General features: G+C 57.4%; 53 protein-coding genes and 1 pseudogene (2 of these 54 cut by a window edge). 38 read left to right on the top strand and 16 right to left on the bottom strand.

Going from position 1 to position 55,947, the window contains the following annotated elements:
* From C4S72_RS02125 to C4S72_RS02135, 3 genes are all read right to left on the bottom strand, one after another.
* Positions 1–625: the 5' portion of a DUF3080 family protein gene (locus C4S72_RS02125; protein ID WP_104001419.1), read on the bottom strand. It extends 443 nt beyond the left edge of the window; the window shows 625 of its 1,068 coding nt (coding positions 1–625); its start codon is at positions 623–625; the stop codon falls past the left edge of the window.
* Positions 567–1,997 (bottom strand): MATE family efflux transporter, encoded by a 1,431-nt coding sequence (locus tag C4S72_RS02130; RefSeq protein WP_104001420.1) that lies wholly within the window; start codon positions 1,995–1,997, stop codon positions 567–569. The genes C4S72_RS02125 and C4S72_RS02130 overlap by 59 nt, the downstream gene beginning before the upstream one ends.
* Before the next feature lie 99 nt (positions 1,998–2,096).
* Positions 2,097–3,848, bottom strand: coding sequence for a PHA/PHB synthase family protein (locus C4S72_RS02135; protein ID WP_104001421.1), 1,752 nt, complete (start codon positions 3,846–3,848; stop codon positions 2,097–2,099).
* Positions 3,849–4,211: 363 nt separating this feature from the next.
* On the opposite strand from C4S72_RS02135, the gene C4S72_RS02140 reads away from it, so the two are divergent.
* On the top strand, positions 4,212–4,481 hold the full coding sequence (locus tag C4S72_RS02140) for a glutaredoxin family protein (RefSeq protein ID WP_104001422.1): 270 nt from the start codon (positions 4,212–4,214) through the stop codon (positions 4,479–4,481).
* Here the strand turns inward: C4S72_RS02140 and C4S72_RS02145 are convergent.
* Positions 4,469–6,409: a transglycosylase SLT domain-containing protein gene (locus C4S72_RS02145; protein ID WP_104001423.1), complete on the bottom strand. Its 1,941-nt coding sequence runs from the start codon at positions 6,407–6,409 to the stop codon at positions 4,469–4,471. The two genes, C4S72_RS02140 and C4S72_RS02145, sit on opposite strands and share 13 nt — an antisense overlap.
* Before the next feature lie 163 nt (positions 6,410–6,572).
* On the opposite strand from C4S72_RS02145, the gene C4S72_RS02150 reads away from it, so the two are divergent.
* Complete coding sequence (locus C4S72_RS02150) at positions 6,573–8,474, top strand: ATP-binding cassette domain-containing protein (protein ID WP_104001424.1); 1,902 nt, start codon at positions 6,573–6,575, stop codon at positions 8,472–8,474.
* 40 nt (positions 8,475–8,514) lie between these two features.
* On the opposite strand, the gene C4S72_RS02155 is transcribed toward C4S72_RS02150, so the two are convergent.
* Complete coding sequence (locus C4S72_RS02155) at positions 8,515–8,952, bottom strand: universal stress protein (protein ID WP_104001425.1); 438 nt, start codon at positions 8,950–8,952, stop codon at positions 8,515–8,517.
* 80 nt (positions 8,953–9,032) lie between these two features.
* Between C4S72_RS02155 and C4S72_RS02160 the strand changes: the two genes are divergently transcribed.
* Positions 9,033–9,536 (top strand): hypothetical protein, encoded by a 504-nt coding sequence (locus tag C4S72_RS02160; protein ID WP_104001426.1) that lies wholly within the window; start codon positions 9,033–9,035, stop codon positions 9,534–9,536.
* 12 nt (positions 9,537–9,548) lie between these two features.
* Entirely contained in the window at positions 9,549–9,767 is a 219-nt protein-coding gene (locus C4S72_RS02165; protein ID WP_104001427.1) for a DUF1653 domain-containing protein, read from the top strand.
* Positions 9,768–9,788: 21 nt separating this feature from the next.
* On the opposite strand, the gene C4S72_RS02170 is transcribed toward C4S72_RS02165, so the two are convergent.
* The gene (locus C4S72_RS02170) at positions 9,789–10,499 is read right to left on the bottom strand and encodes a DNA topoisomerase I (protein ID WP_104001428.1); all 711 of its coding nucleotides are present in this window, start codon (positions 10,497–10,499) and stop codon (positions 9,789–9,791) included.
* Between the two features lie 202 nt (positions 10,500–10,701).
* Here C4S72_RS02170 and topA point away from each other — a divergent pair, with 202 nt between their 5' ends.
* Positions 10,702–13,338, top strand: a complete 2,637-nt coding sequence (gene topA, locus C4S72_RS02175; RefSeq protein WP_104001429.1) for a type I DNA topoisomerase — start codon at positions 10,702–10,704, stop codon at positions 13,336–13,338.
* An 18-nt stretch (positions 13,339–13,356) separates the two neighbouring features.
* Positions 13,357–13,884 carry a DUF6586 family protein gene (locus C4S72_RS02180; protein ID WP_104001430.1) on the top strand — a complete coding sequence of 176 codons (528 nt, stop codon included), beginning with the start codon at positions 13,357–13,359 and terminating at the stop codon, positions 13,882–13,884.
* Positions 13,885–13,954: 70 nt separating this feature from the next.
* On the opposite strand, the gene C4S72_RS02185 is transcribed toward C4S72_RS02180, so the two are convergent.
* The gene (locus C4S72_RS02185; RefSeq protein WP_104001431.1) at positions 13,955–14,383 is read right to left on the bottom strand and encodes a SulA-like leucine-rich domain-containing protein; all 429 of its coding nucleotides are present in this window, start codon (positions 14,381–14,383) and stop codon (positions 13,955–13,957) included.
* A gap of 20 nt (positions 14,384–14,403) precedes the next feature.
* On the bottom strand, positions 14,404–15,027 hold the full coding sequence (gene lexA, locus C4S72_RS02190) for a transcriptional repressor LexA (protein ID WP_456085536.1): 624 nt from the start codon (positions 15,025–15,027) through the stop codon (positions 14,404–14,406).
* A gap of 121 nt (positions 15,028–15,148) precedes the next feature.
* On the opposite strand from lexA, the gene dinG reads away from it, so the two are divergent.
* The 5 genes and pseudogenes from dinG (at position 15,149) to sixA (ending at position 20,912) form a co-directional block, all read left to right on the top strand.
* The gene (dinG, locus tag C4S72_RS02195; RefSeq protein ID WP_104001433.1) at positions 15,149–17,266 is read left to right on the top strand and encodes an ATP-dependent DNA helicase DinG; all 2,118 of its coding nucleotides are present in this window, start codon (positions 15,149–15,151) and stop codon (positions 17,264–17,266) included.
* 187 nt (positions 17,267–17,453) lie between these two features.
* A pseudogene (gene rhlB, locus C4S72_RS02200) lies at positions 17,454–18,632 on the top strand (ATP-dependent RNA helicase RhlB); the annotation flags it as partial.
* A gap of 563 nt (positions 18,633–19,195) precedes the next feature.
* The gene (locus C4S72_RS02205; RefSeq protein ID WP_104001435.1) at positions 19,196–19,399 is read left to right on the top strand and encodes a hypothetical protein; all 204 of its coding nucleotides are present in this window, start codon (positions 19,196–19,198) and stop codon (positions 19,397–19,399) included.
* A 13-nt stretch (positions 19,400–19,412) separates the two neighbouring features.
* Positions 19,413–20,435, top strand: a complete 1,023-nt coding sequence (locus tag C4S72_RS02210; protein WP_104001436.1) for an NAD(P)H-dependent glycerol-3-phosphate dehydrogenase — start codon at positions 19,413–19,415, stop codon at positions 20,433–20,435.
* Between the two features lie 27 nt (positions 20,436–20,462).
* Positions 20,463–20,912 carry a phosphohistidine phosphatase SixA gene (sixA, locus tag C4S72_RS26205; protein ID WP_407657696.1) on the top strand — a complete coding sequence of 150 codons (450 nt, stop codon included), beginning with the start codon at positions 20,463–20,465 and terminating at the stop codon, positions 20,910–20,912.
* Here sixA and C4S72_RS02220 read toward each other — a convergent pair.
* Positions 20,845–22,653, bottom strand: a complete 1,809-nt coding sequence (locus tag C4S72_RS02220; protein WP_160115433.1) for a PglL family O-oligosaccharyltransferase — start codon at positions 22,651–22,653, stop codon at positions 20,845–20,847. The two genes, sixA and C4S72_RS02220, sit on opposite strands and share 68 nt — an antisense overlap.
* A gap of 75 nt (positions 22,654–22,728) precedes the next feature.
* Between C4S72_RS02220 and C4S72_RS02225 the strand changes: the two genes are divergently transcribed.
* Genes C4S72_RS02225 through C4S72_RS02235 form a run of 3 tightly spaced genes read left to right on the top strand, consistent with a single transcriptional unit; the run spans position 22,729 to position 25,361 of the window.
* The gene (locus C4S72_RS02225; RefSeq protein ID WP_104001439.1) at positions 22,729–23,619 is read left to right on the top strand and encodes an alpha/beta fold hydrolase; all 891 of its coding nucleotides are present in this window, start codon (positions 22,729–22,731) and stop codon (positions 23,617–23,619) included.
* Positions 23,620–23,633: 14 nt separating this feature from the next.
* Positions 23,634–24,485 (top strand): DUF4892 domain-containing protein, encoded by an 852-nt coding sequence (locus C4S72_RS02230; RefSeq protein ID WP_160115434.1) that lies wholly within the window; start codon positions 23,634–23,636, stop codon positions 24,483–24,485.
* A gap of 18 nt (positions 24,486–24,503) precedes the next feature.
* On the top strand, positions 24,504–25,361 hold the full coding sequence (locus C4S72_RS02235) for a patatin-like phospholipase family protein (protein ID WP_104001441.1): 858 nt from the start codon (positions 24,504–24,506) through the stop codon (positions 25,359–25,361).
* Positions 25,362–25,391: 30 nt separating this feature from the next.
* On the opposite strand, the gene folE is transcribed toward C4S72_RS02235, so the two are convergent.
* Together folE and C4S72_RS02245 are read right to left on the bottom strand one after the other, a co-directional pair.
* Positions 25,392–25,931, bottom strand: a complete 540-nt coding sequence (folE, locus tag C4S72_RS02240) for a GTP cyclohydrolase I FolE (protein WP_207894810.1) — start codon at positions 25,929–25,931, stop codon at positions 25,392–25,394.
* A 100-nt stretch (positions 25,932–26,031) separates the two neighbouring features.
* The gene (locus C4S72_RS02245; RefSeq protein ID WP_104001443.1) at positions 26,032–26,589 is read right to left on the bottom strand and encodes a Smr/MutS family protein; all 558 of its coding nucleotides are present in this window, start codon (positions 26,587–26,589) and stop codon (positions 26,032–26,034) included.
* 65 nt (positions 26,590–26,654) lie between these two features.
* Between C4S72_RS02245 and prmB the strand changes: the two genes are divergently transcribed.
* The 7 genes from prmB (at position 26,655) to phaR (ending at position 32,269) form a co-directional block, all read left to right on the top strand.
* The gene (prmB, locus tag C4S72_RS02250; protein WP_104003015.1) at positions 26,655–27,575 is read left to right on the top strand and encodes a 50S ribosomal protein L3 N(5)-glutamine methyltransferase; all 921 of its coding nucleotides are present in this window, start codon (positions 26,655–26,657) and stop codon (positions 27,573–27,575) included.
* Positions 27,576–27,614: 39 nt separating this feature from the next.
* Positions 27,615–28,706, top strand: a complete 1,092-nt coding sequence (gene aroC, locus C4S72_RS02255) for a chorismate synthase (RefSeq protein WP_104001444.1) — start codon at positions 27,615–27,617, stop codon at positions 28,704–28,706.
* A gap of 141 nt (positions 28,707–28,847) precedes the next feature.
* Positions 28,848–29,309 (top strand): adenosylmethionine decarboxylase, encoded by a 462-nt coding sequence (gene speD / locus C4S72_RS02260; protein ID WP_104001445.1) that lies wholly within the window; start codon positions 28,848–28,850, stop codon positions 29,307–29,309.
* Positions 29,302–30,156: a polyamine aminopropyltransferase gene (gene speE, locus C4S72_RS02265; RefSeq protein WP_200826645.1), complete on the top strand. Its 855-nt coding sequence runs from the start codon at positions 29,302–29,304 to the stop codon at positions 30,154–30,156. Before speD ends, speE begins: the two co-directional genes overlap by 8 nt.
* Positions 30,157–30,166: 10 nt before the next feature.
* Positions 30,167–31,324, top strand: a complete 1,158-nt coding sequence (locus C4S72_RS02270; protein WP_104001447.1) for an MFS transporter — start codon at positions 30,167–30,169, stop codon at positions 31,322–31,324.
* 139 nt (positions 31,325–31,463) lie between these two features.
* On the top strand, positions 31,464–31,718 hold the full coding sequence (locus tag C4S72_RS02275) for a DUF6489 family protein (RefSeq protein WP_104001448.1): 255 nt from the start codon (positions 31,464–31,466) through the stop codon (positions 31,716–31,718).
* 26 nt (positions 31,719–31,744) lie between these two features.
* Complete coding sequence (gene phaR, locus C4S72_RS02280) at positions 31,745–32,269, top strand: polyhydroxyalkanoate synthesis repressor PhaR (protein WP_235009021.1); 525 nt, start codon at positions 31,745–31,747, stop codon at positions 32,267–32,269.
* A 31-nt stretch (positions 32,270–32,300) separates the two neighbouring features.
* Here the strand turns inward: phaR and phaC are convergent, their stop codons facing one another.
* The 3 genes from phaC to C4S72_RS02295 are packed head-to-tail and all read right to left on the bottom strand — an operon-like array spanning position 32,301 to position 35,237.
* Positions 32,301–33,374, bottom strand: coding sequence for a class III poly(R)-hydroxyalkanoic acid synthase subunit PhaC (phaC, locus tag C4S72_RS02285; RefSeq protein ID WP_104001449.1), 1,074 nt, complete (start codon positions 33,372–33,374; stop codon positions 32,301–32,303).
* Entirely contained in the window at positions 33,371–34,288 is a 918-nt protein-coding gene (locus C4S72_RS02290; RefSeq protein WP_104001450.1) for a poly(R)-hydroxyalkanoic acid synthase subunit PhaE, read from the bottom strand. Before C4S72_RS02290 ends, phaC begins: the two co-directional genes overlap by 4 nt.
* Positions 34,289–34,346: 58 nt before the next feature.
* Positions 34,347–35,237, bottom strand: a complete 891-nt coding sequence (locus C4S72_RS02295; protein WP_104001451.1) for a LysR family transcriptional regulator — start codon at positions 35,235–35,237, stop codon at positions 34,347–34,349.
* 113 nt (positions 35,238–35,350) lie between these two features.
* Between C4S72_RS02295 and leuC the strand changes: the two genes are divergently transcribed.
* The 14 genes from leuC (at position 35,351) to C4S72_RS02365 (ending at position 51,618) form a co-directional block, all read left to right on the top strand.
* Positions 35,351–36,772 (top strand): 3-isopropylmalate dehydratase large subunit, encoded by a 1,422-nt coding sequence (gene leuC, locus C4S72_RS02300; RefSeq protein WP_104003017.1) that lies wholly within the window; start codon positions 35,351–35,353, stop codon positions 36,770–36,772.
* 13 nt (positions 36,773–36,785) lie between these two features.
* On the top strand, positions 36,786–37,436 hold the full coding sequence (gene leuD, locus C4S72_RS02305; protein WP_104001452.1) for a 3-isopropylmalate dehydratase small subunit: 651 nt from the start codon (positions 36,786–36,788) through the stop codon (positions 37,434–37,436).
* Between the two features lie 15 nt (positions 37,437–37,451).
* Complete coding sequence (gene leuB / locus C4S72_RS02310) at positions 37,452–38,531, top strand: 3-isopropylmalate dehydrogenase (protein WP_104001453.1); 1,080 nt, start codon at positions 37,452–37,454, stop codon at positions 38,529–38,531.
* A 146-nt stretch (positions 38,532–38,677) separates the two neighbouring features.
* Entirely contained in the window at positions 38,678–39,793 is a 1,116-nt protein-coding gene (gene asd, locus C4S72_RS02315) for an aspartate-semialdehyde dehydrogenase (protein WP_104001454.1), read from the top strand.
* A 95-nt stretch (positions 39,794–39,888) separates the two neighbouring features.
* Positions 39,889–40,890 carry an Asd/ArgC dimerization domain-containing protein gene (locus tag C4S72_RS02320; protein WP_104001455.1) on the top strand — a complete coding sequence of 334 codons (1,002 nt, stop codon included), beginning with the start codon at positions 39,889–39,891 and terminating at the stop codon, positions 40,888–40,890.
* Positions 40,891–41,071: 181 nt separating this feature from the next.
* Positions 41,072–43,888, top strand: coding sequence for a FimV/HubP family polar landmark protein (locus tag C4S72_RS02325; RefSeq protein ID WP_104001456.1), 2,817 nt, complete (start codon positions 41,072–41,074; stop codon positions 43,886–43,888).
* Complete coding sequence (gene truA, locus C4S72_RS02330; RefSeq protein ID WP_104001457.1) at positions 43,889–44,722, top strand: tRNA pseudouridine(38-40) synthase TruA; 834 nt, start codon at positions 43,889–43,891, stop codon at positions 44,720–44,722.
* A 100-nt stretch (positions 44,723–44,822) separates the two neighbouring features.
* The gene (locus tag C4S72_RS02335; protein WP_104001458.1) at positions 44,823–45,452 is read left to right on the top strand and encodes a phosphoribosylanthranilate isomerase; all 630 of its coding nucleotides are present in this window, start codon (positions 44,823–44,825) and stop codon (positions 45,450–45,452) included.
* 63 nt (positions 45,453–45,515) lie between these two features.
* Positions 45,516–46,376, top strand: coding sequence for an acetyl-CoA carboxylase, carboxyltransferase subunit beta (gene accD, locus C4S72_RS02340; protein WP_104001459.1), 861 nt, complete (start codon positions 45,516–45,518; stop codon positions 46,374–46,376).
* 34 nt (positions 46,377–46,410) lie between these two features.
* A complete protein-coding gene (gene folC / locus C4S72_RS02345; protein ID WP_235009022.1) occupies positions 46,411–47,700 on the top strand; it encodes a bifunctional tetrahydrofolate synthase/dihydrofolate synthase in 1,290 nt (429 codons plus the stop codon).
* A 4-nt stretch (positions 47,701–47,704) separates the two neighbouring features.
* Positions 47,705–48,256 carry an SPOR domain-containing protein gene (locus C4S72_RS02350; protein WP_104001461.1) on the top strand — a complete coding sequence of 184 codons (552 nt, stop codon included), beginning with the start codon at positions 47,705–47,707 and terminating at the stop codon, positions 48,254–48,256.
* A gap of 64 nt (positions 48,257–48,320) precedes the next feature.
* The gene (locus tag C4S72_RS02355) at positions 48,321–48,815 is read left to right on the top strand and encodes a CvpA family protein (protein WP_104001462.1); all 495 of its coding nucleotides are present in this window, start codon (positions 48,321–48,323) and stop codon (positions 48,813–48,815) included.
* A gap of 54 nt (positions 48,816–48,869) precedes the next feature.
* On the top strand, positions 48,870–50,393 hold the full coding sequence (gene purF, locus C4S72_RS02360; protein WP_104001463.1) for an amidophosphoribosyltransferase: 1,524 nt from the start codon (positions 48,870–48,872) through the stop codon (positions 50,391–50,393).
* Positions 50,394–50,403: 10 nt separating this feature from the next.
* Positions 50,404–51,618: an O-succinylhomoserine sulfhydrylase gene (locus tag C4S72_RS02365; protein ID WP_104001464.1), complete on the top strand. Its 1,215-nt coding sequence runs from the start codon at positions 50,404–50,406 to the stop codon at positions 51,616–51,618.
* Here C4S72_RS02365 and thpR read toward each other — a convergent pair.
* Complete coding sequence (gene thpR, locus C4S72_RS02370) at positions 51,615–52,190, bottom strand: RNA 2',3'-cyclic phosphodiesterase (RefSeq protein ID WP_104001465.1); 576 nt, start codon at positions 52,188–52,190, stop codon at positions 51,615–51,617. The genes C4S72_RS02365 and thpR overlap by 4 nt on opposite strands.
* A gap of 42 nt (positions 52,191–52,232) precedes the next feature.
* On the opposite strand from thpR, the gene C4S72_RS02375 reads away from it, so the two are divergent.
* Positions 52,233–53,207, top strand: a complete 975-nt coding sequence (locus tag C4S72_RS02375; protein ID WP_104001466.1) for a tRNA dihydrouridine synthase — start codon at positions 52,233–52,235, stop codon at positions 53,205–53,207.
* On the opposite strand, the gene amrS is transcribed toward C4S72_RS02375, so the two are convergent.
* On the bottom strand, positions 53,182–54,282 hold the full coding sequence (gene amrS, locus C4S72_RS02380; protein WP_104001467.1) for an AmmeMemoRadiSam system radical SAM enzyme: 1,101 nt from the start codon (positions 54,280–54,282) through the stop codon (positions 53,182–53,184). The two genes, C4S72_RS02375 and amrS, sit on opposite strands and share 26 nt — an antisense overlap.
* Positions 54,283–54,676: 394 nt before the next feature.
* On the opposite strand from amrS, the gene amrB reads away from it, so the two are divergent.
* Together amrB and amrA are read left to right on the top strand one after the other, a co-directional pair.
* Positions 54,677–55,477: an AmmeMemoRadiSam system protein B gene (amrB, locus tag C4S72_RS02385; RefSeq protein WP_104003018.1), complete on the top strand. Its 801-nt coding sequence runs from the start codon at positions 54,677–54,679 to the stop codon at positions 55,475–55,477.
* Positions 55,464–55,947: the 5' portion of an AmmeMemoRadiSam system protein A gene (gene amrA, locus C4S72_RS02390; protein ID WP_104001468.1), read on the top strand. The gene runs 80 nt beyond the window's last position; the window shows 484 of its 564 coding nt (coding positions 1–484); the start codon lies at positions 55,464–55,466; its stop codon lies off the right edge, out of view. The genes amrB and amrA overlap by 14 nt, the downstream gene beginning before the upstream one ends.

The raw sequence follows: 55,947 nt of genomic DNA on the forward strand, positions 1-55,947 counted from the left end.
TGTAGGCTGGCGCCTGCCAGTTTTGCTGCCTGGTCAGACTGGCGATGTCGGCGAAGTGTTCAAGTGCTGTCTGGGGTACCGCTGTTACGCCCTCTTCGGGTAGCCCCAAGGGGGGCGCGCCGAGCGCGAACTGTTGCTCCATCTCCTCGCTGTTGTAGATGGCGTTCCAGGTCAGCGCTGGCAGGCTTTGCTCTTTGCTTTCGATGATGGCTGTTACGCGCTGGTTGAGCGCCTGCAGGTCTTCATCGTCGCTATCGGCGAGCTTGTCGTGGCATTGTCTTAACGCGGGCAGCATCTCAAGTTCGTAAATCAGGCGCTGGGATCCCGGCGCCAGTTTGGCCAGCGAAGTGTTGCGTTCAGCGATGCGGTGAAGCAGGTCGCAATGCCTGAAATCGAGCACGTCGATCAATCCTTCCCTGATCTCGGGAATCTGCAGCTGACGCTCGCGGCGCGGCGGATAGGCGGGCCGCTGCGCAAGAGCGGCGTCGAAATCGATGTCAACCGTCTGCTCAAGTGCGTTACCTACACGTTCGGTGTAGTTTTCTAGCATATCCCGGGCGGTAGGTTTACTGCATCCGCTGAGGGCCAGGGCGAGCAGCAGAAGTGTGACAAAGGTTAGGCGCATGGCTGATCCTGTATAGACGGCTGGCCAGGAGTACTGCACCGCAGGTTAGGCCGGTCAACAGCCCCCACCAGTAGCCGGCAACGCCGAGGTCCCAGCTGCGTGCGAGAAAATGCCCGGTCGGCAGGCCGATGATCCAGTAGGCAATAAACACCACCGCCAGCGTCACTGCTGTGTCTTTAAAGCCTCGAAGCATACCTCCGGCACAAACCTGAATCGCATCCGCCAACTGAAACAGGGCGGCGATACCCAGCAGTGTAACGGTCAGCTCAAGCATTACACCGGACTCGGTATAAATGCGCGCCAGCCTTGGGCCAGCCAGGACAAGCAGTGCCGAGTTTGCGATGGCGATCAACAGGGTCAGTAGCAGGCCGACACGGGTAGCGAATCGCGCGCCGCTGTGGTTGCCTGCGCCGACCAGTTGCCCCAGGCGGATGGTCAGGGCCAGTGCCAGGCTCAACGGGATCATAAAGATCACTCCGGTGAGGCTGAAGGTGATCTGGTGAGCTCCGATCACCTCGGCGCCATCGTTGGCTATCAATAGCGCGATGACTGAGAACATACTGGCTTCAATCAATAGCGCGAATCCTATGGGTACGCCGAGGCGCAGAAAGTGGATCAGCGCCCCGGCGGCAGGGAAGCTCCAGCGCCAGCTGTGTCTAACCAGGTGAAAGCGAGGGGAGCGCAGTAGCTGAATGCTCGCCAGTATCAAACTGCTCCAGAGGACTATTGCGGTGGCGTAGCCGCAACCAATGCCGCCCAGGGCGGGAACACCGAAGCCGCCAAAGATAAACAGGTAGTTGAGCGGTATGTTAAGCACTACTCCCGCACAGGCGATCAGCATGATCGGTCGGGTAGAGCCAAACCCTTCCATGAAGCTGCGCAGCGCCTGGAAGAACATCAAGGCGGGAAACCCCCAGCTGATCGCCTCAAGGTAACCGGCGGTCTTTTGTGCCAGGTGCTCGGGTAAATTAAAAAGCTGCAGCAGGGGAGTTGTGTTGTTCAGTAGAAACACGGCGATAAGGGCGAGTACGGCTGCTATACAAAGTGCCTGAGCCAGGTGTTGTCCGGCGGCAGCCTCACGGTCGGCGCCGACCTGCTGCGCCACCAGGGGAGTGGTAGCCATCAGGGTGCCGATCATGGTTAGCATCAGCGGTAGCCAGAGGCTGGTGCCCAGGGCTATGGCGGCCAGTTCATCGGTGCCTGCCTGGGCTGTCATCAGGGTATCGACAAAGCCCATCGCTTCCTGTGCGAGCTGGGTGATCATGATCGGCCAGGCGAGCGTGAGGATGATGCCTGTCTCACGCAAAACAGAACGGCGTGCTTTCAGGAGGCTGTTGGCCTGGAACGCTACCTCATCCGTTGCCTTGTGCATGAACAGTTGCTCGGTCAGATCTGAAGCGGGCCATAATAGCAAACGGGGCGCTTGAAGCGCCCCGTTGAGGTTGGTTTTTCGCGAGGGGATTGGAGACTATCAGGTGATGCGGCGGCGCACGTAGGACCCCGGAGCCGGCTCGATCGCCTTGTAAGTGTCGCTGCCGTATTCCTTGGGTGCGTCGATCTTTTTACCGGCGCGGCGGCGCAGCCATTCCGCCCAGTTGGGCCACCAGGAGCCTTCCTGGCGCTCCGCTGTTTCAAACCAGTGATCCGCCCCCTGACCCTGCTCGCCCTTGATCCAGTAGTTGCGACGGTTCTTGGAGGCGGGGTTGATGACACCGGCCACGTGGCCGCTGGCGCCAAGCACAAATTCAATGTTGCTACCGAAGGTTTCGGTCGCCTTGAAGGTGCCTTTCCAGGGTGCAATATGATCTTCCACGGTGGAGAGGAAATAGCAGGGGATCTTGATCTTGCCGAGATCAATGGGTTCGCCGCACACTTCCAGCCCGTTCGGCTCGGACAGTTTGTTCTCCAGGTACATCTTGTTGATGTAGAAGGTGTACATGTTGGCCGGCAGGTTGGTCGAGTCGCTGTTCCAGTAAAGGATGTCGAACGGCGGCGGGGTCTGACCCTTGAGGTAGTTGTTGACTACGTAGGACCAGATCAGGTCGTTGGAGCGCAGCATGTTGAACGAAGTTGCCAGCTCCTTGCCGTTAAGCACGCCCTGGGAGTTGACCTTGCTCTCTAGCTGTTTGACCTGGTACTCGTCGATAAAGACGCAGAGGTCCCCCGGGTTCTTGAAATCGGTTAGCGTGGTCAGGAAGGTGGCCGAGCCCACGGTGGCGTCCTTGCGGTTGGCCATCACTGCCAGGGCAGTGGCCAGCAGGGTGCCGCCGACGCACCAGGAGACAGCATTGATCTTGTCGTTGCCGCCGATCTCCTTGGTCAGTTCGATCGCCTTGAGAACACCGTCTGCCACGTAATCATCCCAGCTCAGGTCGCGCTGTTCGGCGGTCGGGTTGACCCAGGAGACGAGGAATACGTTCTGCCCCTGTTCCACGCAGTAGCGCACGAAGGAGTTGTGTGGCTGCAGGTCGAGGATATAGAACTTGTTGATGCTTGGTGGAACGATCAGCGTCGGGCGTTCGTACACCTGCTCGCCTTCCGGCTTGTAGTGAATCAGCTGGAAGATCTCGTTCTGGAAGACTACGGCGCCTTCGGTGGTCGCCAGGTTGACGCCCAGTTCAAAGGCGTCTTCATCGGTCATGGAAATGCGGCCTTTTTCGATATCAGCCAGCAGATTCTGCAGACCATCAACCAGGCTCTGGCCCTTGGTTTCCATCGCCTGCTGCAACACTTCCGGGTTGGTCAGTGCAAAGTTGGTCGGTGACAGGGCGTCGACATACTGCTTGGTGTAGAACTCCAGCTTTGACTGCTCGGTGGGAGCCAGCTTGGCGTTGGCGGCCATATCGACCAGCATGCGGGAAGTCAGCAGGTAGGACTGTTTGATGTAATCGTAAATCGGGTTGGTGGACCACTCTTCGCCCTGGAAGCGGCGGTCGCCTTTTTCCGGTTGGGCCACCGGAGTTTCACTGGTATTACCGCTGAGCAGGTTGCGCCAGAGATTGAACTGGGCCTGCTGATAATCGGTGATAGCCTTTATCCAGACGGTCGGATCTTCCAGCGAGCGCGTTGCCAGCTCGGTCCAGGACTGGGTGAACTGCCGAAAAATGTCGTCGCCACCGCTGGCTGAAAACATATCCAGCACTTTGTTGGTTTCATGCGCGACGTAGTTCATGAACTCCTGAGGATCGATGGAATAGTTACCGCTCTCTGATTTTTTATCCATAGATATGCCGACTCCATTGCTGGTATAGGTGTGCTGTACCGGAGCTGCGGGCTCGCGCCCTGAGCGCTAGACTGATTTTTGAGCATAGACGCAGGCGTTGGCGAGAACAACCACAAATAACGCAAGGTTATCGTTCTGTTTACCAAAACCCTATACCGCATAATGACATAGGGTTGTTGCAGAATCATTGTTCTCTAATGTTCTTTCGCGCAGATTGCCCCGAAAGAAATGAATTTGCTCTGGTCATCCGCAGATGGATAGGGTTGCTGGATAGCAGGGGCGTCGCGCCGGGCGGTTGCAGCGCGTATCCTGTGGTCGTTTATTGCCTTCCTTTTAATAGCGTCGGATCAAGATACTTTGTCTATGCCTTACCTTGAATTAATGACAACCGATGGGTGTCACCTTTGCGATCAGGCTGTCGCCGTGTTGCTGGCGGTGCTTAAGCCCGGGGATGCAGAGGTGGATCTGGTGGATATCGCCTTTGATGACTCGTTGCTGGAGCGTTATGCCACCCGGATACCGGTGGTGCGGGAGCCAGCATCTGGCAGGGAGCTGAACTGGCCCTTCGACGAAGGGCAGTTCAGTCAATTTCTGGCAGAGGTCTGCGGAACAAAGGGCGATCAGTTCGCCTGATTGAACGCCAGCAGCTTTTTCTCGCTGTCGCTTAGCAGTTGCGCAGGGCGGCCGGCGCGGGTGTCGTAGATGACCGCGAACGACAGCACGTTCTGCACATAGTTGCGGGTTTCGTCGAACGGAATGGTTTCGATCCAGATATCCAGCGGCAGTTCACCGCGGTCCCGCAGCCAGCGGTTCACCCGGTTTGGCCCCGCATTATAAGCGGCGGTAGCAAACACCCGGTTGTTATCGAAGCGGTGATACATCTCGCCAAGGTATGCGCTGCCCAGGTCTATGTTGGTCTGGGGGTCATAAAGCGAGCCCAGGCCGTTAAGCGGCAGCTCGTGTTTCTTGGCGGTGTCTCGGGCAGTGGCCGGCATCAGCTGCATCAGACCTCGGGCACCGGCGTGAGAGCGTGCCTGGATCCAGAAGGCGCTCTCCTGGCGGGCGATGGCGGTGGCCCAGGTTTTGGTAATACCGTTGCGCTCTGCTGCGGTATCAAACAGTGAGCGGAACGGATCCGGGAAGCGGATATCCAGGTCGTTCCATTTTTCGCTCTGTATGGCGCCGCGGATGCCCTGGTTGTACCAGCCCCAGCTGCTGACCAGGTGCGCGGCCAGGTGCTGCTCCCTGGGGGGAAGAATCCGGGTAATCTGATTCCACTCCGAGCGTGCATCATAAAGCTCGCCCAGTTCGAACAGTTCATGTATGCGCTGGAACGCAGGCATTGCAGCCAGGCGGGTAAGCGTCGCTTCATCCAGCTCAGCGGGTTCATGATTCATGGTAAAGGCTGAGCCGCTGAGCTCGGCGGCCAGGAAGCCATAGAAAGTGCGGTCTTTGCTCAGCTGCTTGAGCTGCTCGTTAACCTGCTGGCCCTGTTTTTCCTGGGCAACGCTGAGCCAGTACTGCCAGCGCTCGGACTGGCGCTCTTCTGCGGACAGTTTGCCGATCAGCGTTTCCACCCCTTTCCAGTCCTGGTTGATCATGGCCAGCCGGGCACGCCAGCCGGTCAGGTCATCACGCTGGAACTGCGGGTCGAGTTTTGCCAGTGTCGCCGGGGAGTCGGGTTGAAAGCGTTTGGCCTTGTAGATGCCCAGGCGGTCGGTGATCTCGAACTGCTCTTCCACAGGTATGGAGAGGCGCTCGCGGTCGCGTACCCAGAGATCGATGGCGGCATCCAGGTCGCTACGGCGCAAGCGGTTGACCGCAAGCATCAGCAGGCGTCGGTGTTCCGGGTTGGCCTTGGTGAGAATGGACGGGTTCTCAAGCAGTTGCTGCGGGTTTTCGTAAAGCGACTGGGCAAATTCGATCTGCTGCCTGGTGGTCGCTGCCTTGGCCTGTTTGGCCGCGTATTTCGCCAGCGACGGGTTGCCTGCTTCCAGCGATGCCAGTACCCGCGTCAGAGCATGGGCATCGGTCAGGCCGCCGGCCTGCATCCACTGCTCAAACAGCGGGTCGCAGGCGTTGGGCTGAGAGGATCCTTCAACCCAGAGACGACCGGCGATGGCGTATGCTTCCTGGCGCTGGTTGGTGGCCAGTGCGGCGCGACCGGCATAGCACTCTTGAGTCGTGTTTGGGTTGTCGAGGGTTTTATACAGCTGTGTGAACTGCTGCCATTCGCCGCGTTCGCCCAGTGAGGTGGTCAGTGCCCAGCGCAGACGCCCCTCAAGGGGAATGTCTGGATGGCGTTCGCTGAAGTTCAGGGCGTCCCTGGCATCGAGCTGGTCGAGCCTGGCCCGCAACTGGGTGTAAAGAATATAGGGCTTGAGCGGATAATCACCGAGTTGTTTAAGCCCGGCGACTACCTGAGGATTATCACTGCTGCGTGCGGCTTTTAGTGTCTCCTGGTACAGCTCCTGCTGTTGGGTAAGCGCTGCGACCTGGGTCGATAAAGGAGTAAGAAGCAAAAGGGTGGAAAGAACGGGGAGCAGCTTCTGGCGCTTCATCGGCGATTCATCCTCTGATAGCTCGATTTGGGGTTACGCTTTGTAATTAGTAGCAGTCTACCGTGACTGGAGCTGAATGTGCGATCGTTGAGGCTTTTTCATTTCCCCCCCCTGTTTCAGGTAGACTAGCGCGCTTGAAACTGAAAAGAGTGCATGACGTTTTATGCCGCTGATTAAATTTGATGAATTGTGTGTGAGTTTCGGGACACGCACGCTGCTGGATCATGTCAATCTGCAGATCGATCCCGGTGAACGCGTCGCCCTGGTTGGCCTGAACGGCGCCGGGAAATCCACGTTATTGAAAGTTGTATCCGGTATTCAGCATCCGGATGCGGGTACCTTCTGGCAGGATCCTGCTATTCGTATTGCGGAACTGCCGCAGATGCTGCCGGCGGCCGATGAGCGCCGCGTTGAAGATGTGGTGATGTCCGGCCTGGCGGAAGTGGTGCGGTTGCGCAGCGAGTACGAGGCGCTGGCGAACAGTCATGATCAGGCGTCCCTGGCGCAGCTGGAGAAACTGCAGCATGAGCTGGAAGCTCGCGACGGCTGGCACCTGGAACAGCGCGTTGAGACGATTCTGAACCGTCTTTCTCTGCCCGGTGACAAGACCATGGCCGAGCTCTCCGGCGGCTGGCGTCGCCGTGCGGCTCTGGGTGCTGCGCTGGTGCAGGCACCTGACCTGCTGCTGCTCGACGAGCCTACCAACCACCTGGATATCGAAACCATCGAGTGGCTGGAGGAGCAGATCCTCGCCTTCCGCGGCGGCGTCTTGTTTATCTCCCATGACCGTGCCCTGGTGGACCGGTTGGCGACGCGGATTATCGAGCTTGATCGTGGTCACCTGAGTTCTTTCCCGGGTAACTACAGCAAGTACCTGGAGCAGAAGGAGGCGTTGCTCCAGGAAGAGGAGCGCCGTAACGCTGAATTCGATAAGAAGCTGGCCCAGGAAGAGAAATGGATTCGCCAGGGTATCAAGGCAAGACGCACCCGCAACGAAGGCCGCGTCCGCGCCTTGAAAAAACTGCGCGAGGAGCGCGGTGAGCGTCGTGAACGTCAGGGCGGCGCCCAGTTTAATCTTGAGGACGCGTCCAAATCCGGCAAGCTGGTGGTGGAGCTGGAGCAGGTCTCCCATGCCTATGAAGGACAGACGATCATTCAGGATCTGACTCTGGCCATTCAGCGCGGTGACCGTGTTGGTCTGATCGGCCCGAACGGTGCCGGCAAGAGTACGCTGCTGAAGATCCTGCTCGGTGAACTGCAGCCGGATCAGGGTAAGGTGCGCCTCGGTACCAAGCTGGAGGTGGCTTACTTTGACCAGCTGCGTGGCCAACTGGATCCGGAAAAAACCATTATCGATAATGTCTCCGGTGGTCGTGAAAGTATCACCATCAACGGGCGTGACCGGCATATCATCAGTTACCTGCAGGACTTCCTGTTCAGTCCTGAACGTGCCCGCACCCCGGTGAAGGCGCTCTCCGGTGGTGAGTGCAACCGTGTCATGCTGGCGCGATTGTTCAGTCAGCCGGCCAACATGCTGGTGCTGGATGAGCCCACCAACGACCTGGATATGGAAACTCTTGAGCTGCTCGAAGAGATTCTTCTCAGTTATGAGGGCACGCTGCTGCTGGTCAGCCATGATCGTCGCTTCCTCGATAATGTAGTGACCAGCACCCTGGCGTTCGAGGGTAAGGGGCGTGTTTCTGAATATGTGGGCGGTTACCAGGACTGGCTGCGCCAGCGCCGGGTTGCCGCTACCGCTTCAGTAAAACCTGCCGGCAGTGCAGCCTCGGAGGCGGCTAAGCAGGCAAAAGCTGCGGATAAGCCAAAGGCGGGGCGCAAGTTGAGCTACAAACTCCAGCGCGAGCTGGATGCTTTGCCTGCGCAGATGGAAGAGGCCGAAGCTCTGCTGGAAGCCTTGCAGGCGGAAACCAGTGCGGCTGACTTCTACAGCCAGGACCATGCGCATGTCACTGAGCGACTTGAGGCATTAAGTGCCCAGGAGCTCAAGCTGGAGGCGCTGATGGAGCGCTGGGTGGAGCTGGAGGAGATGCAGGCCGGGGCTTGACCCGGCCTGCCAGTGAGACGGATAGCTAACTGAAGATCTGTCAGTCTTTCTTGACGCGCACCGCGAGTACATCGCAGGGCGCACCGTGCAGCACGCCGTTGGCGGTAGAGCCAAGCAGCAGCGCGAGGCCGTGACGGCCGTGGCTGCCGACGATGATCAGGTCGGTTTCCTCGTTGCTGGCGACCTGGTGGATCTCGGTTTCGGTGTTGCCGGTAACAACGAATTTCTTGTCTACGGGGTAGCTTAGCTGTTCGGCATAGGCGCTGAGCTTGCTGCGGGCATGTTCGTCCAGCTGTTCCTGGATGGTGGAGAGATCCATGGGCACATCGCCGCCATAGGCAAAACTAAGCGGCTCGACCACGTGGATCAGGCTGAGCTGCGCCTGGTTCATGCGGGCAAGCTCAACTGCGCGATCCGAAAGCTGGGGGCACTCTTCGGACAGATCGATGGCAAGCAGAATTCGAGAATAACGGGCCATAGTCTGGGCTCCTTGTCGACTGGACTCCGGCCGCGGGGTACGACCGGGTTTTTTAGTTTCTCTTTAAGGATAATAACATCATGAAATGGTTAATCATCATCCTGGTGGTGTCATCTCTGGTGGGTTCGGTGATGTGGGTCATGCCGAGTCCGCGTGAGAGGTTCCAGGCAAACCTGCGCCTGAAGGCACGGAAGCTGGGCTTTCAGGTGCAGATTGCCCAGTTGAAAATGCCGCGTCAGAAAGGAGAAATGGAAGCTGAGACACTCAGTGTTCCCGTTTACCGCCAGGTGCGCACCAATCTCAACAGTCGGCAGAAAGATAACTGGGTGAGCTGGCATGTCTGTCGTGGCGAAACCCTGGCTCAGGATGGTCTGCCGCCAGGCTGGAGCTGGATCACAGGTGAGGGCCGTCTATCAGACGACCGCCTGAGGCCGCTCTGTGAAACATTGCAGGCGCTGCCGGACGATGCCATAGCGCTGGAGTCAACGCCGATCCACCTGAATGTGTTTTGGCGCGAACGGGATGAAGCCTCCCTTGACCGAATCAAAAATGCTATCGATCCGCTTGTTGAAGCCAGGATATAAAGGAGATTGCCGATGAATGTGCCGGAATTGCCGCTGGGTATCTATCGTCATTACAAGGGCAAGGACTACGAGGTGATAGGGCTTGCGCGTCACTCGGAAACCGAGGAATGGATGGTCGTCTATCGAACGCTGTATGGCGATTTTCGTCTCTGGGTCAGGCCTTACGCAATGTTCGTTGAAAAGGTTGTGCTGGAAAGCGGGAAGGAGGTCGGTCGCTTCGAGCCGATCTGAGGGGCATCTGTAGCGGGCGAACTACTGGTTCAGGTAGTCATCCAGTGAGTCCGCCAGCGCTCCGGCGCCGTAATCGCGTTTTGGCTGGAGCTTGTCGATCTCCTGCTGCAGACGCTGCTGCAATGCCTGCTTCTGCTGTTGTGGCACCGTGGCGCGAACCAGTACGGCCTTGGCATGCTTGTAGTGGGCCAGGGCGCCGTGACGTTCGCCCTTTTTCTGCATCCTTTCGGCCTGGTTGATGTGGGCCTCGGTAACCATGGAGACATTGAGCCAGTAAAGCTCCTGCTGGTAAGCCAGAGCCAGTTGCGGGGTCAGTCGCCCCTTCTTGCCCATCTCCAGCAGCAGCTTTTCGGCGAAGTTGAGGTAGATCTGGGCGCGGCGCACGGCGCGGTCGCTGTCCAGACCGCCGGGTCGCTTCTGGATGCGGTCGGTGGACTCCTTGGAGCGGGCGATCTCCGTCATCAGATCGGAGTCCGGCGCCAGGGCGTTGATCTCCTCAATCAACGACATGGCGTGCTGGTTGAGCTTGTCGATGATGTCCGGCCGACAGCCAACCTCTTTGAGTACGGCGAGCGCATTCAAGGTGTGTTCGGACTGCTGTTTCAGCCATTTAAGGCGGTTGGCGCGAAACTTGTTCTGCTCCTCGCGTGTCGTGATGACATAATTCACCGCAAGGGCGGCAAGACCGACCAGGGCGATAAGCACGACATAGAGTAGATTGTCTGACAGCATCAACTTTGGCACTCTGAAAAAAGAGACAGTTAGCGCTATGAAGTATAAAGTGCCCGCGCTGACTTTGCGATGTAGCGGCCGTTATCTATAAATTCCTTCAGGATGGCCGATTTTACGCCTTTGCTTGACCCCTGTTGAGGCAACACTTATATATGCACGCAGCTTCCGGGGTCGGATTTAGTTTGTTTAAGGATTTTTTTTGATGGGTAAAACGCTCGTTATTGTGGAGTCGCCGGCAAAGGCGAAAACGATCAACAAGTACCTTGGCAGCCAGTATGTGGTGAAGTCGAGTGTTGGTCATATTCGCGATCTGCCGACCAGTGGTAGTGCGACCAAGAGCGATCCCAAGGAGCGCGCCAAACAGGCGGCGCTGACGCGTAAGATGTCGCCGGAAGACAAGGCGGAATACAAAAAGCGCAAGGCGAAAGAGCAGTTGGTCGCCAGGATGGGTGTGGACCCTGAGAACGACTGGGATGCTCATTACGAAATTCTGCCCGGCAAGGAAAAAGTGGTCGATGAGCTGAAAAAGCTCGCCCGCTCGGCTGATGAAATCTATCTCGCGACCGATTTGGACCGCGAGGGGGAGGCGATCGCCTGGCACCTGCGTGAGTCGATCGGTGGCGATGATTCGCGTTTTCGGCGCGTGGTGTTCAACGAAATCACCAAAAAAGCGATCAAACAAGCGTTCGAGGAGCCGGGGCAGCTCGACCTGAACCGGGTGAATGCCCAGCAGGCGCGGCGTTTCCTTGATCGTGTCGTTGGCTACATGGTGTCTCCGCTGCTGTGGGAAAAGGTCGCCCGTGGCCTTTCTGCAGGGCGTGTGCAATCCGTTGCCGTAAAGCTCGTCGTCGAGCGTGAACGGGAAATCCGAGCCTTCGTACCCGAAGAATATTGGGAAGTGCATGCCGATGCGCTGACGCCGAAAGAGGAAGCGTTGCGCCTTCAGGTGGTCAAGCAGGCAGGCGTTAACTTCCGCCCGACCAACGAAGACGAGACGGAAGCGGCGCTCAAGCTTCTGCGCTCCGAGTCTTTCGAAGTGGTCAACCGGGAAGACCGACCCACCAGCAGCAAGCCTTCAGCGCCGTTTATCACCTCGACCCTGCAGCAGGCTGCCAGTACGCGTCTCGGTTTCGGCGTCAAGAAAACCATGACCCTGGCGCAGCGTCTGTACGAAGCGGGTTACATCACCTACATGCGTACCGACTCAACGAATCTCAGCGCTGAAGCGGTTGAGTCCTGTCGTGCACACATTCAGAAAGCGTTTGGCGACGAATACCTGCCGGCGGATCCGGTGCGTTACAGCTCCAAAGAGGGCGCTCAGGAAGCGCACGAGGCGATCCGTCCCTCTGACGTCAACATGGCGCCGGATGCCCTGGTGGGCATGGATGCGGACGCTGTGCGTCTGTATGACCTGATTCGTCGTCAGTTCCTGGCATGCCAGATGACTCCGGCGCGTTACCTCAGCACACGCCTGCAGGTTAAAGCCGGCGAGTTCGAACTGACCACCAAGGGTCGTATCCTCAAGTTTGATGGTTACACCCGCGTCATGGCGAGCAAGGGTAAGAGCGACGAAGACCTGATCCTGCCGGACGTAAAACCGGGCGAAGCGCTGGCGCTGCAGACGCTGGATCCGAAACAGCACTTCACCAAGCCGGCGCCGCGCTACACCGAAGCGAGCCTCGTAAAAGAACTGGAAAAGCGCGGTATCGGCCGTCCGTCGACCTATGCATCGATCATTTCGACGATTCAGGACCGTGGCTACGTCGAAGTTCAGGCGCGTCGCTTCTATGCCCGCAAGATGGGCGATATCGTCACCGAACGTCTCAGCGAAAACTTCTCAGATCTGATGGATTACGGTTTTACCGCCCGCATGGAGGAATACCTCGATGAGGTGGCTCAGGGCGATATGGACTGGAAGCAACTGCTGAACCGTTTCTATACCGACTTTGAGAAGAAACTTGAGCAGGCGCAGGATCCTGAAGAGGGTATGCGTCCGAATACGCCGACGCCCACCGACATCGACTGCCCGGAATGTGGACGCAAAATGATGATTCGCACCGGCAGTACCGGTGTGTTCCTGGGCTGTTCTGGTTACAACTTGCCGCCGAAAGAGCGCTGCAAGGCAACGATCAACCTGATTCCTGGCGATGAGGTGGTCAGCGTGGATGGGGATGACGAAGAGGAATCCCGTATCCTGCGTAACAAGCACCGCTGCGATCTTTGTGGTGCAGCGATGGAGGCCTACCTGGTCGACGCCGAGCGTAAGCTGCATGTCTGCGGTAATAACCCGGATTGCCCGGGCTATGAGGTTGAGCAGGGTAGCTTCAAGATCAAAGGCTATGATGGCCCGGTGATTGAGTGCGACAAGTGCGGCTCCGAGATGCAGCTGAAGACCGGTCGCTTCGGTAAATTCTTCGGCTGTACCAATGGCGACTGCAAGAACACTCGCAAGCTGTTGAAAAACGGCGAGGTGGCTCCGCCGAAGATCGATCCGGTACCTATGCCCGAACTGCAGTGTCAGAAGGTGGATGACACTTACGTTCTTCGTGATGGTGCCAGTGGCCTGTTCCTGGCGGCCAGTCAGTTCCCGAAAAACCGGGAAACCCGTGCGCCGCTGGTCAGTGAGCTGATCCCGCATCGCAGCGATATTGACCCCAAGTATCACTATCTGCTGGATGCGCCGGAGAAGGATGAAGAGGGCAATCCGGCGGTGGTTCGCTACAGCCGCAAGACCAAAGAGCAATATGTGATGTCGGAGAAGGATGGTAAAGCTACCGGGTGGCGCGCGTATTACGTTGATGGCCACTGGCGCACAGAACATGCGCGCAAGAAAAAGTAGCGGCCGACAGGAGGCTGGATGAGCGACATCTATCTATCGAGGACCAACCAGAAGCTTAGCTTCGTCCGTCTGCACCTGGAGGCGCTGGACGCCTCCCTGGTCAGCAACAGCTGGAACAGGCATGGCTTGGTCGAATCCTACAATGAGTCTGTGCTCTTTCATCTGACTGGGGCGGTACACTCTTTTCTGCGTGAGATCGCGGAGCGCTATCGGCTGGATGCGTCTGCGGTCAGCAGTGTAGGGGATCTTCAGCGGCAGCTGGAACAGACCGGGCAGGAGGCTCCTGAAGCCAGTGAGCTGGCTCAGTTGGTTGAATCCAGGGAAAGCTGGTTAAGCCGTCTTTATCGAGCTTACGATGCCTGCTGGTCGGCTAGAGATGGGCATCTGCAACGTTCTGACCAGTCACAAAGCCTTTCTGAAATTCATGTGGTTCAGGTAAATCCCGATCACTCCGAGGATCCGGCCGTGCTGGAGGAGTATCGTAGCTGGTTTGCCGCGCTCGATCTGTTGGTCGAGCGTCTGCGCAGCTCCATGCTGGAGTGGTGATCGGCTTTTCAGCCGATTCTCACTTGCTTGTCAGTCGCTGTTAGCTGCTGCGCTTCAATGCCGGCGGGCCTTAGTGCCCGCCGCGAACAACAATTCCCTGAGTATCGCTGCAGGCTGCAGAGAGTTGCAGCTGTCCCATTCCCGCCTCGTCAAGATCCGGATGCCAGGATACTACTGCGTGACAGGTGCGTGCCTTTAGTGCTCTGCTGGCCAGATCCAGGGTGGAGTGCTTGCGGCTTGGTTTGAGAAACCAGAGATGTTCCATGTCCACACCCGCTTCCGCCAGAGATTCTCGCGTGATCTCTGCCGGGGCGCCAACGATGGCCAGCCAGCGATTCTGGCGGCTCAGTTGTGCCAGCATTGGCAACAGCAGGGGAGAGAGGGATACCTCTCTGCTGTGCTGGATGATCTCGGTGACCCGTCCGGTGATCTGGCCGCCCTGCTGGGGCACCTGAGCCGGGGTAGGGTTAGCGCTGTAATCTATTGCGGATGCGTACATGCTGGCACCTCTGTCTGTCTTTAAAGGTCGGCTCTTTGCCGGATTACACCGACGCCCAGTCCCTCGATCTGAAGTTCCTGTTCAGCCAGGTCCACCTCGATCGGTGCGAACTCTTCGTTCTCTGCAATCAGGTAGACCATCTGTCCTTCGCGGTGGAAACGCTTTACGGTGACTTCGTCGCCGATACGGGCTACTACAATCTGGCCTTCACGGGCTTCTGGTGTCTGATGGACTGCAAGCAGGTCGCCATCCAGAATGCCGATGTTTTTCATGCTCATGCCGCGAACCCGCAGCAGATAATCCGCGCTTGGGCGGAAGAACTCTGCCCCGATGGCGCAATAATTATCGATATGTTCCTGCGCCAGGATCGGTTCGCCGGCGGCGACCTGGCCGACGATGGGCAGGCCTTCGTTGGCTGCTTCCTGCTGCGTTTCCGGCAGCCGGATGCCTCGGGATGTTCCTGGCGTGATTTCGATGGCGCCCTTACGTGCCAGTGCCTTGAGATGTTCCTCTGCGGCGTTGGCGGAGCGGAAACCCAGATCGCGAGCGATGTCGGCGCGTGTCGGCGGGTAGCCGGTCTCATCGATATGGCGGCGGATGCAGTCGAGTACTTCGCTTTGGCGTTTGGTCAGTTTCATCGTCATATGTCTATTTATACAGTACATGTAGTTTTATACAGTATTTTTTCTGCGTCAAGCTATCGTCTGTTTTAATATGCGTGCTCTTGCTATGATGCCCGCCGTTTCGATCCAGGAGGTTCCAGGTTTGCTGGACAAGGCGCTTAAAGAAAACATTCAGTCTGCTTACAGCCGCTTTTTGGCAAGTAAGGGGCTGAGAGCGCGTGGCGCCCAGAAACAGATGATCGCTGTTATTGCCCGGGGACTCGCAGGTATTGGTTGCGGCGAAAAGGGTGAGCGCCTGGGCGAAAAGCATGTAACCGTTGTTGAAGCGGGAACAGGTACCGGTAAAACCATCGCGTATCTGCTCTCTGTGTTGCCTGTGGCCGCTGCGCGCAAGAAGAAGGTGGTTCTGTCCACGGCAACGGTTTCGCTGCAGGAGCAACTGGTCAACAAGGATCTTCCCGAGGTTATAGAGCACGCGGGTATTTCTATCGATTACCAGCTTGCCAAAGGGCGCGGTCGCTACCTCTGTATCAACAAGATCGAGCAGCACCTTGAGCGTCAGGGCGATCTTGGTCAGATGGCGCTGTACGAGGATGAAGAAGCCGAAGTACTCGATCCCGCGACCCGCGCTCTATACAGGGAACTGGTCGACAAGCTGGCTTCCGGGCGTTGGGATGGGGATCGGGATAACCTTCCTGATACGCTGGATGATCAGATCTGGCGGCCCTTGACCAGCGATCACATGCAGTGCAGCAATCGCCGTTGCGTCAACTTTTCTGCCTGTCCGTTTTACCGTTCTCGCGAACAGCTGGATAGCGTTCAACTGGTCGTTGCCAACCACGATCTGGTGCTGGCGGACCTGGCCCTTGGTGGCGGCGCGATACTGCCGGACCCCGCTGACACCATCTATATCTTCGACGAGGGACACCACCTGGCTGACAAGGCTAGCGGTCACTTTGCATTTTCCGCGCGCCTTGGCGCCAGTCAGAAATTGTTGCAGGGGATTCCCCGAAAGCTGGGAGCGCTTGTCGATGAGGCCGGCGGTGCAATTGCGCTTCGCGATCCTTCCGAAAGGCTGCAGCGGCCGGTCAGCGACGCACTGTTGACGCTTGAACAGATTGATCCGACGCTACATGCACTGTTCGACAGTGAGGAGGCGAGTACTCGTGTTCGCTTTCCGCAGGGGCGAGTGCCTGAAGCGCTGAGTCTTTCCTGTCGCGACCTTACCAGTGCTTCGGAGCGTGTGTCCCAGCACCTCGAGCAGGTGGTCTCTGTGCTGCGAGAGGCGATGGAGGGCGAAATTGCAGAGGTGGATCGAGCGTTAGCCGAGCGCTGGTATCCGCAGTTGGGGCGCCTATGGGGCCGCGTTCAACAGCTCAGCTGGTTGGCACGCAGTTATGCCACCAAGGATCTGGAAGGGCGCTCGCCTACAGCTCGTTGGGTGTCCCGGGTTGATAACAACGGCCTGACAGATCTTGAGGTGCGCAGTGCGCCGGTCTCTTCGGCGGATACGCTTAAGGAGCATCTCTGGGATGTCTGTTTTGGCGCTGTAGTGACCTCGGCGACTCTGACGGCGCTGGGGCGTTTTGATCGCCAGCTCGAACAGCTTGGCCTGCCGGCAGACACCCTCTGCGAGCGGCTGCAGAGCCCCTTTGATCACTATAATAAGGGGGTGCTGGAAGTGCCTTCCATGCGTACCGATCCCCGCGATCCTCAGGCGCATACCGAAGAGGTGGCGGAGATCCTCACAGCCCGGCTGGCGGACACTGGAGCAGCACTGGTTCTGTTCAGTAGCTGGCGCCAAATGAGGACAGCCCTTGAACGCCAGCCTGAATCCATTAAGAATAGGGTGCTTGCTCAGGGCGAGCAGAGCCGTCAGGAGATATTGCGGTGTCACCGGCAGCGAGTTGATGCGGGTGAGCCGAGCGTTATTTTCGGTCTAGCTTCCTTTGCGGAGGGGGTAGACCTGCCCGGTGGATATCTGACCGAGGTTATTATCACCAAGTTGCCGTTTGGCGTTCCGGATGATCCGGTTGACGCCACGCTGGCGGAGTGGATTGAGCAGCAGGGCGGGAATGCGTTTTCCGACTGGTCGGTGCCAACCGCTTCCATGCGCCTGACTCAGGCGGTGGGGCGTTTGCTGCGCACCGAAGAGGACAGTGGGCGAGTGGTGCTGCTGGATCGCCGTGTGGTGACCCGGCGCTACGGCCGTCAGCTACTGGATTCTCTGCCGCCATTTCGTCGCGAAATAGCATATTGATTCGACCAATTACATAGGTAGTCCTTTGAGTACAGAAGAGAAAAACCAGCCGAATCCGGAAAACACCAGCGGCGACAAGAGCGGCGAAAAGGGTGGCGATAATAACCGTAAGCCGCGTCGTCGGCGTCGTTCTCGCAAGCCTGCCACTGCGAAGAAAAATACGCAGCAGCAGAGCTGGACTCCCGCCATGTTCAAGGTGGCTCCGGCAGAGGGTAAAAGGCGTTTTCACGACTTCAACCTGCCGGACGTGCTGCTGCACGCGATTGCTGACCAGGGCTTCCAGTACTGTACACCGATCCAGGCGGAGACTATCGTACCTGCCCTCGAGGGCAGGGATATTATCGGCAAGGCGCAGACCGGTACCGGTAAAACCGCGGCTTTCCTGATCGGTATTATCACCGATCTGCTTGATTTCGGCGTTGAGGGTGAGCGCAAGCTGGCAGAGCCACGTGCACTGATTATCGCACCGACCCGTGAACTGGCGCTGCAGATCGCCTCCGACGCCGAAGGGTTGTGCCGTTACGCCGGATTGAACGTGGTCTCTCTGGTCGGTGGCATGGACTACGATGGTCAGCGTAAGCAGCTCTCTGAGCGCCCCGTGGATATTCTTGTGGCGACACCTGGGCGTCTGATTGACTTCGTGCGCGGCAAAGAGGTTGATCTCTACAACATCGAAGTGCTGGTCCTGGATGAAGCGGACCGAATGCTGAGCATGGGCTTTATTCCGGATGTGCGTACCATTATCCGTCAGACTCCACGTAAGGGGCCTGAGCGTCAGACGCTGCTCTACAGCGCGACGTTCACCGAAGATGTGATGCGTCTTGCGCGTCAGTGGACCATGGATGCTGTACACATCGAGATTGAGTCGGAGCACAAGACGACCGATAACGTATCGCAGACGGTTTTCCTGGTTTCGAGCCATGAGAAATATCAGCTGCTGATCAACTATCTCCGGGTCAACGGTATCGAAAGGGCGATCGTATTCTGTAACCGTCGCCATGAAACCCGTTCCCTGGCGGAGAAGCTGCGTAAGGATGGCCTGCGCGCGGCGCTGATGTCCGGTGAGATTCCGCAGAACAAACGTCTGAAAACCCTTGAGGATTTCCGCAGCGGCAAGATCCAGGTGCTGGTGGCAACCGATGTCGCCGGTCGTGGTATTCATATCGATGGCGTCACTCACGTTATCAACTATCAGTTGCCGGATGATGCGGATGACTATGTGCACCGAATCGGCCGTACCGGTCGTGCTGGTGCTACCGGTACTTCTATCTGCTTTGCCTGCGAGGATGACTCTTTCATGATTCCGCAGGTGGAAGAGGAAACCGGGGTCAAACTCGAGTGCGTGCATCCGGATCCTGAACTGCTGAAGCCGCTGGAAAAAGAAACCCAGCCGCATAGCGAGGCTGAGAAGCTGCAGCAGGACGAAGTTTCCGAGGCAGTCTCCGAGGCTGACACCGCCACTGATAGCGAAGCAGCGGCTGAAGCTGAAATTTCCACAATTGCTGCGACCGAAACGGAAGCGCCAGTTGCAGAGCATAAGGCAGAAACAGACGTTTCTGAGATTGAGGCTGAAACCGTTAAGGTCGATGCTGTTGAGATCGATACTGTTGAGATCGAAAGCGCTGTGGAAAGCATTGCTGAATCTTCCGAGTCGGAAACTGCTAGCTCTGAAGTCGCAGGCGTCGAAGCTGCTGACTCGGAAGTTAGTGGGTCGGAAGCTGCTGGATCGGAGGTTACTGACTCTGAGCACGTTGCGGCTGAACCTCAGGTTGAGTCCGCTGAACCTGTAGAGTCTGAGGTCAAGCCGGAAGCTGAAGCTGATACCTCTGAAGAGGCCAGTGCAGCTGAAGAGACTTCACAGGAAGAATCTGCGCCGAAGCAGGCGGCTGAACTTGAGCGGCAGCAGCAGAACTGAGTAGAGGTCTGGCAATGGATCGTCACCGCACTGGCAAAATCAGTAACCTGCTGGCGATCATCGCCAGCGCCTTCTTTGCTGCCGTGGGAATTGCCGGGTATCAGCGTACCGAAGATGTTCGGCAGCTTCTGCTGTTTGTTGCTTTGGCGGCACTGGCGTTCGGCGTCGTGAAGCTGGCGTTCTACGGTATCAATCGTTTGTTGGATAAGATCGAGTAAAAAGGGGATAGGCATGACCGAGACTGCACCGGTTGCAGTACTGGGGGGCGGTAGCTTCGGCACCGTAATCGCCAATATGGTCGCAGAAAAGGGCGTTGAGACCCGCCTTTGGATGCGTAATGCCGAGGCCGCCGAGAAGATCAATGCGGACCGGGAAAACGTTCGTTACGTGCCTGGATACGCGCTGTCTGAGAATCTTCATGCTACCAGCGATCTAGAGGCTGCTCTCGAAGGTGTCGAGATTGTCTTCGTTTCAGTGCCCTCCAGCGCCGTCAGGGGCTTGATGCAGCGGGTGAGTCCCTTGCTTAAACCGGGTCAGATGCTGATCAGTACCACTAAGGGGATCGAGGCTGGAAGCTTTAGCCTGATGAGCGAAATTCTGGCTGTCGAGGTGCCCCAGGCGCGAGTTGGCGTGCTGAGCGGACCTAACCTTGCCAAGGAGGTGGCGCGCAGGGAGTTGACCGGAACGGTCATTGCCTCTGAGGACGAAGAGCTACGTGATCGTATCCAGGCGCTTCTGCACAGTCCCTATTTTCGCGTCTATGCCAGTAGCGATACCTACGGGGTTGAGCTTGGCGGCACACTGAAAAATATCTATGCCATTGCTGCCGGTCTCAGCGCTGCGTTCGGTATGGGCGAGAACACCAAGAGCATGCTGATGACCCGCAGCCTGGCGGAGATGAGCCGCTTTGCGGTTAGCATGGGAGCTAATCCGCTGACTTTTCTCGGGCTCGCAGGTGTCGGTGATCTGATCGTTACCTGCATGTCTCCGCTAAGTCGCAACTACCGTGTCGGTTATGCGCTGGGCGAGGGCAAGACTCTGGCAGAGGCTGTGGAGGCTCTGGGCGAGGTGGCGGAAGGGGTTAATACCCTGAAGCTGGTGCGCGAAAAAGCGGCGGAAAAGGATGTCTACATGCCCCTGGTCGACGGTCTTTATCAGGTTGTTTTTGAGGGCGCTCCGATCAGTGAGGTGGCTCGTCGCATGATGATGAACGAGCAGCCCAGTGATGTTGAGTTCGTCCTGCCGCGGGACTGACAGGGCTGAACGATGCGCCTGTTATTGATGCGTCATGGCGAGGCTGTTGCTGGCTCTGATACTGATCCGAATCGGCCGTTGACGCAGTTTGGTTGCGAAGCTTTATCTCGGCTTGGTGAGGACCTGCTTACCGCCCTGGCTGAAGTGAAAGAGGTCTGGAGCAGTCCCTGGCTTCGGACCCAGCAGACAGCGGCCATGCTGGAGCCCCATACAGGGGCGGTCGGTGTTAGGGCGGTCGATGAGCTTTTACCCTGCGCCGAACCAGCCGCGCTGCTGCAGCAGCTGGAGTTTTCTTCAGCGGATACGCTGCTTCTTGTAGGTCATCAACCACTTGTCGGTAGAACCGCAGCATACCTCTGCGAAGGTCCCTTAGCCCATCCCTGGGCGTTTGCTCCAGCAGATCTTGCGGTTATTGACCTTGACTGGCCTGCGGCTGGGCTTGGCTCGCTGCGCCGCTGGCACCATTTTCCAGGCTGACTTTCCCTTCTTTGACCTCCTTGGTAAAGCGCGCAAGGCGCTGATCGTCAGGGTAGATCGCGTGTACTTCATCCATAGTGGCTATGGCCTTTGATCTGTTCCCGATATGTAGATAGGCGCGAGCAAGGTCCTGATAGGTTTGCTTGTCGGGAATCTGAGCCAGGAAGTCTTCCGCCCAGTTAATAAAATCCTGAGTATTGTCCCGAGTTCCGTTATGGATGTCGGAATAAAGCAGAGTACGCAGCAGGTAGTATTGACTGATCTCGCGGAAGTATAAGTCATTCAGGCCCGGTTGCAGATGCTTAAGCTCGGCGCCTTTGCTGCGCAGATACTGAATCAATCCAGCGTTAGCCAGTAGTGAGTGGGTCAGGAACATTACCAGCAGGGCGGGGGCTAGCAGCGTTACTATGCTGCACGTGCTGCGTGCGGAGCCGCTCATTCTCAGTTGCTTGATATTTCTGCCCGGTTGGAAAGCCAGAAACAGCAGGAATAGAAAAACAAACCAGTGCACATTCGATATATAGAACGGCAGTTCTACCTGAGTGTGTAGTGATAGAGGGATTAGCAAACCTGCCATGGCAACGCCGCGCTGCCAGCCTGATTGGATCAGCTGCCAAAGGACGGCCAGGGCTGCAGCTGCAATTGAGGCGAGTGCAATTACGCCGCCTTCGACCATCCAGTAAAGAAGCTCATTATGTGGGTGGCTGAAGCGCTTGTCGTCGATTTTGTAGCCAGGGGTCTCGGCATAGTATGCAGGTCGCTGGTCCTGAAATACTTTCTGGAAGCTGCCGATGCCGTGGCCCTCTAGTGGTGCATCGAGGAAGCTGCGCCAGGCGATGCTGTAGATATGTGGGCGGGCGTCGGAGCTTACCCCTTCTCCGGCGGTAAGGCGGTCCATCTTGGCGACAGCCTTCAGCGCCCCACTGTTGATGGTGGAGCCTGCAGTTGCGCCTGCGGCAATGGCAATGATTGCGGTCAAAGTGATCACTTTGTGGCGACCCAGCTGGCGATAGCGACCTGCAGAGATAAAGATGACGGCAGCAAGTCCGCCAAGCAGCCCTACCCGGGAGCCGCTGAGCATAACGTTAGACGCGCAGAGGAAAAGGGTTATAAAAACCAGCGCCTTGAAGGGCCAGTGCAGTTTTGAAAAAGCGGGGGTCGTTGCCTGGTAAAGCGCCAGCGCAAGCCCGGTTGCCATCATCGATGCCTGAAGGTTGGGCTGTTGGTAGATTCCTGCTGGAGCAGTTTTTCCCGAAACCCAGGGAATCCACTGCAGCAGCGGATTATCGGGCAGCATCTGAATCAGGCCGATCATTCCTTGCAGCATGATGCCGGCCAGCAGCAAGTAGATGGCTGCGTCGATCTGGCGACGGTTCAGTCGGTGCTGAAACAACATGAACCAGAACAACATGCCGCCGCCGATAACGCCTAGCCGGATCAGCCACTCCGAAGGTCTGTCTATGCCGGTTAAAAAGCCGCCTAGAATTATTCCGGCAGGGAACAGCATTAGCATCCAGGTATGGCGAGGTACCACCACCTTGTCGCTGTTCATCAGCGTCATAATTCCGCTTGCAATGACCAGTAGCCCCGCCATCCAGATACTGGCGTTGTAAGGCAGGAATAGTCCCTCACCCCCCAGGTTTGGCTGGTAATAAAACGGCGCTACAAGCGCCAGCAGGGTAAAAGTGATAAAGAAAACGCGTTGGTCACGAGTGCCGGCGGTACGTTCCAGGGTGGGCATAAGGGCTCCTAGCAGGCTTCTGTGTGAGATCCTAGCGGATCGGTTATGCTTGGGGAAGCGGAACAAGGGGATTAGATGAAACCAAAAGAGCTGAAAATTCAGGTAAATGGACGTGCCTTGGCGGGTCTTGAGTTCGGTGCCCAGGATGCGCCGGTAACGATCTTCGCAGCTCATGGGTGGTTGGATAATGCCGCCAGCTTTGCCTTGCTCGCGCCCCGTCTCGATGGCGTTCGATTTATCGCCCTGGACCTGCCCGGTCACGGTCGGTCGGATTGGCGGGCGCGGGGTGATTGGTATGCCATCTGGGACTACGTGCTGGACCTTCATGCTGCGCTGGACGAGTTGCAGCTGGATAGTGTGCATCTGCTCGGTCATTCTCTGGGTGCAGGCATACTGTCGATGCTCGCTGCAATTGAGCCTCACCGAGTAAAGAGTTTGGTGATGCTCGAGGGCCTGGGGCCATTAGTGCAAGCGCCTGCAGAGGCGCGGGAACAGATGCTGAGAGCGGTTGAGTGGCGACGGCAGCCGTCCAAGGCTCCGTCGGTCTACCGCGAGCTTGAGCGGATGGTTCGGGCGCGCACCTTTGGGCGTTTTCCTGTCGGGGCAGCGGCTGCGGAGCTTCTTGTTTCCAGGGGCGTTGAATCTGTTGAAGATGGGTACCGCTGGTCCCACGATCCCCGCCTGTTAGCGCCTTCGGTGGCGCGCATGACTGAGCTGGAGGTGAGGAGCTTTTTCGAGCAGATCGTTCAGCCTGTACTCGTTTGTCTTGCTGACGGAGGGATCGCAACGCCGGTGTCGAGGAAGCGCCTGGAGTGGTTGGCTAGGCTTACACTAACTGAGATCAAGGGCGGACATCATCCACACATGGAAGAAGTTACGCTCGACGCAGTGGTTGATTCGATCGCCGGGTTTTACCGTACTATCGGTATAGATAGCTATAGGGAGAAAGCGGAACTATGCGATTAGGTATGCGATTAGGTATGCGAGTTGGTTTATCCCGTCTCGGGCTGGTGGGTTTTTTGTGTGGCTTTGCCCTGCCAGTGGTCGCAGAGGTTCCAGAGTGGATAGAGCCGGTTGATAGGAGCAGTGTGGTTCAGGAGCGTGCCCTGCCGGCGCCTGATTACCGCGTAATGCTTGGTCGGGTGTTGAAGATCAACGGCTTGATCCGCACCGATCGGGAATTGAAATTGACCGGATCGCTGGATCGCACAACCTGGCAGTTACCTTCCGGAGAAACACCGGAGTCTGGGTTCCTCCAATTCCGTGATCAGTTGCAACGTAACGGCGCGGATATCCTGTTTGAGTGTGCCGGTCGTCAGTGTGGCGCCAGCAATATCTGGGCGAACGATCTGTTCGAAACTGCCCGGCTTTACGGCGTCGATGAGAGTCAGCGTTACATGGCGGCTCGCCGTGGCAGTGATTACCTGGTTATCTACTCGGTCCGTCGCGGTAATGGGCGGGTTTATCTGAACCTGGACTGGGTTCAGGACGAATCGGATGACAGTAGCGGCTGGGTGAGTACGCTTGAGCAGCAGGGCTATGCGAATCTGCCGGGTTGGCCGGATGCTCCGGATAGTGCGGTGCAGAGTCTTGTTTCCCTGTTGGCAGATAAGCCGGATCTAAGACTGGTGTTGGTAGTGCACCAGGTGGGCCGGGATATCGAGTTGAGTCTGCGTCAGTCAGCGGAGCTGGCCGACCGGCTCAAAGATCAGGTCGTTGCTGAAGGTGTTGCTCCGGCAAGAATACAGGCATTTGGAGCCGGCGCTTTGTCGCCTGAAGTGCTTGGTGGGCGTAAGCAGATGGCGGTCGTGATACAGGTTTCGGGTTTTTAGCAGGAAGAGGGGGCAGGCATGGCAACGGTCTCTCTGGTGTTGGGTGCCGGTGGCGCCAGGGGCTATGCGCATATTGGGGTTATCGCCGAGCTGGAAGCTCGTGGTTACACCATAGCGGGTATCTCGGGTTGCTCCATGGGAGCGGTGGTCGGCGGGCTCTATGCCGCGGGAGGTCTTGCGGAGTACCGGCGCTGGGCGGAAACTCTGCGTTGGATCGACGTGGTGCGTCTGCTTGATCTTAGCTTTCGTGATGTCAGTGTGCGCGGGGATAAGGTGTTTGGCCGTATTCGCGACATTATTGGCGATCCGGCTATCGAAAACCTTCCCATCGGCTACACCGCTATCGCTACTGACCTGCATTCCAGTAAGGAGATCTGGTTTCAGCGTGGCAGCCTGCTCTACGCCATGCGGGCCTCCGTGGCTATTCCGGGGATAGTGACGCCGGTAATGCAGGGGGAGCGGATGCTCGTCGATGGTGGGGTGTTGAACCCTCTGCCTATCGTGGCGGCGGTGGGGCAGCATGCTGATCTGATAATCGCCGTGGATGTAAACGCGCGGCAATTGTCTCTCGCCGGACAGCTCGCCAATAAGGGTGGCAAAGAGGACCAGAAGGTAACCGCGCCGGAGAGTCTGGGTCGGGCGGGTATTCTGTTAAGCACCATTGAAGTGATGCAGAGCGCACTGACTCGCTACAAGATCGCGGGCTACAGCCCGGATCTGGTTATCCGTGTGCCCAAGGATATCGGTGGATTTCATGAGTTCCATCGCGCCAAGGCGCTGATCGACGCCGGCCAGGAGATGGCGCGGCGTCATCTGGATGCATTCGAACAGGGGGAGATGCAGCCGGAGATCGAGTTTGACTCCGTTGATCAATAGATCAGTTAGCGCTGAGCAATGAAACGCTGATCAATTAACCAGGGACAGAAACTCGTTGCGGGTCGCCGGGTTGGAGCGGAAGGTGCCCAGCATCATTGAGGTCTTCATCTCGCCGTTCTGTTTTTCCACACCGCGCATCATCATGCACATGTGCTTGGCTTCGATCACTACGCCCACGCCCTGAGCGCCAGTGACTTCCTGGATCGCTTCAGCGATCTGCTTGGTCATGTTTTCCTGAATCTGCAGGCGGCGTGCGAACATGTCGACGATGCGGGCAATTTTGGAAAGGCCCACAACCTGGCCGTTGGGGATGTAGGCAACGTGCGCCTTGCCAATAAACGGCAGCAGGTGATGTTCGCACATGGAGTAGAGTTCGATGTTCTTGACCAGCACCATCTCGCTGTTGTCCGACGGGAATAGAGCGCCGTTAACGACCTCTTCGAGTGACTGCTGATAGCCGCGGGTCAGGAACTGCATCGCCTTGGCGGCGCGCTTCGGCGTATCTTTGAGGCCTTCGCGTTCCAGGTCTTCACCGAGTCGTTCGATGATTTTGGCGTAGGCGTTTTCCATCTCTGCATCCATCGGTGCGGGTTCTCTCTCGGTTGTGCTGTAAAAAAGTGGGCTAAATTACGATATCGAGCCACGAAGGTAAAGATAACATACTTCTGCGCTAGGGTTTTTGTTTCAAAAGGACATAAACAGCGCCGGTTCCGCCATCTTTCGGCTGTGCAGAGCAAAATGCCAGGACTGCGGGCAGCTGTCTCAGCCAGTCATTAACGTGGGACTTTATAAGTGCCGGCTGGCCCGGTTGGGAGTACGCCTTGCCATGCACCACCAGGACGCAGCGCAGTCCGCTGTTCTTGCTGTCGCGGATAAAGCGGGACAGTTCCTCGCGGGCGTCTTCAAGAGTGTAGCCGTGAAGATCCAGGCCTGCCTGCCAGGGAGTGTGGCCGCGCCGCAGCTTCTTAATCTCGCGGATCTGAATGCCTGGGCCGACAAACAGCAGATCCTGCTCAGTCTCGATAATCTCCACCGCGGTGGTCGAAAGTCCGTCGACAAATACCTCGGGTTCCTGTTGCGCTGCCTGGCGTCGATAGTCGGTGGTTTCATCGACGGGCTTGCGCAGGCGCTTGTTCTTGCGCAGTTGCGCACGGTCATTCTCCAACGGAGAAACGTCGGCTACGGCGAGGAAAAATTCGGAGGCATCGCTTTGCGGCTTATCAGACATGGCGTTTAGAGCGTGATTTAATTAACATGTGCGGCCTGTTTAAGCCTCCCATTATCGGACTTGCAATGAATCTGGATCAAGCATCTCTGCTCGATGAGCTGGAAAGCATTCGCGATTATATCCGCTTCAGTCTCAGCGCTTTTCACGAGTATGGCGTTTTTTTCGGTCATGGTACCGATAATGCCTGGGACGAGGCGGTGCAGCTTGTGCTTAATGCCGTGCATCTACCCTGGGATACGCGCCCGGATGTGCTCGATGCCCGTCTGACACGCAGCGAGCGTCGTCGCGTGCTGGAATATCTGCGTCAGCGGGTACAGGAGCGCAAGCCGCTGCCCTACATTACCGGTGAAGCCTGGTTTATGGGCTTGCCTTTTAATGTGGATGAGCGCGTGCTGATTCCGCGTTCGCCTATCGGAGAGCTGATCGAGAACAGCTTCGAGCCCTGGCTGCGGCCTGGGCCTGTCGAGCGCGTACTCGATCTGTGTACCGGTAGCGGTTGTATCGGCATCGCCACAGCGTTCGCCTTCCCAGAGGCAGAGGTGGATCTGGTCGACATCTCCGCGGATGCACTGGAAGTGGCGGAGAAAAATATCGCCCGCCATCAGTTGCAGGACAGGGTTTTTGCCGTCGAGAGCGACCTGTTTGACGGTATCGCCGCCGGTACCCGCTATGACCTGATCGTCAGCAACCCCCCCTACGTGGATGAGGCTGACCTCAGCAGTATGCCCAGTGAATTTCAGCATGAGCCGGATCTCGCTCTGGGCTCCGGGCCGGATGGTCTGGATATTACCCGTCGGATTCTGCGCCAGGCGGCGGACTTCCTCACCGACGATGGTCTGCTGATCATCGAGGTGGGTAACTCTGAAGTCCACCTGATGGAGCAATACCCCGAGCTGCCGCTGATGTGGGTTGAACTCGAGTCGGGCGGGAACGGTGTGTTTACGATAACGGCGCCCGAGCTGCGCCAGTTCGCTGATAGTATTTGATTGGGCCTGAGTCGTCGGCCCCAGGCAGGATAGGAAAATATGTCCGGAAACAGTATTGGCAAACTTTTTACCCTGACCACCTTTGGTGAGAGTCATGGCCCTGCGCTGGGCTGCATTATTGACGGCTGCCCTCCGGGAATCGAGCTTTGCGAAGCGGACCTGCAGGTGGAGCTGGATCGCCGTAAGCCGGGTACGTCCCGTCATACCACCCAGCGTCGCGAAGCCGATGAGGTGCGTATCCTCTCCGGGGTGTTTGAAGGTAAGACTACAGGTACAGCCATCGGGCTGTTGATCGAGAATACCGATCAGCGCTCCAAGGATTATGGCAATATCAAGGACACCTTCCGTCCGGCCCATGCCGATTACACCTACAGCCAGAAGTACGGCATCCGCGATTATCGCGGTGGCGGGCGTTCCTCTGCCCGTGAAACCGCCATGCGAGTGGCCGCCGGCGCCGTCGCCAAGAAGGTGTTGGCACAGTTTGGCGTACAGGTGCGCGGTTACCTGTCGCAGCTCGGGCCGATCAGGGTCAATATGGAGCGCTTTGACTGGGCGGCCGTTAACACCAACCCGTTTTTCTCGCCGGATCTTGAGATCGTTGCCGAGCTTGAGGATTACATGGATGCGCTGCGCAAGGAGGGTAACTCCGTGGGTGCTCGTATCAATGTAGTGGCTTCCGGCGTGCCGGTTGGGCTCGGTGAGCCGATCTTTGATCGCCTGGATGCGGAGCTGGCGCACGGTCTGATGAGTATCAACGCGGTCAAAGGTGTTGAGATCGGCGATGGTTTCGATGTGATCGAGCAGAAAGGCACCGAGCATCGCGATGAAATGACACCGGAAGGTTTTCTGTCAAATCACGCCGGCGGCATCCTCGGAGGCATCTCTACCGGACAGGATATCGTCGCGGGGATCGCGCTCAAGCCGACCTCAAGCCTGCGTCTGCCGGGAAAAAGCATCAACGCCCAGGGTGAGGCTATCGAAGTTGTCACAAAAGGGCGTCACGATCCCTGTGTAGGTATACGTGCAACACCCATTGCCGAGGCGATGATGGCGATCACGCTGCTGGACCATCTGCTGCGTGATCGGGCGCAGAATGGCGACGTTAAGCGCACCACGCCGCAGTTAAGCTGACGGCGTCGACCCGGCAGAGAGTGCTACGCCTTCGCCGGGCTCAATATCGCTCGCGACCTTTGTGGAGCTGCGAGCCGAGGGAAGCCACCCGCCAATGGGTGGCTCTGTTTTTTTGGAGTCAAACGATTCGGAGGGAAGAAAATGCTGAAACCTGTCGATAACGCCCCGGGCGAAATCGCCGGAGAGCAGAGCGAACCGACCGGATCGGCTGACGAGGTGCGTAAGGATTATTTTATCCAGCGTGACGGTTACCAGTTTGCCGGTACGCACCTGATCATCGATCTCTTTGGCGCCTCCCATCTCGACAACCTCGAGCGGATGGAGCGGGCTCTGCGCGATGCCGTAGAAGCCTCAGATGCAACGCTGTTGCATATTCATCTACACCACTTCACACCGAACGGCGGTATTTCCGGCGTGGCGGTGCTGGCGGAATCCCATATCAGCGTACACACCTGGCCGGAACGTGATTTCGCGGCCTTCGATGTTTTTATGTGTGGCGCGGCGCGCCCGGAGCAGAGCATCGCGGTGCTGGAGCAGGCGTTCGAGCCCAGACAGTTGAAGGTGAAAGAGTTGCAGCGGGGCAGGGTTGATGTCGATGGCTAAGTCTAAGTTTGAAGAGAAGCTCCATGCCGGTTACGGCCAGACCCTGAGCATCGATGAGATGTTGTTTGAACATCGCACCGAGCATCAGGAACTGATCATTTTTCGTAACAACAGCTTTGGTCGGGTGATGGCGCTGGATGGCATCGTTCAGACCACTGAGGCGGACGAATTTATCTACCACGAAATGCTGACCCATGTGCCGCTGCTTGCTCATGGCGGTGCACGCTCTGTGCTCATCATCGGCGGTGGGGATGGCGGTATGCTGCGCGAGGTGCTCAAGCATCCTGGCGTTGAGCGTGTAACCCAGGTCGAGATCGATGCCTCGGTTATTGAAATGAGCAGGGAGTACCTGCCGAATCACTCTGCCGGCGCATTTGACGACCCCAGGGTTCAGCTGGTGATCGACGACGGAGTCAACTTCGTGCGCAGTTCAGAGGATCACTTCGATGTGATTATCTCCGATTGTACCGATCCGGTCGGTCCCGGCGAGGTGCTCTTTTCCAGCGGCTTTTACGAGGGCTGCAAGCGTTGCCTGAATCCCGGCGGGGTTTTTGTGGCGCAGAATGGCGTGGCTTTCCTGCAGCTGGACGAGGTGACAACCACCGCCCGGAGGCTCGGCCCGCTGTTTGTTGATCAATCTTTCTATGCGGCCGCGGTACCTACCTATGCGGGTGGCGTCATGACCTTTGCCTGGGCTAGCGATAATCCGTCGCTGCGGTCGCCTGACCTGAGCGTCCTGGCTCAGCGATTTGAAGCGAGCGGTATCCGCACCCGCTATTACAATCCGCAGCTGCATCTGGGCAGTTTTGCGCTGCCGCAGTATATCCTCGACGCGCTTTCAGCATAGCGGGGCGCTCTTGATTCCCCAGGTTCGCCTGTCCGGCTTCTATCTTTTCTATTTCGCCTTTCTCGGTGCGCTGGTGCCTTACTGGAGTCTGTACCTGGGCTCCTTCGGCTTTGGTGCGCAAACCGTTGGTGTGCTCATGGGGATGCTGCACGCGACGCGGATTCTGGCGCCATCTCTCTGGGGTTGGCTGGCGGATCGCAGCGGCCGGCGCATGCTGATCGTTCGGCTGGGCGCATGCTGCGCCTGGCTGGTTTTTGCGCTTCTGTTCTGGGCGGAAACGCCGCTCTATATCGCTCTGGTTACTCTGGGCTTCAGCTTTTTCTGGAACGCGATACTGGCGCAGTTCGAGGTGGTCACCCTGCGTCACCTGGGGGATGAGAAAAATCGTTACAGCCGTATCCGGGTCTGGGGCTCTATCGGCTTTATCGGCGCGGTGATCGGCACCGGCTGGCTGCTGGATTGGCTGGATATCCGTACTTTACCTCTGGTGCTGTTGGGGCTGCTGGTACTGATCTGGCTGAACACGCTGATTGTTGGTCAGCGCCCGGAGGAGGTGCCGCAAGAGTCTGCTCCGGTTTCGGTGGGGGCAGTGATGCGCCAGCCCCAGGTGATCGCGTTTTTTGCGATCTGTTTTCTGGTGCAGTTCGGACATGGTCCTTATTACAGTTTTTTCAGCCCTATGCTCGAGTCCCTGGGGCATGATCGCAGCGTGATCGGAATGCTCTGGGCGCTGGGGGTGATTGCGGAAGTGGTCCTGTTTATCTGGATGCACTCGGTGCTGGAGCGTTGGTCCTATCGTGCGATTATGCTGGTGAGTCTCTGGCTCAGTGTCTTGCGTTGGACGCTGACGGCGCTGTTTCCTGATCAAATGCTGGTGCTGGCCTTTGCCCAAGTATTGCATGCGGCCAGTTTTGGCAGTCTTCATATCATCGGAATTGCGCTGGTTCAGCACTATTTCCCGCCCCGGACCCAAGGCCGGGGGCAGGCGTTTTTTTCCAGTCTTGGCTTTGGCGCTGGTGGCTTTCTGGGCTCGGTGGCGGCGGGCTATGTATGGGCCTGGGGCGGAGGTATGCCGGCATTTATGATGTCGGCGCTTGCCTGTCTGGTGGCTATAGTGCTGGCAACGCTCTGGATTTACCCGGCAAAAGTGCAGCAAAATCCCGCTTGACGTTGTTTTGCAATGCAGGTCATATACTATAGTTCAAGCAGTTAGGTGCGGGAGTCGATAAAACGCTTGATGACCCCATCGGTATTATCGTTGGGGCGTGCGTTAGGTTCCCGAGCTTCCTCTCAAGGCGGAGTGTCGTATGAAATTTACTATCAACGTCGATATGACCCCGGAAGAGCTGCGTCGTGCCCTGGGGCTGCCCGATGTGAGCAGTCTGCAGGATGATATGGTCAATCGCGTACGCGAGCAGATGAATGCTGGCGTAGAAGGGTACGATCCTCTTAGTCTTCTCAAGCCTTATATGAACTCCAGTGTGGGTTCCATGGAGGCGCTGCAGAAAATGTTATTCACCATGATGAGTCAATACGGTCGTAAGGACGGCTCAAAAGACTGATTTAAGCTCGAGGAAAAAGAGAAGCAATGAAGGAGACGGACGTGCGTATTCTCAGGAAGTACACCAACCGCCGGCTGTATGATACCTCCCGTAGTTGCTACGTGACGCTTGAAGACGTCAAGCAGCTTGTGCTCAACGGCGAACAGTTTCAGGTGCAGGACTCCAAGACCGGTAACGACCTGACCCGTAATATCCTGCTGCAGATTATCTCCGAGCAGGAGGCTGAGGGGCATGGCACGCTTCTGACCAACCAGGTGCTGCAGCAACTGATCCGTTTTTACGGGGACAGCATGCAGGGCATGATGAGTCAGTATCTGGAGCAGAGCATCGCCGCTTTTCTGGAGCATCAGGATCGCATCCGCGAACAGATGCAGACCATGATGGGCGCCGCTAATCCACTGACCATGATGAATCGTTTTGCCGACCAGAATATGGCGGTCTGGAATATGTTCTCTCAGCGTGGCGATGAAGAAGCAAGCGCAGGCGCTGCTTCCGATGCCAGTGAGTCATCCGATACCAAGGCGGGTGGTGCCGATAAGAAAAAAGACTGATTGTGCAGCGCCGTCGGCTCGGTTGGTGATCTTAGTCGGCAGGGCTGTCCAGCCAGTCGCAGATGGCTGCTGGAACCTGCTTGAGGGCGCGGGAGCTGACGAAAACGCCGATATGGCCGGCGTCGACAATCAGCTCCTTGTAATGTCTGCTTGAAGTCGCCTGCTTCAGGGCCTTAGAGGAAGAGGGCGGCACCAGATGGTCATGGCGCCCGATAATGTTCAGAATCGGCTGCTTGATCTGTTTTAAATCGACCTTCCAGCCACCGATCTCTGCTTCGCCCTTGAGAAGCAGATTCTGCTGAAAAAACTGCTGGATAAACTGTTTAAATGCTTCCCCTGCCTGGTCGGGTCCGTCGTTGATCCACTTTTCCATGCGCAGGAAGTTGAGTGCTTTCTCCCTGTCGCTAAGCTGCTTGGGCAGACCGAGGTTTTTCTGTACGCCAAGGCGCATGGGCATGAGCGAATTGTAGGTATCGTTCAGCAGCTCGCCCGGAATGTTGCCGTAGGTTTCTACCGCCAGGTCCGCATCCACCTCCATCGCCAGATGGCTCAGGGTAAAATCTGCGGTATGAAAATCCACTGGTGTCACCAGCGTGATCAGTCTCTCGATTCGCTCCGGGTGAAGCGCCGTGTAGCAGAGGCTGAAGGTGCCGCCCTGACAGATTCCCAATAGGTTGATCTTTTCTTGCGCGGCGTGCTTTGAACTGGCGCGGACACAGCTGTCGAGATAATCCTCGATATAGTCTTCAAGCGTCAGGTAGCGGTCTGAAGGTTCTGGGTAGCCCCAGTCGATAAGATAAACAGGGACGCCTTGACGGGTCAGTGAGCCGATCAATGAACGGTCGGGTTGAAGGTCTGCGATATAGGGGCGGTTCACCAGCGCATAACAGATAAGCACCGGTGGGAGCAGTTTGCTACCGCCGGTTTCCGTGGGGGGGTAGTAGTAAAGCCGCACCCGGTCGTTGCGGAATATCTCTTCCCGGGGCGTAGCGCCCACATCCACCTCTTCGATCTGCTGCAGCACTTGGTAGCTTTGCTGGAGGCGGTTGTTGAAGGTTTGCAGTTCCTCGCGGATAGTCTCTGCTGAAAGCGACAGGCCTTTCATCTGTTGTTGCCTTTATCGCCGTTTTTCTCGCCGAGGGTGCGTTTCAACTCTTCAATCTCTTCTTTTAGTTCTGTCAGCTCACTCAGTTCGCGTTTGAGTGATTTCAGTTCGCGACGCTGTTGGTGTAGTTGCTGGTGAATCTGGCTCAGTTGCGCCTCGTTAGGGATGCCCAGTTGCTGCAGCTGAGTATTACGCAGCTGTTGAAGAAACAGGCGTAAGCGCATGACTGCATTGCTGATACGGCCGTGAGCCTTACGGTAGTCCAGCGTGGCGATCGCTTTGGAATAGCACTCCTCATAACTCTCGACCCATAGGTCATGGAGCTGCCCCAGCCCGTTTATGCTTGGGTCTGCAGTCTCTATGCTATCGAGGAAATTGCGGGTCGCCGAGGAGTTGATTTCGCTGTAGTGCGCGCTGTACTGGCGCAGGGCTTGTTCATATTCGATCAACAGGTCGACTCCGCTCTTAAGTTGCTGCTGCAGGCTATGCTGAAGTCCGAGCTGGTCAGGCGTGTTGAGCAGGCTTTTCAAACCGTGGATGAACGGGTTGTCGAGCAGCAGGTCGTCCTGAAAACTGTGTGTTCGGAACAGTGCGCCGAGCTGTTCCGGCAGCTGCCAGCGGCTCAGGATCCACTCCTGGGTCAGGCGGCGCAGATGGTCCTGGAAATGATTGATCAGGGCGCTGAGTTCGGTCTGGCGCCCCTGTTGTTCAATCAGTTCTATGATCTGCTCGGCGAAACGTGCGAACTCCAGCGACTGCTGGGTCAGCAGGCTGATGAGTTCGGCCTGAGGGCCTGATACGGATGTCGGGTCAGGTGACTGCCAGTTAAAAGGCGTGCCTCCCGGGGCTTCATGGCTCTGTTTGTCCAGATAGGTCGCCCACTGTTGCATCAGCTTCAGCAGATCATCGGCCACAGGGCTCTCCGTCCTAGGAAAATGTACCTGCGATCTTACCCTGCTGAGGGGAGGCCGGCTAGCGCAGCTGTCTGTAATCGCGCAGCAGTTTGACCAGTTCGCTCCCGGCGTTCGAGAGCGTGCGGTCGCGGTGGTAGATAAACCCCAGCGGGCGAAGAATAGGCTCACTGGCGATCGGCAGGGTGGTGAGTCCCTCGTCGATCATCGTTTCCGGCAAGAGGCTCCAGCCCAGACCGATACGCACCATCATGCGAATAGTGTCGAGGTAGTTGGTACTCATGCCGAGGTTGGGTTTGAGCCCCTGCTCGGACAGCTGATCCTTTACCAGTTGGTGGGTGAAGGTGTTGGGCGCGGGGAGTAGCGCCGGATAGCGGGTCAGGGCTTCGAGGTCGGGTTTTTCCAATGCTGCCAGCGGGTGATCGGCAGCTACCACGTATTGTAGGGAGTCGACCCAGAGAACTTCGGCGTGAATGCGCGGGTCGTTGCTCGGCGCCAGTGTGATCAGTGCCAGTTCCAGTTCGCCGCTGAGCACATGGTCGTAGGCGACCTCGGACTCATCAAAGCTGAGCTTGAGCTCGACGCCCGGGTAGCGCGTGCTGAAATCCCTCAATACCGGGGGGAGTCGATGCAAACTGATATGGTGGCTGGCAGCCAGTGATAGGGTGCCTGTTACCTCGCCGGAGAGGTTCTGCAGCGACAGCGCAGCGTCCTCCAGGGCGTGCAGAATCTTTTGTGCCTGGGGCAGCAGGGTTCTGCCTGCTTCGGTCAGGGTAATGCGTCGGCCGATACGGTCGAAGAGGCGGCAATCAACCTGCTCTTCAAGGTGGGCTATCCTCTTGCTGACCGCCGACTGGGTCAGGAACAGCTTTTCTGCCGCGACGGAAAATGAGCCGCTGTCGGCGACCTGGACAAAAGCCTGAAGCGTCGCGCTGTCGAGTTGGGGATTCATCGATATATTCCGATAAGGAATTTAATTTAAGAAAATAATGAATTTGTCTACCGGGGGCAACTGCAATAGCATGGCGCGACTGTCAAAGCATAATGAATACGGGGATCAAGCTGATGGCCGGTAAAACCCTTTACGATAAACTCTGGGATGCTCACCTGGTGCGCACAAACGAGGATGGAAGTGCGCTGATCTATATCGATCGCCAGATCCTCCACGAGGTGACCTCGCCGCAGGCGTTTGAAGGTCTGCGTCTGGCTGGACGTAAGCCGTGGCGCATCGACGCCAACCTGGCAACGCCGGACCACAACGTGCCGACTACTGCCCGTGCCGGTGGTGTTGATCAGATCGTTGATCCTGTATCCCGTATCCAGGTTCAGACGCTGGATTCCAACTGCGACGACTTCGGTATCGTCGAGTTCAAGATGAACGATCACCGCCAGGGGATCGTTCACGTGGTCGGTCCTGAACAGGGTATGACGCTGCCGGGTTCCACCGTGGTCTGCGGTGACTCCCATACCTCTACCCACGGTGCCTTCGGTGCGCTGGCGCACGGTATCGGTACCTCCGAGGTGGAACACGTGCTGGCCACCCAGTGCCTGATCGCCAAAAAGATGAAAAACATGCTGGTGCGTGTTGATGGCGAACTGGGTGCGGGCGTTACGGCTAAAGACGTGGTGCTGCACATCATCGGTGTGATCGGCACCGCTGGCGGCACCGGCTGTGCCATGGAGTTCGGCGGTAGCGCTATTCAGAGCCTGTCCGTGGAAGGCCGTATGACCATCTGTAACATGTCGATCGAGGCGGGTGCCCGTGTCGGTATGGTAGCGGTTGATGAAAAGACCATCGAATACTTCCGTGGTCGTCCGTTCTCTCCGAAAGGCGAGCAGTGGGATCGCGCAGTAGAAGCCTGGAAGGATCTGGTATCTGACGCCGATGCTGAGTTCGACCATGTGGTCGAGATCCGTGCCGAAGATATCAAACCGCAGGTTACCTGGGGTACCTCTCCGGAGATGGTGCTGCCGGTAGACGCTAACGTGCCTAATCCGGAGGCGGAAGCTGATGCGGTTAAAGCCGACGGAATTCGTCGTGCGCTGAAGTACATGGGTCTGTCTGCCGATCAGAAGATCACCGATATTCAGCTGGATCGGGTGTTTATCGGTTCCTGCACCAACTCCCGTATCGAAGATCTGCGCGCTGCTGCCGAGGTGGTTAAGGGGCGCAAGGTTGCTGCCACCCTGAAGCAGGCGCTGGTGGTGCCGGGTTCCGGCCTGGTGAAAGAGCAGGCGGAAAAAGAAGGGCTGGATAAGATCTTTATCGAAGCCGGTCTGGAATGGCGTGAGCCGGGTTGCTCCATGTGTCTGGCGATGAACCCGGACAAGCTGGGTCAGGGTGAGCACTGCGCATCCACCTCCAACCGTAACTTTGAAGGCCGTCAGGGCTTCGGTGGCCGTACTCACCTGGTCAGTCCGGCCATGGCCGCAGCGGCTGCTGTTGCCGGCCACTTCGTTGACGTTCGTGAGTTGATGAACCAGTAAGAGGAGCAGGAAAATGAGAAAATTTACCCAGCATACCGGTGTTGTCGCTCCGCTGGATCGTGCCAACGTCGATACCGATATGATCATTCCGAAGCAGTTCCTGAAGTCGATCAAGCGTGCCGGCTTTGGCCCGAACCTGTTCGATGAACTGCGTTACATGGATGAAGGTCAGCCGGACCAGGATTGCTCCGGGCGTCCGCTGAACCCGGATTTTGTGCTGAACCTGCCGCGTTACGCAGGCTCTAGCGTGCTGCTGGCGCGTGAGAACTTCGGTTGCGGGTCCAGCCGTGAGCACGCCCCTTGGGCGCTGGATGATTACGGTTTTCGTGCCGTAATCGCACCGAGCTTTGCGGATATCTTTTACAACAACTGCTTCAAGAACGGCCTGCTGCCGATCGTGCTGAACGATTCCCAGGTAGACCAGCTGTTCAAGGAAGTGGAAGCCAACGAAGGTTATCAGCTGACCGTCGATCTGGAACGTCAGGTGGTTGTTTCTCCCTCGGGCGAAGAGTTCGCCTTTGAGGTTGATGGCTTCCGTCGTCACTGTCTGTTGGAGGGGCTCGATGATATCGGCCTAACTCTGCAGAATGCCGATTCGATCAAGGCTTACGAAGAGCGTCGCCGCCAGGAAGCTCCCTGGCTGTTCGATGCCATTCATAACTGATTCAGGAATAGAATAATGAGCAAGAATGTACTGCTGTTGCCGGGTGACGGAATCGGCCCGGAGATCGTGACCGAAGCGCGCAAGGTGCTGGAGAACGTCAACGCCAAGTTCGGCCTGGGGCTGGAACTGAGCGAAGCAAAGGTTGGCGGTTCGGCTATCGACGCCACCGGCAAGCCGTTGCCGGAAGAGACGCTGACCGCCTGCAAAGCCGCCGATGCGATCCTGCTGGGTGCCGTTGGTGGTCCGAAATGGGATACCAACCCCGACTTCGCTATCCGTCCGGAGAAAGGTCTGCTGGGTATCCGTTCCGAACTGGAGCTGTTCGGCAACCTGCGTCCGGCGATTCTTTACCCGCAGCTGGCGCACGCCTCCACGCTGAAGGAGGAGGTGGTCTCTGGTCTGGATATCCTCATCGTGCGTGAACTGACCGGTGGTATCTACTTCGGTAAGCCGCGCGGCGTGCGTGAGAAAGAGGGTGGTATCCGCGAAGGTTACAACACCTACGTTTACGACGAGAACGAAATCCGCCGTATCGGTCGTGTCGCGTTTGAAGCGGCCCGAGCCCGTAACAAGAAGCTCTGCTCCGTCGACAAGGCCAACGTGCTGGAAGTGACCGTGCTCTGGCGCGAAATCATGGAAGAGCTGAAGGCGGAATACCCGGACGTAGAACTAAGCCATATGTACGTGGATAACGCGGCGATGCAGTTGGTGCGTGCGCCCAAGCAGTTCGACGTGATCGTCACCGGCAACATGTTTGGCGATATCCTCTCCGATGCGGCCGCCATGTTGACCGGTTCCATCGGCATGCTGCCGTCCGCTTCCCTGGATAAAAACGGCAAGGGTATGTACGAGCCGTGTCACGGTTCTGCGCCGGATATCGCCGGTCAGGGCAAGGCGAACCCGTTGGCAACTATACTGTCAGCCGCTATGATGTTGCGTTACTCGCTCGACCAGGGTGAAGCGGCGGATGCTATCGAGCAGGCGGTCAGCAAAGTGCTGGATCAGGGGCTGCGTACTCCTGATATCCTGTCTGCCGGTATGCGTCAGGTCAGCACATCCGAAATGGGTGATGCGGTAGTCGCAGCGCTGGCATAAGGCCGGCGGCGCAGATTCACTTGCGCCAGGCAGAACCCTGACGGGACAGACCCGACGATCAGTGTTGAGTCTGTCCCGTTTGTATATCTGTTGCCGGGTCGCGAGTTTTAAAAGCTAATAAAGCAAATTAATAGTTGGGGGCACGAATGAAGCGTGTAGGTTTTGTAGGCTGGCGAGGCATGGTTGGCTCGGTCCTGATGCAGCGTATGCTGGAAGAGAAGGATTTCGATCACATTGCGGAGCCGGTGTTTTTCACCACCTCTCAGGTTGGCGCGGCAGGCCCGAATATCGGTAAAGATATTCCGGCTCTGAAAGATGCGCGTGACATTGAAGAGCTCAAGCAGATGGACGCTATTGTCTCCTGCCAGGGTGGTGACTACACAACCGAGGTGTTCGCCAAACTGCGCGAGTCCGGTTGGGATGGCTACTGGATCGATGCGGCGTCCACGCTGCGTATGGCTGATGACAGTCTGATCGTGCTGGATCCGGTTAACCTGGACGTGATCAAGGATGGCCTGAGCAAGGGCATCAAAAACTACGTCGGCGGCAACTGCACCGTCTCCCTGATGTTGATGGGTCTGGGTGGTCTGTTCAAGCAGGATCTGGTTGAGTGGGTCAGCTCCATGACTTACCAGGCAGCCTCCGGTGCCGGCGCTCAGAACATGCGTGAGCTGATCAAGCAGATGGGTCAGATCCATGCGGGCTCCGAAGCGATGCTGGCGGATCCGTCCTCTGCGATTCTTGATATCGATCGTCAGGTCGCTGCCACCATGCGTTCCGGTGAGTTCGCCACCGATAACTTCGGTGTGCCGCTGGCCGGCTCCCTGATCCCCTGGATCGACAAAGCCGTCGACCTGGGTCAGAGCAAGGAAGAGTGGAAAGGCTACGTCGAGACCAACAAGATCCTGGGTCTGAACGACAGTCCGGTACCGATCGATGGCACTTGCGTGCGTATCGGCGCCATGCGCTGCCACAGCCAGGCGTTCACCGTTAAACTCAAGCGCGATGTGCCGCTGGACGAGATCGAAGCGATGATCGCCGAGGCCAACGACTGGGTCAGCGTGGTACCGAACGAGCGTGAAGTGACCATGACCGATCTGTCCCCGGCCAAGGTGACCGGTACGCTGGGTATCCCGGTTGGCCGTCTGCGTAAAATGCGCATGGGCCCGGATTATCTCAACGCCTTCAGCGTGGGTGACCAGCTGCTGTGGGGTGCTGCGGAGCCGCTGCGCCGCATGCTGCGTATCCTGATCGAAGACTGAATAAGTCTAGCTTGAACTAAACTAACAGCCCGGCCTGGGTTTCCAGTGGCCGGGCTGTTTTTGTTTTTAACACCCTGATAAAGCTTGCGGAATATATGACTGTGAATGTTGCGATTATCGGTGTCAGCACCCTGACTGGCGAAAACCTGCTTGAGATTCTGGATGGGCGTGAGTTTCAGATCGATGCGCTGAAACTGTTCGATCAGCCGGATGAGGCGGGTCGCGCGCTAATGTACAAGGGGCGTTCGACTCGGGTAAGGCCGATCGATCAGCTGGGTGCAGAAAGCGGCCTGGATATCATTTTCCTGGGCGACAACGCTTTGACCGACGAACAGCTTGCGTTAGCTGCAGAAGCAGGCGCTCTGGTGATCGACCTGTATCCGGGACGACAGCAGGAAGCACCAGTGTTCGTGCCGGAGGTTAACGGCGCTGCGCTGGCTGAGATTGAACGCGGTGATATTGTGGGTAGCCCCTGTTCCGCGGTTGTGACCGCTGCGTTGTCCCTGGCGCCGCTGCAGTCCGAATACCAGTTGCTGAAATTGAACGCTTTTGCGATGCAATCCGCTGCCGAGCTTGGTCGTCCGGGCGTGGAAGCGCTGGCCTCTGAAACCGCGCGCCTGCTGAATGCCCGTGATGCTGATCCGAGCCTGTTCCCTGTTCAGTACGCGTTTAATGTTCTTACCCCTGCCGAAGAGGTGGATGCCGAGGGCCAGTCCCTTACCGAGCGTCGTTTTGTTTCCGAGCTCAAGGAAGTTCTGGGTGATGACGAACTTGAGGTGGTGATGCAGGCCGCCCTGGTGCCTTCGTTTTATGGTGTCTCAGTGATGTTGCAGGCGGAAACAGCGCGGCCCGTTGATTTAGAACAGGCGGGAAGATTGCTGTCAGCCGCAGACAGTGTGATACTCCATCGCGGACAGAAGCCGGTTACGCCGGTCGGAAGTGCCGTCGGTAACGATCAGGTACACGTCAGCCGTCTGCGTCTTGAAGCGGATAGCGATAGCTGTGTCGGTCTCTGCGCTTTGACCGATAACCTTCGTAAGGGCAGTGCGCTTAATGCTGTTCAGATTGCCGAGCACTGGATCAGGCTGCACAGCTGATACAAAGCGGTAGCGCAGTGTTCTGCAGAAGGAACTGATCGCGGGCAAACGTCTGTTTAAAAGCTGTCTTGACCGATGCAGACTTAATCAATAATACTTGGTTCAGACGCTGGAACTGCAACTCTCTGATTTTGGTGGCATATTCGTCGGAGAGCGCGCGAATTAGAGAAGGAAGTAATTGATGCTGCGCAAACTCGCTTTAAGCCTCGCGGTTGCCGGGGCTCTCAGCGCAACTCAGGCGAATGCCCTGGGACTTGGAGCGATCCAGGTTAACTCGGCGCTGAACGAACCGCTGAATGCTGAAATCAAGTTGCTGCAGGTTCGAGACCTGTCGCCGTTGCAGATTCAACCGCGTATGGCCGATATCGACGAGTTTTCGCTGGCTGGCATTAGCAAGTCGCGTTTTCTCAGCGATGTAAAATTCGATGTCAGGGTGATGCCGGACGGTACGGGTGTTATCCGCCTTAACTCCAGTACCCCGATCAAGGAGCCATTCCTCAACTTCCTGGTTGAAGTGAACTGGCCCAGCGGTCGCCTGGTCCGTGAATACACCCTGCTGCTGGATCCGCCGCTGTTTGACCCCACGCCCGCACCGGGCACACAGGTCGTCCAGCCCGCTCAGACGGTAGCTCCCGCAGCGCCTGCGACGCAGCAGGTAGCGCCGGGCACCAGTTTTGCGGCGCCTTCCCGGCCTGCAGATGTTTCCAATATCAAAACCCGAGCCAACCCGAACACCGAAGTCTACGTCGATGTAGACGATACGCTTTGGGAACTGGCGCTGGAGCATCGTCCGAACCGCTCCGTAACCCCCGAACAGATGATGATTGCGCTGCAGCGCAAAAATCCCCAATCCTTCCCGGGCGGCAATATTAATATGCTGAAGGCCGGCACGGTTATGCGCCTGCCGACCCTGGAAGAGATCAAGCAGCTGAGCGCTGCAGAAGCGAAAGCCGAAGCGCGCCGTCAGACCGAGGTATGGCGTAACCGTGGTTCCAGCGCTCCGGCTCCTGCGCCGGAAGCCGCTGCAACCGATGATGCCGCACCGGTTGAAACCAGCTCGGATTCAGGTACTGCTGCTGGTGAGGCGTCCGATGGCGACAGCCAGCTCAAGGTTGTAGCCCCCGAAACGCCTGCTGAAAGCGATCAGGCCTCTACCGCCAGTAGCGACGACTCCCAGTCTACTGAGGATGCGGCAGTAGTCGCTGAAGAGGGCGCGGGAAGTGCCGAGGGTGTTGTGGATGCCCAGGATCTTGCTGGCCGCAACGAAGAGCTCGAAAACCGTCTCTTGCTGACCCAGGAGTCGGTAGCGAAGGTAGAGCTCGAAAATAACGAGCTTAATGAAAAACTCGACGCGATCGTCTCCCAACTCGATAAAATGCAACAACTGATCGAGCTTAAGGATCGTGAGTTGGCGATGATGCAGCAGCAGCTGGATCAGCGCGATGCGACCGACGAAGAGACCGCAGGCTTTATCGATCAGATGCTGAAAAACCCAGCCTACCTGGCCGGTGCCGGTGGCGCTGTCCTGCTGGCGTTCCTTCTGGGTCTGCTGTTGGCCCGCCGCGGCAAGGGTAAAGAAGATAAGGCTGTTGAGGTGCGTGAAGCCTCTGAGCCCAAGCCCAAGGCTCCGGTCGATAGTGCTGACTCTGACGCGATTCCTGATATGGCGATCGCAGCGGCTGCGGGTGCGGCGGGTGCTGCTGTGGCAGCTAGCGCTGCAGCGGATGAGTCAGAGCCTGAGTCGGAGTTGCAGGCCAAGGCTGATAACGACCTGGCCGATGATGATCTCAGTGACCTGGATCTCGACATGGACCTGGATCTCGACGAAGCCGTTGAAGAGACTGAGGCAGCCGAGAGTATCAGTGATGACGAATTCGATCTGGGAGTCGATGAGCTTGAAGAGCCTGCGCCAGTAGCTGAGGATGATTCTCTCGATACAGGACTCGATGATCTGCTGGCTGAAAATGACAGCGATGATGAGCTTCCGGGCGCGCTGGACGATGATCTTAGCGATCTTGACCTGGCGCCGGATGAGCCGCTTGTCGCGACTGAATCAGAAGAGGTTGCGGAGCCTGAGTTGGAAGCGGATGAACTCGACTTCGCCGTGAACGGTTTTGGTGAAGATGAGGCGGATGAAGAAGATGATCTTATAGATCTGCCTGACGATCTTGAGTTCGCCGTGAGTCAGCCAGGCGCCGAAACGTCAGAGGAAACCGAGCCTGAGTCTGAAGAGGATGAGCTTGCGGGTCTGGACTTCGCCGTGGACAATAGCGCCGGCACACTCGATGGCGAAGACGGCGATGATGATCTGCTGGAAGACTTCTTTAGCGAAGAGGTTGAGTCCAAGGATGAATTCTCCTCACTGAGCGAGACCAGTGACGAAGACGTAGCGCCGCTGACCGACGAGTCGGTAGACGTGGATACACTGGAAGACACATTCAGTCTTGGTACGGTGGAACCGCTGACCGAGCCGGATGATTCTGCGGTCGATGATGCGTTGGATGAGATGCTCCTCAACTCCTACGGCGATGAAGAGGAAGATGAAACCGGCACTGCGGCAGCGGCCGCGGGCAATTCGGTCGATGAAGACGATCTTGATGCCCTGCTTGCATCGTTCGAGCCTGAAGAGGAAGAGGAATTCAAGCCTCAGATGCGTCCGGGTGAACGGGTCGAAGAGGAGCTCACTGCCAATATTGCGCATGATCTCGAAACTGATCTGGATGCCGAGCTGGATGAGCTGCTGGACTCCACCGATGACGAGATCGCCTTAGAAGAGGAAAACGCTACCGAGTCTTCGGACCTGGCGGATGATCCTCTAGACTCGTTGAATCTGCTCGAAGGGGCGGATGAGAACGAAACCAAACTTGATCTGGCGCGTGCCTACATCGAAATGGAAGACCGGGAAGGAGCCAAGGATATCCTTAATGAGATCCTCGGCGAAGGTAACCACTTCCAGAGACGAGAGGCGCAGCGCTTGCTGGACTCCCTGAACGGATAAATGAACATAAGTGATCAGGATCAGAGGGCGACTGAAGTCGCCCTTTTTCGTTATGCGGCCGCAGTTGAATACGCGGGCGCTCACTATAATGGTTGGCAGACTCAGAGCGGTGATAATGTCACCTGTGTGCAGACCGAAGTGGAAAAGGCTCTTTCCCGGGTGGCTAATCATCCGTTGGCGGTAGTCTGCGCCGGAAGAACCGATGCCGGCGTCAGTGCTTCGCACCAGGTGATTCACTTTGACTCGCCGGTGCAGCGCGCAGAGCGTGCCTGGGTTATGGGGACCAACACCTATCTTCCGGACGATATCGCGATCCGCTGGGTGAAGCCTGTTCGCGATGATTTTCATGCGCGCTTTTCTGCGCAGGAGCGACGCTACCGCTACCTCATTTACAGTGCGCCGGTAAAGCCTGCTCTGCTGGGACGTGGCGTAACCTGGACCTATAAGCAGCTGGATATTACCCGCATGCAGGCCGCTGCGAAGCATTTGATCGGCGAGCATGATTTTACCTCTTACCGCGCGGTGGCCTGCCAGGCTCATAGCCCCGTGCGTGAGGTGAAATCTCTCGAGGTGTTCCAGGCGGGTAATCTGATTGTTATCGATATCCGCGCTAACGCTTTTCTGCATCACATGGTGCGCAACGTCTCTGGTGTGCTGATGAAGATCGGCGCCGGCGAAGCGGAGCCCGGTTGGGCTAAAGAGGTGCTTGAGGCACGTGACCGGCGGCAGGGTGGTGTGACTGCGCCTCCCTGGGGGCTCTATTTCGTGGATGTCGGTTATCCGCAGGAGTTCGATATCCCTGAAACTCAGCCCGGGCCCTATTTTTTGGGTTGAAGGTTTCAGGTCAAGCGTTTTAGGTTGAGCTTTTTGTTTGGGGCTGCCTGACGGGTCTGTCGAGCTCTGGTAGAATTTTCACTCTTGTAACGGAGAGTCCATGCCGACGCGAGTCAAAATCTGCGGTATAACCCGTGTAGAGGATGCGCTGACAGCAGTGGCTGCCGGTGCTGATGCGCTGGGGTTTGTGTTTTATGCGCCCAGTCCTCGAGCGATCGATGCCGCACGGGCTGGTGAAATTATCGCCCAATTGCCGCCGTTCGTAACCACGACGGCCTTGTTCGTTGATCCGGAACCGGAACTGATCATGCAGGTTGTGGAGACCACAGGCGTGGATCTGCTGCAGTTTCATGGCAAGGAAGACCCAGATTTTTGCGAGCGCTTCGGGCGTCCCTGGATTAAGGCTTTACGCATGAAACCGGGTGTAGATCTGGTATCCGAATGCGACAGGTACGCCAGGGGACGCGGTATTCTGCTGGACGCATACCGCCCGGGAGTGCCAGGTGGAACCGGCGAAACCTTCGATTGGGAACTTATTCCGGCTGACATAGCTCCGAAGATTACTCTGGCCGGTGGGTTGAACCCGGAAAACATTAAAAACGCCATCGCGGCGGTGCGACCCTATGCGGTTGACGTAAGCGGTGGTGTGGAGGCTGGCAAGGGGATCAAGAGCCCTGAGCTGGTGAAGAATTTTGTTGCCGCGGTTCGCGATGCGGATTGCGGTCGATAAAGCAGAAATAGCAGCTGCTGATTGCGAAGCAGGCTGAATACAAAGATCGGGAATTAGGTAACTATGAGCAACTGGCTTGAAAAGATCGTCCCCTCTCTTGGGCGCAGTGAGAAGAAGCGCAGCAATATCCCCGAGGGACTCTGGGACAAATGCCCCAAGTGCGAGGCGGTGCTTTATCGTCCTGAGCTGGAAAAGAACCTCAATGTATGCCCCAAGTGTGATCACCACATGCGTCTCCGTGCGCGCCGCCGTCTGGAACTGTTCCTGGACGAAGGCACCGGCGTTGAAATCGCCGCTGATGTGGAGCCGGTAGATCGCCTCAAATTCCGCGACTCCAAAAAATACAAGGATCGCCTTGTCGCAGCTCAGCGTGATACGGGTGAAAAAGATGCGCTGATCGCCATGCGCGGCGAGCTGGAAGGTATTCCTGTCGCAGCCGTCGCCTTCGAGTTCCGCTTCATGGGCGGCTCCATGGGCGCGGTTGTTGGTGAGCGTTTTGTTCAGGCGGCTGAGATGGCGCTGGAGCAGCGTATGCCGCTGATCTGTTTTGCTGCTTCTGGCGGTGCGCGTATGCAGGAAGCGCTGATCTCGCTGATGCAGATGGCGAAGACCAGTGCTGCGCTGGAGCGCATGCGCAAGGCTGGCGTGCCGTTTATCTCTGTGCTGACCGATCCGGTTTACGGTGGTGTGTCCGCGAGTCTTGCTATGTTGGGCGATCTGAACGTGGCTGAGCCGCGTGCGCTGGTTGGTTTTGCCGGACCGCGCGTTATCGAGCAGACCGTGCGTGAGAAGCTGCCCGAAGGTTTCCAGCGTAGCGAATTTCTGCTGGAACACGGTCAGGTGGATATGATTATTGCGCGTGGGGAGATGCGACCGCGTCTGGCCTCGATCCTGCGAAAGTTGCTGCATCTGCCAGCGGCCTGATGGCAAACAGGGTCACCTTCGGGTGACCTTTTTGATGGGAACAACGATGTACGCGGATTTTCCTGACACTCTCGACGCCTGGCTTGAGCGTATCGAAGCCTGTCACCCCTCGGAAATTGATCTTGGCCTGGAGCGCATCAGGCAGGTCGCTGAACGCCTTGAACTGAAATTGGATCGCAGCAGGGTAGTCACCGTTGCAGGTACCAATGGCAAAGGTTCAACCGTTACCTTGCTGGACGCTATTCTGCGCCAGGCGGGTTACACGACTGGCGTTTATACCTCGCCGCATTTCCTGCGTTACAACGAGCGTATCCGGATCAATGGCGCAGAAGCGTCCGATGCCGGCATCTGCGAAGCCTTTGTGCGCATAGAACAGGCTCGAGGCGATATTTCGCTAACCTATTTCGAATACGGCACGCTGGCTGCGCTGATCTGTTTCGAGCAGGCCAGCCCTGATGTGCTTCTGCTGGAGGTTGGGCTTGGCGGGCGTCTGGATGCGGTCAATATCGTTGATAGCGATGTGGCGGTCATAACCAGTATCGCTATCGATCACGCCGACTGGCTGGGTGATGACCGTGAGCAGATCGGCCGCGAAAAGGCGGGAGTCCTGCGGGCCGGTAAGCCACTGGTCTGTGGTGATCCCAATCCGCCGGTGAGTGTGCGTGAGAGCGCCGCTGCAGGAAAGGCTCAGTTGCTGGTTAAAGGCGAGGAGTTCAGTTACGGCGCGACGGGCGGTGCCTGGTCGTGGCGGGGCGTGGACCGCGAGGGCGGAGCGCTCGAATATACCGATCTGGTATTGCCTGAGCTGCCACTGACAAACGCGGCAACCGTGCTGCAGGTGTTGTCGCTACTCAAGCTTGATGTGAGTCCTGAGCAGATCTGCGCAGGCCTTGCGGCCGCCAGAATGACCGGTCGTATGCAGCGGTTAGAGCTAGCGGATACTGATAGTCCCTGTGTGCTGGATGTGGCGCATAACCCGGAGGCGGCCGGTTACCTCGCAAACTGGATGGCCGATCACCCGGTTGCTGGCAAGACTCATCTGGTGCTCGGTATGCTGGCCGATAAGGACATCGCAGCGGTGATGGAGCTGCTGGCGCCTCAAGTCGACATCTGGCATCTGGCCAGCCTGGTGGGCGCGCGCGCCGCGTCCTCCGCACAGTTGCGTGCACTTCTGCCTGCCGGGCAGGAGTTCGTTTGCTATGACGATGTGGAAACGGCGTTGCTTTGCGCTAAAAATGCTCTGCTGTCGGGTGACAGGCTGGTGGTCGCTGGTTCCTTCTTTACCGTGAGTGATGCCCTGGCTGCTTTGAAACTGGAAGGTTAAAGGCATGGAACGACAGGTCAAAAAACGCATTTTAGGCGCCTGTGCGGTGTTGGTGGTCGGCGCTGCGTTGATTCCCCTACTGCTCGATGGTGCCGGTTATAAAGAGCGGCATCTCGAAAGCCGTATTCCGGCAGCGCCCGAGCCTGTCGCTCAGGTTGAGGTGGAGCAGGAGATGACGGTGCTTCCGGATACCCGTGAGCCGGCTGCTCCTTCAGAGCCCGCTACCGTCAGTGTGCCTGTGGATGGTGTACAGCAGGCGGTGGAGCAGGCTAAGCCGGATATCGATCCGATTGAAGATACGCCGCAGCTGGATCAGGAGGGGGTGCCTGTCGGCTGGACGCTGCAGTTGGCCAGCTTCCGTGATGAGGCTAATGCCAAGGCGCTGCGTGCAGAGCTTCTGGATGGCGGTCACAAGGTCTACATGCGCCATATGGCGGGACTGGTCAAAGTGTTCGTCGGGCCGGAGATGCAGCGGTCCAGGTTGGAAGCGCTGCAGGAAAAGCTGAAGCAGGAGTATGCGCTTGATGGCATTATCGTGCGTTTTACAACCCAGTGATCGAGCCATTGGGTTCGCACTTTTGCTCTGCTAGAATGCGCGCTGTTTCACAGGGTAGTATCGAATGAACTGGGTTGACTGGGTGATCATCGCGATCATCGCGATTTCGAGTTTGATGAGCCTGCGCCGCGGTTTTGTCCGCGAGGCCGTCTCGCTGGCTTCTTGGGTGGTGGCATTTGTCGTTGCGCGTCTATTCGCTACCTCGCTGGCGGTTGTACTGCAGGACTATATCGATACGCCGTCACTTCGCCTGCTGGCAGCCTTTGCTATTCTCTTTGTTATTACGCTGATTGTGGGTGCTCTGGTCGGAATGCTGATAGGAGCACTGGTGTCGGCGACAGGGCTCAGCGCTACGGACAGGGTACTGGGTATCGGCTTCGGGGCTGTGCGCGGAGCGCTGGTCATCGTGGTTTTAGTCGCGCTGCTGGGTATGACCCCGGCGGTACAGGATTCATGGTGGCTGGAGTCCAGCCTGATTCCCCATTTTGTTTTGCTTGAGGACTGGACCCGTGCCGTTGCATCCGATGTTGGCCAGGTGATCTGGGATATCGGGCGTTAATAAAGTTCCTTGCTGCATCCACAGCTACTAGACATTCCTTCTGAGGTGATCTGAATGTGCGGTATCGTTGGCATCGTTGCCAAATCCTATGTAAACCAAACCATTTTCGACGCGTTGACGGTGCTTCAGCATCGTGGACAGGATGCAGCGGGGATGGTGACTTGTGAAGGAAACCGCTTCTTTCTGCGCAAGGATAACGGCCTGGTGAACGAGGTGTTCCGCACCCGTCACATGAAGCGCCTTGAAGGTAAAATGGGTATCGGCCACGTGCGTTATCCTACCGCCGGTAGCTCAAGTTCGGCAGAAGCCCAGCCGTTCTACGTGAACTCGCCTTACGGTATCGCGCTGGCGCACAACGGTAACCTGACCAACACAGAGCAGCTGGCCGACGAGATTTTCCGTGCCGATCTGCGTCACATCAACACCACCTCTGACTCTGAAGTACTGCTCAACGTGTTCGCTCACGAGCTGCAGGCTCTGGGCAAGCTGCGCCCCGGTCCGGAGGATATCTTCAAAGCGGTGGAGCGCGTGCACCAGCGCTGCCAGGGCGGTTACGCCGTCGTGGCAATCATCACCGGTTACGGCATCGTGGCCTTCCGTGATCCCTGCGGCATCCGCCCGCTGGTTTACGGCAAGCGGGAAACCGAGGCGGGCAGTGAGTACATGGTGGCTTCAGAAAGCGTCGCGCTGGATACCTCAGGTTTCGTTATGGAGCGTGACCTGGAGCCGGGTGAGGCGATCTTTATCGATACTCACGGCCAGGTGTTTACCCAGCAGTGCGCCAAGGATACCAAGCTGGCTCCCTGCCTGTTTGAATACGTTTACCTGGCGCGCCCGGACTCCATCCTTGATGGTATCTCTGTGCATGAAGCGCGCATGGAAATGGGTATCAAGCTGGCGGAAAAGGTGATGCGTGTCGCGCCGGATCACGATATCGACGTGGTGATTCCGATTCCGGATACCAGCCGTACCTCTGCGCTGGAGATGGCCAATAAGCTGGGCGTCAAATTCCGCGAAGGCTTTATCAAGAACCGCTATATCGGCCGTACCTTCATCATGCCGGGTCAGACCCAGCGCAAGAAGTCCGTGCGCCAGAAGCTTAACCCGATCAGGGGCGAGTTCCAGGATAAGGTCGTTATGCTGGTGGATGACTCCATCGTGCGTGGCACGACGTCCAAGCAGATCGTGCAGATGGCCCGTGAAGCTGGCGCGCGTAAGGTTTATGTGGCCTCTGCGGCACCAGAAGTGCGTTACCCCAACGTTTACGGTATCGATATGCCGTCCGCCAGTGAGCTGGTAGCACACGGTCGTACGGCCGAGGAGATCGGCAAATATATCGGTTGCGACTGGATGCTGTATCAGGACCTGGATGACCTGAAGGCATCCGTCACCAAGTACAACCCGGAAATTTCCGAGTTTGACACCTGTGTGTTCGATGGTCTGTACGTGACCGGTACCGTATCGCCAAGTTATCTTCGCCGTCTTGAGGAGCGTCGTAACGATGACGCCAAGGCGAGCGCTGAAGGCACCAAGATCGGCGATAACGAATCTGCCGACCTGCTGAGCAGAATTGAGTAAGGAAAGACCGATGACAACAGGATTTGAGCACCCGGAGCGCGTCCAGTTTGACGCTGAGGGTTACGCCACCGATACCCGTGCGGTGCGCGCGGGTCAGGAGCGCACGCCGGTAGGTGAGCATTCAGACCCGATCTACCCGACCTCCAGCTTCGTTTTCTCCTCTGCCCGTGAGGCGGCGGCGCGTTTTGGTGGCGAAGAAGAGGGGATGATCTATTCCCGCTTCACCAACCCGACCGTGCATGCCTTCGAGCGCCGTATTGCAGCGATGGAAGGCGGTGAGCGTGCCGTGGCGACTTCATCTGGAATGGCTGCGATCCTGAGTCTTGGTCTGTCGCTGATGCAGCAGGGCGATCATGTGGTTTGCTCGCGCAGTGTTTTCGGTTCTACCGTGTCGCTGTTCGATAAGTACCTCAGCCGTGCAGGTATCCTGACTACTTACGTCGATCCCACCGATCTTGCAGACTGGGAGCGTGCCATCCGTCCGGAAACCAAGATGCTGTTTCTGGAAACGCCGTCCAACCCGCTGGGTGAGATGAGCGATATCGCAGCCCTGGCGGAAGTGGCGCACAAGCATGATGCGCTGCTGGTGGTCGATAACTGCTTCCTGACGCCCGCACTGCAGAAGCCGCTGGAGCTGGGTGCTGATATCGTAATGCACTCGGCCACCAAGTATATCGACGGCCAGGGTCGTTGCGTCGGCGGTGTTGTTGTCGGCCGTGAAGCGGAGATGGAGCAGGTGTTCGGCTTTATCCGCACCGGTGGTACCTGCATGAGTCCGTTCAATGCCTGGGTCTTCCTCAAGGGGCTGGAAACTCTGCCGTTGAGGATGCGTGCTCACAACGACGCCGCGTCACAGCTGGCCGAGTGGCTCGAGCAGCAGCCGGGCATTGAGCGTGTTTATTACACCGGGCTGAAAAGCCATCCGCAGCATGAGCTGGCCTGCCGTCAGCAGAAAGGCTTTGGTGGCGTACTCTCGTTCGAGGTCAAGGGTGATAAGGCAGCCGCCTGGCGTTTTATCGATGCGACCAGAATGGTGTCCATTACCGGCAACCTGGGCGATGTTAAAACCACCATTACCCATCCTGCGACCACAACGCATGGTCGCATGACGCCGGAAGATCGTGCCCGCGCAGGTATTCGCGATAACCTTATCCGCTTCTCCGTGGGGCTCGAGGATATCGAGGATCTTAAAAAGGATCTGCAGTTGGGTCTGGCTGCGCTTTAAGCGTTAGCCAGCCGATCACCGTTGCCGTCATAAAGCCGGATTGTCTGGTGAAGGGGGGCGGCAGCGGTGAGTACGCTGTTTTTCAGCGCGAAGCGGTCCACGGTCATGCATAAGGGCTCCGGCAGTAGCTGGTTTTCCAGCTGACGTAAGGACGCGTCGGAGAGTAGTTCTTTACTGCGAGCCAGGGTGATGTGGGGACGAAAGTCGCGAACTGCGGTATTGATGCCGCTGATGTTCAGACTTTGGGCTACCTGATCGTGCAGGTGGCTGAGCGCTTCGCTGGGGTCGCAGCCAAGCCAGAGCGTGCGTTTGCCGAAGGTCCCGATCCTGTCCATGCTCAACTCGAAGGGTGCAAACTCTATCCTTCTCAGTGCATCATCCAGCGCGATCATCTTCTCTTGCGGCAGCTTGCCGATAAATGCCAGTGTCAGGTGAAGCTGCTCCGGCAGGCTCCAGCTCAGACCTCTGATTGCTGTTTCCCGGCGGCCAAGAGTCTCCTGCAGAGTCTCGGTCAGGTCGATGGCGATGAAGAGGCGCTGTGTGTTGGCAGACGTACCATTCGTTCGATTCATAGATACAGCCTAGTGGCGGATCAAGGCAGTTAAAAACCGGTTATGCGAATTATTCTAGCCCCTATGGAGGGCGTTGTTGATTATACGCTGCGTAAGTTACTGACCCGTGTCGGTGGCATCGATCAGTGTGTTACCGAATTCGTTCGCGTCACCGATCGACTGTTGCCGCCCGTGGTTTTTCATCGCCTGGCGCCAGAGCTGCGACAGCAGGGACGGACCGAGTCGGGTACGCTGGTATTGCTGCAGCTGCTCGGCAGTGATCCGGCGGCGCTAGCCGACAACGCCTGTCGGGCGGTGGAGCTGGGAGCTCCGGGAATCGACCTGAATTTCGGTTGCCCGGCGAAAACGGTGAATAAGAGTCGCGGCGGAGCGGTACTGCTGGATGAGCCGGAGCTGATTCATCGGATTGTGGCTGAAGTGCGTCGTGCCGTCCCTGACGATATCCCGGTCAGTGCGAAGATGCGCCTCGGGTTTCGTGACAAGGATCTGGCGCTCGATAACGCGGCGGGTATCGAGAGTGCCGGCGCGTCCTCTTTGGCGGTGCATGCGCGCACCAAGGTTGAAGGCTATAAGCCGCCAGCGCACTGGGAGTGGATCGCACGTATTCGCGAATCGGTCAATCTGCCGGTGATCGCCAATGGTGAGGTATGGACCGTAGCGGACTATCACCGCTGTCGCGAGGTCAGTGGGTGCGCTGATGTGATGATCGGCCGTGGCCTGGTAGCCAATCCTTTCCTGGCGTTAGCCATTAAGGGGATGAGTGAGCATCCCGCGGAGCCCTGGTCAGAAGTTCTGCTGCTGCTTGAGCGTTTTCATCGTGAGGCGATGAGTAATATTTCCGAAAAGCATGTGCATGGCCGCCTCAAGCAGTGGTTGCAGATGCTCTCCTGGCAGATGCCGGAGGCCAAGGATCTGTTTGCGCAGATTCGAACCGAAAAATCCCCTGAGCGGCTGCTTGAGCTGTTGATTGCGGCCAGGGCGGATCGCGACCTTAGCTCCGAGGCGGTTCCAGCCTGACCGGCTGCCGGCGCGCGCCCCAGTGGCCGTGCTCCGGCTCAAAGATCCCGGGGATCTCTCTGCCGCAGTGTTGGCAATGCCCGCTTTTATCCAGGTTCCAGGCTCCCAGCTCATACCAGTCCCTTTCGATCAAAAGCTCATTGCAGCCGGGGCACCAGGTCGAGCTTCCACGGCGGTCGTGAACATTACCTGTGTATACGTATTCAAGGCCTGTATTCAGTGCGACCTGGCGTGCGCGAGTCAGTGTCGTTGGCGCAGTAGGTGGCTTGTCGAGCATTTTCCAGTCCGGGTGAAAGGCGCTGAAGTGCAGTGGGACATCGGTTCCCAGATGATCTGCAATCCAGTGTGAGAGTTCGGAAATTTCTGCGTCGGAGTCGTTTTCGCCGGGAATGAGCAGGGTGGTTATTTCCAGCCAGACATCGGTTTCGTGGCGAATATATTCAAGTGTTTCCAGTACAGCACCTAACTGGCCGCCGCAGATGCGCTGGTAAAAGCGCTCGGTAAATGCCTTGAGGTCGATGTTGGCGGCATCCATGTGGCGGTAGAATTCCTCGCGGGGGCCGGCGCAGACATAACCGGCGGATACAGCGACGCTCTTAATGTCGAGGGCTCGTGCTGCAATGGCGCAGTCGATGGCGTATTCGTGAAAGATCACTGGATCGTTATAGGTAAATGCGATGCTGCGGCAGCCCAGTTTTTTGGCGGTGGCGGCGAGTAATTCCGGGGATGCGCTCTGGCTGAGCGTATCCATCTCCCGTGATTTGCTCATATCCCAGTTCTGGCAGAATTTGCACGCGAGGTTGCAGCCGGCAGTGCCGAAAGAGAGTACCGGGGTGCCAGGTAGAAAATGGTTGAGCGGCTTTTTCTCAATCGGATCGATGCAGAAGCCGCTGGAGCGTCCGTAGCTGTATAGACGGACCTGGCCATTTTCAACGCCACGCACGAAGCAAAGGCCTCTTTGTCCATCGCTGAGATGGCACTTTCTTGGGCACAGATCACACTGTACCTTGTCGTCGCTGATGCGATGCCACCATCGGGTGCTCACGCTATCTTTGAGATTCGTGACATTACTCATCCCCGGTCTCCGAACGTTAGGGAAGCTATGATTAAGTCTATAGCGTCTCAGCGTGGCATGAAGTGCCCGGATACTAGGCGAGCTTTGCCGTCAATGGCCGTAGCCCTTGGCAAAAAGCTCAACGCCGTAGATGGGTGCTTCATGCCGCGCCCTCCGGGGCTTGCAGGCTGGCGCACTCTCTGCGTTGGACTTTTTTGCCGTAGCGCCACTACGCCTGCAAAAGCCCGCCTTGATAGTGAGCCAGCCTGTAAGCCTGAGATGCCATGAACTTGTTCATAGCTTCCTTAGGTTGGTAGCTATAATTTTAGTTGATCCCTGCGCGGGCTAAGTTGTCGGGTTTTAGGCTTGTGGTTTAAGACACGTGAATGGGATGAATAAAATAACGGTGAATGAGATGAATCATGTACGTCCGGCCGCGGTGGCGGGTCTGTTTTACCCCGGACAGCCTGAGATCTTGCGTTCCCGGGTTACTCGCCTGCTCGATGAGCAACACCAGGAGCAGCACAGGCGTCTAATCCCTAGTGCGCTTGTTGTACCGCACGCTGGCTACGACTATTCCGGTGGGGTGGCGGCAAGTGGTTACAGCCTGTTGGCTAGCGATCCCGATCGGGCGCGAAGGTGGCGGCGGATTTTGCTGCTGGGGCCAAATCATCGAGTCCCACTGCGCGGTATTGCGGCGCCAAAGGCGGATCTCTTTGCGACTCCCTTGGGGTCAATGGCGGTAGATCAGACGGGGCTCGCCGAGTTGCAGCAGCGTTTCGATGTCCAGGTGCGAGAAGATGTGCATGCACTTGAGCATTGTCTGGAGGTGCAACTGCCGTTTCTGCATGAGCTACTGCCATCGGCTAAGTTACTTCCGCTTGTGGTCGGGCAGGAGCGGCCGGAGCCGGTGGCGGATCTGATTGAATGGGCCTGGGATCAAAAAGACATACTGGTTGTTATCAGTACGGATTTAAGTCACTACCACAGCTACGATGAAGCGTGTCGGATCGATGCTGACACTGAGCACGCCATTCTGGCGCTGCGTTCAGATATAGTCCCTGAGCAGGCCTGTGGTGCCCACGCGTTGAATGGGCTGCTGCTGGCGGCGCATCGGCGCTGCCTGTCGGCGGCGCGCTTGGCGTTATGCAACTCCGGCGATACGGCGGCCCCTCGCGATCAGGTTGTGGGGTACGGCAGCTATGTCATTTTCTAATCAGCTTTTGGGTGAAGTGCATGAGCTGGCAAGGCAGAGCCTGCTGGCGAGCTTTGGCAGGGCGGTAGAACCGGATGAACCGAAGGCGCTGGAAGCACCGGGCTGCTGTTTCGTTACCCTGACGAAGCATGGGGCATTACGTGGGTGTATAGGTTCTCTTGAACCCCATCGCTCTCTCGCCAGGGATGTTATCGAAAACAGCCGTAGTGCGGCATTTTCTGACCCTCGTTTTCCTGTCCTTGGTGAATCCGAGCTTGGCGATCTGGAAATTGAAGTGTCCATTCTTGGGCCGCACCGGGAGATTCGTATAGCAAGCGAGCAGGAGTTGCTTGAGGCGTTGGAGCCGGGTATCGATGGGCTGGTGCTGGTCTTTGAAGGACGCAGAGCGACTTTTCTACCCTCGGTATGGGAGCAGTTGGCCGAGCCGGTGGATTTTCTCCAGGCGTTAAAACGCAAAGCGGGTTTGCCCG

This window comes from Marinobacterium lutimaris, assembly GCF_900108065.1.
Classification (GTDB): Bacteria; Pseudomonadota; Gammaproteobacteria; order Pseudomonadales; family Balneatricaceae; genus Marinobacterium_D; species Marinobacterium_D lutimaris.

Bases quoted from the DNA above. Each gene is read 5' to 3' on its own strand.
- C4S72_RS02160 (WP_104001426.1), top strand. From the start codon at position 9,033: ATGAAATGGTTAATCATCATCCTGGTGGTGTCATCTCTGGTGGGTTCG.
- speE (WP_200826645.1), top strand. From the start codon at position 29,302: ATGGCTAAGTCTAAGTTTGAAGAGAAGCTCCATGCCGGTTACGGCCAG.
- lexA (WP_456085536.1), bottom strand. From the start codon at position 15,027: ATGACGATGAAACTGACCAAACGCCAAAGCGAAGTACTCGACTGCATC.
- C4S72_RS02225 (WP_104001439.1), top strand. From the start codon at position 22,729: ATGAAACCAAAAGAGCTGAAAATTCAGGTAAATGGACGTGCCTTGGCG.
- C4S72_RS02150 (WP_104001424.1), top strand. From the start codon at position 6,573: ATGCCGCTGATTAAATTTGATGAATTGTGTGTGAGTTTCGGGACACGC.
- thpR (WP_104001465.1), bottom strand. From the start codon at position 52,190: ATGAATCGAACGAATGGTACGTCTGCCAACACACAGCGCCTCTTCATC.
- C4S72_RS02245 (WP_104001443.1), bottom strand. From the start codon at position 26,589: ATGTCTGATAAGCCGCAAAGCGATGCCTCCGAATTTTTCCTCGCCGTA.
- C4S72_RS02140 (WP_104001422.1), top strand. From the start codon at position 4,212: ATGCCTTACCTTGAATTAATGACAACCGATGGGTGTCACCTTTGCGAT.
- C4S72_RS02170 (WP_104001428.1), bottom strand. From the start codon at position 10,499: ATGCTGTCAGACAATCTACTCTATGTCGTGCTTATCGCCCTGGTCGGT.
- leuC (WP_104003017.1), top strand. From the start codon at position 35,351: ATGGCCGGTAAAACCCTTTACGATAAACTCTGGGATGCTCACCTGGTG.
- C4S72_RS02135 (WP_104001421.1), bottom strand. From the start codon at position 3,848: ATGGATAAAAAATCAGAGAGCGGTAACTATTCCATCGATCCTCAGGAG.
- C4S72_RS02295 (WP_104001451.1), bottom strand. From the start codon at position 35,237: ATGAATCCCCAACTCGACAGCGCGACGCTTCAGGCTTTTGTCCAGGTC.
- C4S72_RS02205 (WP_104001435.1), top strand. From the start codon at position 19,196: ATGGATCGTCACCGCACTGGCAAAATCAGTAACCTGCTGGCGATCATC.
- speD (WP_104001445.1), top strand. From the start codon at position 28,848: ATGCTGAAACCTGTCGATAACGCCCCGGGCGAAATCGCCGGAGAGCAG.
- C4S72_RS02235 (WP_104001441.1), top strand. From the start codon at position 24,504: ATGGCAACGGTCTCTCTGGTGTTGGGTGCCGGTGGCGCCAGGGGCTAT.
- C4S72_RS02375 (WP_104001466.1), top strand. From the start codon at position 52,233: ATGCGAATTATTCTAGCCCCTATGGAGGGCGTTGTTGATTATACGCTG.
- C4S72_RS02210 (WP_104001436.1), top strand. From the start codon at position 19,413: ATGACCGAGACTGCACCGGTTGCAGTACTGGGGGGCGGTAGCTTCGGC.
- C4S72_RS02325 (WP_104001456.1), top strand. From the start codon at position 41,072: ATGCTGCGCAAACTCGCTTTAAGCCTCGCGGTTGCCGGGGCTCTCAGC.
- C4S72_RS02165 (WP_104001427.1), top strand. From the start codon at position 9,549: ATGAATGTGCCGGAATTGCCGCTGGGTATCTATCGTCATTACAAGGGC.
- C4S72_RS02355 (WP_104001462.1), top strand. From the start codon at position 48,321: ATGAACTGGGTTGACTGGGTGATCATCGCGATCATCGCGATTTCGAGT.
- amrB (WP_104003018.1), top strand. From the start codon at position 54,677: ATGAATCATGTACGTCCGGCCGCGGTGGCGGGTCTGTTTTACCCCGGA.
- C4S72_RS02180 (WP_104001430.1), top strand. From the start codon at position 13,357: ATGAGCGACATCTATCTATCGAGGACCAACCAGAAGCTTAGCTTCGTC.
- phaR (WP_235009021.1), top strand. From the start codon at position 31,745: ATGAAGGAGACGGACGTGCGTATTCTCAGGAAGTACACCAACCGCCGG.
- prmB (WP_104003015.1), top strand. From the start codon at position 26,655: ATGAATCTGGATCAAGCATCTCTGCTCGATGAGCTGGAAAGCATTCGC.
- C4S72_RS02275 (WP_104001448.1), top strand. From the start codon at position 31,464: ATGAAATTTACTATCAACGTCGATATGACCCCGGAAGAGCTGCGTCGT.
- leuD (WP_104001452.1), top strand. From the start codon at position 36,786: ATGAGAAAATTTACCCAGCATACCGGTGTTGTCGCTCCGCTGGATCGT.
- folC (WP_235009022.1), top strand. From the start codon at position 46,411: ATGGGAACAACGATGTACGCGGATTTTCCTGACACTCTCGACGCCTGG.
- C4S72_RS02335 (WP_104001458.1), top strand. From the start codon at position 44,823: ATGCCGACGCGAGTCAAAATCTGCGGTATAACCCGTGTAGAGGATGCG.
- purF (WP_104001463.1), top strand. From the start codon at position 48,870: ATGTGCGGTATCGTTGGCATCGTTGCCAAATCCTATGTAAACCAAACC.
- C4S72_RS02220 (WP_160115433.1), bottom strand. From the start codon at position 22,653: ATGCCCACCCTGGAACGTACCGCCGGCACTCGTGACCAACGCGTTTTC.
- C4S72_RS02145 (WP_104001423.1), bottom strand. From the start codon at position 6,409: ATGAAGCGCCAGAAGCTGCTCCCCGTTCTTTCCACCCTTTTGCTTCTT.
- sixA (WP_407657696.1), top strand. From the start codon at position 20,463: ATGCGTCATGGCGAGGCTGTTGCTGGCTCTGATACTGATCCGAATCGG.
- C4S72_RS02155 (WP_104001425.1), bottom strand. From the start codon at position 8,952: ATGGCCCGTTATTCTCGAATTCTGCTTGCCATCGATCTGTCCGAAGAG.
- C4S72_RS02320 (WP_104001455.1), top strand. From the start codon at position 39,889: ATGACTGTGAATGTTGCGATTATCGGTGTCAGCACCCTGACTGGCGAA.
- folE (WP_207894810.1), bottom strand. From the start codon at position 25,931: ATGGAAAACGCCTACGCCAAAATCATCGAACGACTCGGTGAAGACCTG.
- truA (WP_104001457.1), top strand. From the start codon at position 43,889: ATGAACATAAGTGATCAGGATCAGAGGGCGACTGAAGTCGCCCTTTTT.
- asd (WP_104001454.1), top strand. From the start codon at position 38,678: ATGAAGCGTGTAGGTTTTGTAGGCTGGCGAGGCATGGTTGGCTCGGTC.
- topA (WP_104001429.1), top strand. From the start codon at position 10,702: ATGGGTAAAACGCTCGTTATTGTGGAGTCGCCGGCAAAGGCGAAAACG.
- C4S72_RS02350 (WP_104001461.1), top strand. From the start codon at position 47,705: ATGGAACGACAGGTCAAAAAACGCATTTTAGGCGCCTGTGCGGTGTTG.
- leuB (WP_104001453.1), top strand. From the start codon at position 37,452: ATGAGCAAGAATGTACTGCTGTTGCCGGGTGACGGAATCGGCCCGGAG.
- C4S72_RS02185 (WP_104001431.1), bottom strand. From the start codon at position 14,383: ATGTACGCATCCGCAATAGATTACAGCGCTAACCCTACCCCGGCTCAG.
- C4S72_RS02130 (WP_104001420.1), bottom strand. From the start codon at position 1,997: ATGCACAAGGCAACGGATGAGGTAGCGTTCCAGGCCAACAGCCTCCTG.
- phaC (WP_104001449.1), bottom strand. From the start codon at position 33,374: ATGAAAGGCCTGTCGCTTTCAGCAGAGACTATCCGCGAGGAACTGCAA.
- C4S72_RS02365 (WP_104001464.1), top strand. From the start codon at position 50,404: ATGACAACAGGATTTGAGCACCCGGAGCGCGTCCAGTTTGACGCTGAG.
- accD (WP_104001459.1), top strand. From the start codon at position 45,516: ATGAGCAACTGGCTTGAAAAGATCGTCCCCTCTCTTGGGCGCAGTGAG.
- aroC (WP_104001444.1), top strand. From the start codon at position 27,615: ATGTCCGGAAACAGTATTGGCAAACTTTTTACCCTGACCACCTTTGGT.
- C4S72_RS02230 (WP_160115434.1), top strand. From the start codon at position 23,634: ATGCGAGTTGGTTTATCCCGTCTCGGGCTGGTGGGTTTTTTGTGTGGC.
- amrS (WP_104001467.1), bottom strand. From the start codon at position 54,282: ATGAGTAATGTCACGAATCTCAAAGATAGCGTGAGCACCCGATGGTGG.